Below are 57,671 nucleotides of genomic sequence, written 5' to 3'. Positions count from 1 at the left end.
GAGCCGGATGATCGCGTGGCGATCGTGGCCCGACGTGGCCTGGATACCTTGGTGGGGCTGCTGGCGATCCTCAAGTCCGGCGCCTGCTATGTGCCGATAGACCCGGCCCATCCCGCCGAGCGTCTGAACTACCTGTTGCAGGACAGTGCCCCGGTGGCCGTGCTGACCCAGCACGCTCTGCTGCATCGGCTGCCAGCCCTGGACGTGCCGGTTCTGTTGCTTGATCGGCCGACGGTGCACTTGGGCGACAACCCGCGGGGGGCGGCCGGCGCGTCGAACCTGGCCTATGTGATCTACACCTCCGGTTCCACGGGGTTGCCCAAGGGCGTGATGGTCGAGCATCACACCCTGTCCAACCTGGTGGACTGGCATTGCCAGGCGTTCAAGCTACGGGCCGGCAGCCACACCGCCAGCGTGGCCGGGTTCGGTTTTGACGCGATGGCCTGGGAGGTCTGGCCGGCGCTGTGTGTGGGCGCGACGCTGCACCTGCCACCGCCCCAGGAAGGGGCTGAAGACATTGATGCCTTGCTCGACTGGTGGCGTGCGCAACCTCTGGACGTATGCTTCCTGCCCACGCCGGTGGCCGAGTACGCCTTCAGCCAGCAGCTGGAACACCCGACCCTGCGCACCCTGTTGATTGGTGGCGACCGTCTGCGCACGTACAGCCGAGCGCAAACCTTCGAGGTGGTCAACAACTATGGCCCCACTGAAGCCACGGTGGTCGCCACCAGCGGGCGTGTCGAAGTGGGCCGGTCGCTGCATATCGGCGGGCCGATTGCCAATGCCCGCGTGTACTTGCTCGATGCGCAACAGCGCCAGGTGCCCGTCGGCGCGACGGGGGAGTTGTACGTTGGCGGTAAAGGCGTGGCGCGTGGCTATCTGAACCGTCCCGAACTGAGTGCCGAGCGCTTTCTCGATAACCCTTTCGACGAGGGTCGCCTCTACCGCACCGGCGACCTGGCGCGCTGGTTGCCTGATGGCAACCTTGAATACCTGGGGCGCAACGACGACCAGGTGAAAATCCGTGGCGTGCGTATTGAACTGGGGGAAATCGAATCTGCCCTGGCCATGCATCCGGCGGTTCAGGACGCGGTGGTGCTGTATCGCGAGGGGCAATTGCTGGCGTGGTTCGTTGCGCGGCATCCGGTCGATATCGACGCGTTGCGCGCGCATCTGAAAGGGTCGCTGCCTGACTACATGCTGCCCGCGGCCTACGTGAAGCTCGACGGGTTGCCCCTGACCGCCAATGGCAAGCTCGACCGTAAAGCGCTGCCTGCGCCGACCCAGGCTGCTTTCATCACGCGCGCGTTCGAGGCGCCGCATGAGGGTGTCGAAACCACCCTGGCGCAGATCTGGGCCGACCTTTTGCACGTGCAACAGGTCGGGCGTCACGACCACTTTTTCGAACTGGGCGGGCATTCATTGCTGGCGGTGCAACTGGTGCAGCGCATGCGCCAGGCCGGGTTGCGGGCCGATGTGCAGGTGCTGTTCGGCCAGCCGACCCTGGCCGCACTGGCGGCGGCGACTGCCGGCAGTGACAGCGAGGTTCCGGCCAACCGGATTGCAGCGCACTGCACCCAGATCACCCCGGACATGCTCGCGCTGGCCGAGCTGGACCAGGCGAGTCTGGAGCGCATCGTTGCCGGTATTCCGGGAGGCGCCGCCAATGTGCAGGAAATCTACCCGCTGGCGCCGCTGCAGGAAGGCTTGCTGTACCACCACATCACCGACGAACACGACCCCTACCAGCAACACGCGATATTCAGCTTTGCCCGGCGCGAGCAATTGGACGCGTTTGCCCAGGCCCTGCAACAGGTGATCGACCGCCACGACATCCTGCGCACCAGCCTGGTGTGGGAGGCCCTTGAGCAGCCGATGCAAGTGGTGTGGCGCCAGGCTCACTTGCGCGTCGAACCACTGCGTGAACAGTGTGAGCCCCTGGACTTGCGCCAGGCGCCGCTGATGGCCCTGGAGTATGCCGAAGACCCTCGGCAGCAAGGCTGGATGGCGAGGTTACGCTTCCATCACCTGGTCAATGACGCTACCTCGATGACGGTCCTGGCCAACGAAATCCGCGCCCACATGCTCGGGCAACAGGCGCAGCTTGCGCCGCCGGTGCCTTATCGCAATGTCGTGGCACAGAGTCGCTGTGCGGCGCAGCAGGCCGCTCACGAGGCGTTTTTTCGCGAGCGGTTGGCGGATGTCAGCGAGCCGACCCTGGCGTTCGGTCTACAGGAACATCAGCTGGACCGCACTGAAATCGAAGCCTTCGAACGCTCGGTGACGGACCCCCTCAACCGGCGTTTGCGGGCGCAGGCCAGTGCGCTGGGTGTGAGCGCCGCGAGCCTGTTCCACTTGGCGTGGGCCCAGGTGCTGGGTTGCGTATCCGGCCGCGATGACGTGGTGTTCGGTACGGTGCTGCTGGGCCGCTTGCAGGCGGGCGAGGGCGCTGACCGTGCACTGGGTATGTTTATCAATACCTTGCCGTTGCGGGCCTGCCTGGCCGGCAAGACCGTGGTCGAGGCGTTGGGCGACACCCATGCGCAACTGAGCGCCTTGCTCGTTCACGAGCAAGCGTCCCTGGCGTTGGCGCAACGTTGCAGCAGCGTGACGCCGCTATTCAACAGCCTGCTCAACTATCGGCATACCCCTGGCGACATGGACTTTGACCTGGTGCCGGGCGTCGCCCTGGTCAGCAGTGAAGACATCGTCAGTTATCCGCTGATGATCAGCGTGGACGATACCGCGAGCGGTTTTCAGCTCAAGGCGATGGCGCCACGCGAGGTCGGTGCCGAGCGTTTGCTGGACTATCTCGACACCGTATTGAACGGGCTGGCGCAGGCACTTGAGCACGCCCCGCAAACGCTTTTGAGCGAGGTGCCGGTGTTACCCGCCAGCGAGTTGCGCAAGCTGTTGGTGGAGTTCAACCCCGGTCACGTCGACTACCCCACGACTGCCACCCTGCAAGGGTTGTTTGAAGCCCATGCGCGACACACCCCGCAGGCCATTGCGGTGCAGGCCGATGCCGGCCAACTGACCTACCGCGAGCTCAACGAGCGCGCCAACCAATTGGCTTTTCACCTGCGCGAGCGTGGGGTGCAAGCGGATTCGCGGGTAGCGTTGTGCGTCGAGCGCGGGTTGGAACTGGTCGTGGGCTTGCTGGCGATTCTCAAGGCCGGTGGCGCCTATGTGCCGCTGGACCCGGGCTTTCCAAGCGAACGCCTGGCCTACATGCTCAAAGACAGTCAACCCGTAGCGCTGCTGGTACACGCGGCTACGCGCGAGTTATTGGGTGAAGTCTCGCTCCCGGTCATCGACTTCGACCGTTGTGCCTGGAGCCACGCACCGACCGGCAACCCGTTGGTTCCCGGCCTGAGCGCCGCCAACCTGGCCTATGTGATGTATACCTCCGGCTCCACCGGCACGCCCAAGGGCGTGATGGTCGAGCATCGCGGCCTGTGCAACCTGATGCAGTGGGCTTGCCGATTGTGTCCGGACGCTGCGGGAGGCGCCTTGCTGCAAAGGGCTCCGTTCAGTTTTGATGGCTCGGTGTGGGAGCTGTTCTGGCCGTTGACCCATGGCATGCGCCTGGTGCTGGCACGGGTAGACGGCCATCGCGACCCCGCTTACCTGGCTGAGGTGATTCGCACGCAGCGCATCACCGTGATCCAATTTGTACCGGCCATGCTGCAGCAATTTCTCGAACTGGAAGCGTCGGCGTTGTGCAGCAGCCTCACCGACGTCTTTTGCGGCGGTGGTGAACTCACCGAAGCCTTGGCCCGCAGCGTCCGGGCGCGCTTGCCCCAGGTGCGCTTGCACAACGTCTATGGCCCCACCGAAGCTACGGTCGACAGCTGCATCTGGACCCTGCAACCCGATGCGCCGGTGCCTGCCCTGCGGTTGCCGATCGGGCGGGCCATCAGTAACACCCGCCTTTATGTGCTGGATCAGCACGACAGGCCGGTGCCGCTGGGTGTCAGCGGTCAACTGCATATCGGCGGCGTCGGCGTAGCGCGAGGCTACCTGGGGCTGGAGCAAATGACCGCCGAGCGCTTTATCGACAGCCCGTTCGTACCCGGTGATCGGTTGTATCGCACTGGCGACCTGGTGCGTTACCTGCCGGACGGCAACCTGGTGTTCCTGGGGCGCAATGACTTTCAGGTCAAGCTGCGCGGCGTGCGCCTGGAGTTGGGCGAAATTGAAGCCTGCCTGGCGGCGCACCCGGCACTGCGTGAAGTAGCGGTGCTGATTCGCGATGAACGCCTGGTCGCCTACTTCACCCTGCGCGCCCCGGCGCCGAGCCTGGAAGCCTTGCGTGCCCATGTGCTGGAGCGATTGCCGGAATACATGGTGCCGGCCGCCTTTGTGCAATTGAGTGAATTGCCCCTCAACCCCGCCGGCAAGCTCGACCGCAAGGCCCTGCCGGAGCCGGGGTTGGATGCCGTGGTCAGCCGTGCGTATGAGCCGCCGCAGGGCGAGGTGGAAACCGTGATGGCGGGCATCTGGGCCGACGTCTTGAAACTCGAGCGGGTAGGGCGCCACGACCATTTCTTTGAGCTGGGCGGGCATTCCTTACTGGCGGTGAGTCTGGTGGCACGCTTGCGCAAGGCCGGGTTGGAGGTGGATGCACGCAGCTTGTTCAGCCAGCCGACCCTGGCGCAACTGGCGGCCCGTACAACGGCCAGCGTGCAGCGCGTGGAAGCCCCCCAAACGGCCATCCCCCAGCTCAATCGTCGTCGCCGGATCTGAGGATTGGCATGCAGTGTGTGAGGGGGCAAGCCCTAATGCCTGTCAGTTAAGGCTTAACGCGGTCATTGTGGGAGGGGGCTTGCTCCCGATAGGCCGCGCAGCGGCCTCAAAAATGGGCCTGCTACGCAGTCCATCGGGAGCAAGTCGAATCGTCGCACCGCCCCTCCCACAGGTTATCCATCGCCTGCTCTATCGCTTAACTGATAGGCATTAGGGCAAGCCCTCTCACATATCATTCATTCGATCATTCGAACCGAGTGGTCATGGCAATCACCATGACGTGCTACTGAGGCGCAGGGACAAACGCCACACTGCCCCCCGAACGCTTCTGAAACAGCCGCTCGCCATTGTCCGGCTGGGTGGTGATGACCTGATGGTCCGCCCCCAAAAACGCCAGCGGCGTCGGGTCTTCCTTGGAATACTGGGCGACGATGATTGTGCGTTGCGGATCGAAGTCCTGGCCGCTGGTTTTTTTCAGCCACGCCATGAACGCGGCACTGTCGCCCTGGCGCGGGAAGTCCTGGGTTTCGCTGACGTAGTAGAAGGGTTTGGCGCCGTTTTGCCTGCCGTTCTGCAAGTACATCGGCAGTTTGTTGTCGACTTCTACCAACACCATTTGCCATTGGTTCCACGGTGCGGTTTTGACGGCCTCGGCTTGCACGTCTTCGGCGAAACGGGTTACGCCGCCGTTGCCGGTGGTCCAGGGGTAGATCACACCCAGTACCAACAGCAGCAAGCCTGCGGTGAAGCCGAAACCTTTTTGCCAGCGCGGCCAACGGGCCGGCTTTTTCTCCAGGCGCTCGCTCAACCACCAGGCGGCCAGCAACTGCGCAAACGGCACCAGCGGCAGCACGTAATAACTGCGGCGGCTGCCGCTGGCGGTGAAGAATACGAACAGCAGGCCCAGGCCCCACACCAGCCAGCGCACATTGGCTGGCGTCTGGCGCCAGTTGCGCACGGCCAGCCACAGGCCCAGCACCCAGCAAGGTGCCCAGGGCAGGGTGTAGACCGGCAGGTAGATCAGGTAGGTGTAGATCGGTCCCATATGGTCGAAGGGGTCGAAGAAGCGCACCACGTTTTCGCGAAACACCAGCTCCAGGCCACTGGCGCCGTAGGTCGGTGCGCCGTAGAGGTGGGACAGTACAAACGGAATGGCGTAGAACGCTGCGGCGATGACGATGGCTGCCACCAGGCGCAGGTTGAGGTGGCGCTTGTAGCGGTGCTCACTGAGCAGGTGCGGCAATAGCACCAGGCCCGGCAGCACAAAACCGATCAAGCCTTTGAACAGCGAGGTCGCCGCCAGCAGCAGGAAGAACACGGTATAGCGTCCCAGGCGAGTGTCATCCGGCCCGCGCCAGTACCACCACACTGCCGCCAGCACGCCGCACACCGTCAGCACATCCGCCGTGGCCACGCGGGCCCAGAACAGGAAGTAGAACGTGGTCGCGAGCATCCAGCCGGCAATCAGCCCGGTGCCTTTGCGGAACAGGCGTTCACCGATCAGGTACACCAGCCAGATGCTCAACCAGGCCGAGATGACTGACGACAGGCGCAACGACCAAGGGCCCAGGCCCCCCATCAAGTTGGCAAAGCCGGTGATCAGCCAATAGGAGGGCAGGGGTTTGTCGTAATACGGCATGCCCTTGAGGTAGGGGTCGAAGTAATCGCCACTTTGCAGCATCTGCAAGGCGATGTTGGCCCAGCGGGTTTCCGGCCCCCACAGCTCGCGTGCGCCCAGCCCCAGCAGCAAAAGCAGGGCGGAAACGCTCAGCAGCAGCACCAGCGCGCCACGTTCGGTTTTCCAGAAATTCATCGGTTATTCCCGTGGCAGGCACTGCATCAAGGTTGTTGTGGGTAAATGATCATCAACAGGTCGCCCTTGCGATAGCGTTTGCCACCGGGTGGCAATTGCCCTTCCTCGAGATGTTCACTGGTGTTCTTGACCCGCATCAGTACGCCGACCGAGCCTTGTTTACGTGCATCGGCCAACCAGCCCTGGACACTGGCCAGGTCGACCTTGCGGTGCACCGAATCGTCATAGCGCAGGCCGTAGCGCAACTCGCCTTCGGTGTCATAAATCATCACTTGCGGACGACGCAGGCGCCACGACAAAGCCGATGCCGAGCCCAATTCGTTGCTCAGCAAAGCATGGGTTTGTTGCAATTCATCCAGATGCTCCGCCACGAACTGGTCGGGCATTTCGTTATCCGTGATCATCGCCGGCATGCCCGCCGGCAACAGCGCCACCAGCAAGCCAATGCCCAGGGCCGGCATCGCCCACAAGGTCAGCGGGCGCACCACTTGCAGCAGGTTGGCCAGAATCCAGCCCAGCAGCACGATAAAGGTCAGGGACAGGCTGAACATCTCGGCATGGCTGTTGCCGTACACCGGGTTGCTGACTTGCAGGTAGATCAGCGCCACCATCGCCGTCAGGCCGATCAGGGCGTTGACCACGCCATTGACCAGGATCGAACGTGTCTTGCCTTGCTTGACCAGGTCGATCAAGGCGTGGCCCATCAACAGGGCCAGGGGCAGCAGGCACGGCATGATGTAGGTCGGCAGCTTGCCCTTGCTCAGGCTGAAAAAGGCTAGCGGCAGCAACATCCACAAGGCGAGGAAGGCAATCGCCGGCTGGCCTTTTTCCTTCCAGGTCTTGAGCAACGTGGCCGGCAACAGTGCCGACCAAGGCAGGCACGCCACCACCATGATCGGCAGGAAGAACCAGATCGGCCGTGCATGCTGGGCGTTATCGGCAGCGAAGCGGCGGATGTGCTCGTGCCAGAAGAAGAAGCGCCAGAAGTCAGGCTCCTGCACATGAACGGCCAATACCCAGGGCAAGCACACCAACGCGGCGACCAGCACCGCCAACGGGCCATAGCGCAACAGCTCGCCTACACGACGCTGCCACACCAGGTATGGCACGGCGATCAGGACCGGCAACAACCACGCCAGGAAACCCTTGGTCAGGAAGCCCATGCCACAGGCGACGCCCAGCAATGCCCAGGCGCCGAGCCGCCCGCGAGTAGTGCGGCTGTCCAGGGCAAACCACAGGGCAACCAGGCTCAGGTTGACCCAGAACGTGAATTGGGGATCGAGGTTGGAGTAGCCCGCTTGGCCGGCCACCAGGCCAAAGCTCATGTAGAGCAGGGCGCAGGCGAAGCTCTTGCGTGGGTCATTCCACAGGCGGCGGGCGATCAAGTAGGCCAGCAACACACTCAGGCCCGTGGTGAGCACCGAGGCGATGCGCACACCGAACAGGTTTTCGCCAAACACGGCCTGGCCGATGGCGATCAGCCAATAACCGCCGGCCGGTTTTTCGAAATAACGCAACCCCATGAAGTGCGGCGATACCCAGTTGCCGCTCATGAGCATTTCCTGGCTCACCTGGCCGTAGCGGGTCTCGTCCGGAATCCACAGGCCGTGCAAGCCCAGCGGCAACAAAAAGAAAATGGCAAAGCCGAGCAAAAACAGCGGCAGAGGTTTCAACCGGGTCATGAACACGTCGCTCCTTGACGTTTAATGGAGGGCCACGAGTGTAATGAATTCATAGAACAAAGCATCACAATGTTCACTAAGCGGTGGGGGAAAGTCATAACGTCCTTAACTAACGGGCGCGATTAAACATGCCAGAAGAGGGCTGTCGTTTGGCTGAACACAACAGGTGCGGATATGTAAAAAAGTGTGTTTAAAGTTGTTTCAGAGCCGCCGCCCATTCTTCGGTTTTCATCGAACCCACCGCCTTGAGCTTGCCGTTTGGCAAGACCTGTACAAACAGTGCGCTGCCATACTCGGCCGCATCGGCATGGGGGTAACCCAGCTCTGTCTGGAGATCGCTCATGCAGCCACTGTGGGTAACCACTACCAAGTTGCGGCCAGGCTCTTTATGAGGGAGCAACTCTTCGCCCATGGCTTTACCGCAGATGGCCGAAGGGGACGATAACAATGTGGCCTTGCCGAACATGAATTGTGCGGTCTGTGCGGTGCGCGTCGCGGGGCTGGCAAGTACATCGGTATTTTCCATGCCCAGGGTATTGAAGGCTTTGCCCAGGTTGGTCGCTTGTTGGGTGCCGTTGATCGTCAGGCCTTCGGCCGGTCCGAAACACGGGTTGCTGGAGCGATCGCAGCGTTCTTCATGGCGTACCAGTACGATCAGGTCGCCGTTGCGCCAACTGGCCAGGACCCCGGAGGTCACCAGGCGGTTGCCGACGCCAAGGTCAACAGGGGTTGTAGGCCAGAACAGGAAGCCGGCCAGCAGCAGGCCGATAACGGCGACACAGGCCAATGACAATCGAGCTTTTTTCCAGCGCTTTAACATTGCCCCATTGGATTGGGATTTGCTCAGGGTTACGTCAGCCACGCTGTTCACCATCGTCACTATTATTGTGTTGTAAAAAACAGGCGCAACTAATCGGCGGATGCCCGTAATGGAGCAAAAGCCTGTCACAGGGCTGCTGTCTTTTAGCTGAACACGTAGATGTTAAGAAGGGTCGATGGCAGCAACTAACAAGTTGCCGGCAGTTGACGCTTGGTGGGCAATTTAGAGAGGTGAGGGTGGGCAAGCAGTGAAATCCATGTGAAAAATTTGCGTGAGGCATGCAGGCAGTCGTTATTCTCGTTTGGAATCCTTCAAACGAGCGTTCTTATGTTGCAGGTGCAAGGTGTTCGCAAAAACTACGCCACGCCCCAGGGACCGCTGACGGTGCTGGCGGGGGTGGACCTATGCCTGACTGAGCGTAGCAGCCTGGCGTTGATGGGCGAGTCGGGCAGTGGAAAAAGTACCTTGCTGCACCTGATAGCCGGCCTGGATCGCGTCGACGCGGGCAGTATTGAGGTCGGTGGATTGCGCCTGGAGCAACTCAGTGAAGGGCAACTGGCCCAGTGGCGTCGAACCGAAATCGGCCTGGTGTTCCAGCAATTCAACTTGATCGGCAGTTTGCGCGTGGAGGACAACCTGGCGTTCCAGGCGCGTCTGGCTGGGCGTTTTGATCCGCATTGGCAGGCGCAGTTGGTAGAGCGCCTGGGCCTGGGCAATTTGCTCAAGCGTTACCCCGAACAATTGTCCGGCGGCCAGCAACAACGGGTCGCGGTGGGACGGGCGCTGGCCTCTCGACCGGGCTTGCTGCTGGCCGATGAGCCGACCGGCAATCTGGATGAAGCCACCAGCGATGAGGTGCTGCAATTACTCCTGGACCTGCTGCGTGACAGCTCCACCAGCCTGTTGATGGTCACCCACAGCCCACGCATCGCTGCACGGCTCGAGCACCAGGTGGTGCTGCATCGCGGCCGCGTCGTGCCCGCGGACGCCCGTTGAGATGGCCGTGTTTTATTGGGCGTTGCGCGCACTGCTGAGCCATTGGCGGCGTCATCCCGTGCAGTTCTTCAGCGTGTTGACCGGCTTGTGGCTGGCCACTGCGTTACTGACTGGGGTGCAGGCGGTTAACAGCCAGGCGCGGGACAGCTATGCCCGCGCCAGCCAACTGATCGGCGGCGAACCCCAGGCCAGTTTGAGCGCGTTGGACGGCAGCGGTTTTGCGCAGACATTGTTCGCCGAACTGCGCCGTGCCGGCTGGCCGGTTTCGCCGGTGGTGCAGGGGCGCGTGGTGCTCAAGGGGCATGAAAGCCAGCGCCTGCAGTTGATGGGCATTGAACCGTTGTCGTTGCCCGGCAGTGGTAGCGTGGCCGGGCAACACTTGAGCCAGGCGCAAATGCTCGCGTTCTTCGAGCCGCCGGGGCGCACCTGGATTGCCGCGCAAACCTTGCAGGCGCTCGGCTTGCACGAGGGCGCGCAGCCGCTGACGGCAGACGGGCAAGCGCTGCCGCCGTTACAGGTGCAGCCGGACATGGCCCCCGGCATGCTGCTGACCGATATCGGGTTTGCCCAACCGTTGCTGGCGATGCCCGGGCGACTCTCGCGTTTGCTGTTGGACAAGACCTTCGCCGCAACCCATCCCACGCCCCCGCTCCCATTGCAGCTCAAGCAAGGAGAGGACAACAACCTCGCACGCCTGACCGAGAGCTTTCACCTGAACCTCGACGCACTGGGTTTTTTGTCGTTTGTCGTGGGCTTGTTTATCGTCCACGCCGCCATCGGCCTGGCCCTGGAACAGCGCCGTGGCCTGCTGCGCACCTTGCGCGCCTGTGGGGTCAGCGCGCGGATGTTACTCGTCAGCCTCGGCGTGGAACTTGGCGTGCTGTCGTTATTCGGCGGTGTGCTGGGCGTTGCCAGCGGGTATCTGCTGGCCAGCCTGTTGCTGCCGGATGTGGCCGCCAGTTTGCGTGGGTTGTATGGCGCCGAAGTGGCGGGGCAACTGAGCCTGAGCCCGGCCTGGTGGTTGAGCGGGTTGGGCTTGAGCCTGATGGGGGCCTTGCTCGCGGGGGCCGGCAGCCTGTGGCGGGCGGCGCGCTTGCCACTGTTGGCGTTGGCCAATGCCCAAGCCTGGCATGAGGCCCATGGGCGCTGGCTGCGACGCCAGGGTTGGGTCGCGGTGGCGACGCTGCTGATCGCACTGCTGGCGCTGTGGTTGGGTGACAGCCTGGCCGCCGGCTTTGTGCTGATGGCGGCCTTGCTGCTGGGCGCCGCGCTGGGGTTGCCGGTGCTGCTCAATGGGGTGTTGAAGGCCGTGCTGGGGCGCAGCCGTTCAGTGCTCGGCCAGTGGTTTCTCGCCGATTGTCGCCAGCAACTGCCGGCCTTGAGCCTGGCACTGATGGCATTGCTGTTGGCCCTGGCGGCGAACATCGGCGCGGGTTCCATGACCTCGGGGTTTCGCCATACCTTCAACAACTGGCTGGAACAACGCCTGACCGCCGAGCTGTACATCAACCCGCAAACCCCGGCCCAGGCTTCGCAACTGGGCACCTGGCTGGCGCAACAGGCGCTGGTGCAGACAGTGCTGCCCACCTGGCAGGTCGCGGTGCAATTGCAAGGCTGGCCGGCGGATGTGTTCGGCGTGGTCGATGACCCGACTTATCGCCAGCACTGGCCGTTGCTGGAGGCGGTGAACGAACCCTGGGACCACTTGCACCAGGACGACAGCCTGATGCTCAGCGAACAATTGGCGCGGCGCCTGCACGTGCAGTTGGGCGACGCCGTTGATATCCCCACGCCGCAGGGTCTGTGGTCACCCAAAGTGGTGGGGATCTACGCCGACTACGGCAACCCCAAGGGCCATGTGCTGGTCAATGCCCAGCACCTGTTGGCGCATTGGCCGACGCTGTCGCCTGCACGCTTCAACCTGCGTGTGGCACCGCACAACGTGACGCCGCTGGTGCAGGCGGTGCAGCGCGAATTTGGCCTCGACGACAGCCGCATCGTTGACCAACAGCAACTCAAGGGCTGGTCCAGCCAGGTCTTCGAACGCACCTTCGCGGCGACCGCCGCGCTGAACAGCCTCACCCTGGGGGTGGCCGGCGTGGCGCTGTTCATCAGCCTGCTCACCCAGAGCCAAAGCCGCCTGGGCCAGCTTGCACCGTTGTGGGCGCTGGGGGTGACACGCAGGCAACTGATGTTGCTCAACCTGGGCCAGACCTGGTTGCTGGCGGTACTCACGTTGATCCTGGCATTGCCCTTGGGGCTGCTGCTGGCGTGGTGCCTGGATGCAGTGATCAACGTGCAGGCGTTCGGCTGGCGCCTGCCGTTGCAGGTGTTCCCGGGGCAGCTCGCGCAGTTGCTCGGGCTGGCGCTGTTCGCGACGTTGCTGGCGTCGGCCTGGCCTCTGTGGCAGTTGTATCGCAGCCGCCCGGCGGACTTATTGAGGACCTTTGCCAATGAAGATTAGAGCGTGGCTGTGGGCGGCGTTGCTCCTGTTGAGTGCGTGCGATAAAGCCCCCGCGCCCGAAGAAAGTTTCGCCGGCCTGGGTAGCGATGCGGCGGATTTTGCCCAAGTGGTGCCCGGCAAGGTCTTCAGTTTTCCCGAGGATCACGGCCCCCACCCAGGCTTTCGCATCGAATGGTGGTACGTCACCGCCAACCTCAAGGACGCGCAAGGCAACGTGTTCGGCGTGCAATGGACGCTGTTTCGCAACGCCTTGAAAGCAGGCCCCACCGAGCCGGGCTGGCACGACTCGACGATCTGGCTTGGCCACGCCGCCGTCACCACCGCTACCCGGCATTACGCCGCCGAACGTTTCGCCCGTGGCGGCGTCGGCCAGGCGGGCGCCCAGGCGGTGCCGTTCAGCGCCTGGATCGACGACTGGAACTTCGCCACTCGCCCTGGCGTGGCGAGCCCGCTGGCAGAGATGCAGCTCCAGGCCAGTGGTGCGCAATTCGCCTATGACCTGCACCTGACCAGCCAACGCCCGCTGGTGCTGCAAGGCGACAGCGGCTACAGCCGCAAATCCGACCAGGGTCAAGCCTCTTACTACTACAGCCAACCGTTTTTCATGGCTGACGGCCGTGTCACCCTCGACGGCAAAACCTACCAGGTCAGCGGCCCCGCCTGGCTTGATCGCGAATGGAGCAGCCAGCCCCTGGCCGCCAGCCAGACCGGCTGGGACTGGTTCTCCCTGCACCTGGACCGAGGCGAACAGTTGATGGTGTTCCGCGTTCGACAAACAGACGGCGCGGGCTACCTCACCGGCACCTGGATCGATTCACAGGGCCGCACCCAGACCTTGCACAACGCCGATATCCAACTCACCCCGCTGAACACCACCCACATCGACGGGCGCCAGATTCCCACACGCTGGTCGCTGAAAATCCCCGGCAAACAGCTGGATATCCCCCTTGAAGCGGTCAACCCCAAGGCATGGATGAACCTGAGTATTGCGTACTGGGAAGGGCCGGTGAAGTTTGAGGGTGGGGTGGGGTACCTGGAGATGACCGGGTATTGAGTGAAGTCTCCTGCAAGATCGAAGGAAAGCCTCCTAAGATGTATTCAGAAAATACTGTACATCTATACAGTTTTATCCTACAGTCCATCCCAGGTGACAGGACGTCACCCGTCACCTGAGCTTCAATTTTTTAACTACGGATGGATAAAAAATGAAATCGAAAAAAAGCCTGATCCTGGGCGCGGCCATGATGGCTGCCTGCTTCACCACGGCCTCTGCCCTGGCCGACGTAACCCTTCCTAAACTGACCCCTGGTACGGTCAACCAAGCTGTGGTTGACGCGCTCAAACCTGGCGGCACGATCGAAGCGGTGCCGGTCTCGGCCGAGCTTCGGCAAAAGCTGCTGGACGCGATGAAGGGCAAGGCCAAGGCGGTGACCAAGAACGCCAAAGCCGCACCGTTCAACACCGCCGTCGGCGAGTTGAAAAAGCCGAGCCAGGCTCAGCTGAAAAGCGCGGCCGTTGCCGATTTTGTACCGCTGTTTCCGACCCTGGACATCAACACCCTCTACACCATTGACCAAGTGCAGACGGGCCAGGATTTCACCTACCACTTCAACCTGCCGCAAAACGCGCGGGCGGTGGTGCAGTTGATCGACCAGAGCGCCGGTGCCGATATGTCGCTGAGCCTGTTCGTGGATGACGGCCAGGGCAACCCGCAGTTGGTGGCCACGTCCGACAACCCAGGCAGCGCCGATGAATACCTGACCGGCATCCTGCCGGCCGGTGATTACTACTGGTTCATGCTGGCCAAGACCGCCAACAACGCGCAGTTCAGTTTCGGCGTGGCGGTGGACACCAATATCGACGCCTTCGAACCCAACGACACCGCGCAAACTGCGTTTGTGTTGCCGGACTCGATGAACAAGGTCAGTGGCAACCTCGACAACGCCAGCGATGTCGATTATTTCGACTTCAAGGCCGTGCGTGGCCAGAGCGTGAGCATGTACCTGGCGGGCGATGAAAGCGGCAGCCGCAACCAGTGGATCTTCGATCGCTTCGACGGGGTGAATTGGGTGCCTGTACCGGCTGGTTCCACCTCTACCTACCCGAGCGTTGCGCCCGGCACCACGGTCAAGGTGCGGGTACGTGCCAACCCGGCCGTGGCGCAGGACCCGAGCAAGTATTACCAACTGAGCCTGGGTTCCACGCCCCGTCTGGATACGCACGACGTGAAGGGTGACAACATCGTGCGGGTGCCGGTGAGTGAGATGCCGCTGGCCACGCAAACCGCTCGCGTGCTGAACTGGTCGACCAAATGGTCGGACTCCACCGGTGCGCCGCTGCTCGGTGTCACCCCGGTGCTGCGCGTGGATAACCACTTCATCGACTTGAACTACCGCTGGGTCGACTACACCGCGACCACCAACAGCGCCGGCGTGTCCCAGGCTTCGGCCAACATCGGTACCTGCTTCGGTGATTACAGCACCGTGATCAACGACAGCAGCACCGGCGTTCCGTACAAGTGGGCGACCACCTATAACCAGGGTGGCTGGCGCATCGAGCTGGCCGAGTTCCCCGGTGTGGGCGTGGGCGGGAACAATGTGCAATACGTGAGCCTGGGGCATATCTGCACCCAGACCATTATTCACTGATCCAACGGCGTCAATCAGAAGGGGGCAGCCTTGGCGGGCTGCCCCTTTTTTGTCATTCGGCGTTGAGTGCCAATTTCAGGGGCAGGCGCGCCAGGCTCGTGTTCGTCAACGAACCCAGGTACAACCAGTTGCCATATTCCCGCGCGGTGGTGATGGGCGAATAGTTGCCCGCACTGCCATCCTGCAGGTTGGCGATCACCTTGCCCTCGGTATCCAGCCCCAGCACAAAGGCTTTGCGCTCGACGGGCTTGGGCACCACCATCAGGGCACGCACCATCACTTTACGCAGTGAGGGATAGCCGGCGAAAGCATCCAGCAAAGGGTTACGCGGTGAATACAGGGCGACCCAGAAGCGCTCGTGACCGTTGAAGCTGAGGTTGTCCGGCAGGCCGGGGAGGTTGTCGATAAACAGGTCGTGGCTGCCGCTGCGTTCGCCCTTGAGCCAATAGCGGCTGATGCGGTAGGCACCGGTCTCATTGACCAGCACGTAATTTTCATCCGGGCCCAACGCCACGCCGTTGGCGAACTGCAGGTGATCGAGCAGCACTTCGGTGGTGCCGTGGCTGAAGTCATAACGCAGCAGGCGCCCGTCAGCGCCGTGCTCAATCACCGCTTCGCCATCCTGGCCGTAACCCCAGCGGCTCGACGCGTCGCTGAAGTAGGCATAACGTCCTTCGGCATCCACGACCACGTCATCGGTAAAACCCAAGGGCACGCCATTGGCGCTGGTGCTCAAGGTCGTGAGTTGGCGGGCGCCATCCAGGGCGAGCAGGCCCTTGATGCCATCGGCAATGATCAAGCGCCCATCCGGGTGCAGCGCCATGCCCAGCGGTCGCCCACCGGTATTGGCCAGTACTTCCAGGGTCTGGCTGTCGGGCGCGGTACGAATGATCCGTCCGTCATGCAAGCCACTGATCAGCAAACCCTGGGCATCCAGCACCAAAGCCTCGGGCCCGGGGATGTTTTGTGCCCCGACTTTCTGGACATGCTTCAGCCGCTGGTTTTCGGCATACACCCCGTCTTTCAATGAAGGCGCCTTGGGCGGCGTCCAGTTGACCGGCTGGACTTTGGTCGGCATCAGCAGCAGAAAAGCGATCACCGCCAGAACCAGCACGAACAGCAGATGACGCAGTTTTTTGGGACGGGTACTCATGACGATTCCTGGTTGTCGTGGGGGGCCGGCTCCCAATGCAGGGTGCCGAACAGGTAGTCCATCAGCGGTAGCACAATGTTGAAATTACGCCCCTGCATCAACTCGCGGCGATGATGCAGGGCATGCAGCCGGTGCATCTGGCGCACCCATGGCAGGCGTGCGATGGGATGGGCAACGGGCAGGTGCTCGCAGGCGTGAAACACTTCGTAAAGTAAATACCCAAGGATCATGCAGGCGGCAAACAACCCGGCGACGTTGGGGTTCAGTGGTTTGAGCAACCACCAGGCGGGGAGAGTGATGACCAGGCTGTGCAGCACGATCAGCCAGGCCGGGAACAGGATCACACGCCAGTCCCTGGGGCTGCTGTAGGTCATGAAGCCGGGGGTGAAGAAACTGTGGTGATCGCCCGTATGGCGTGCGTAGAACAGCCGGGCGAAGGCGTGCTTGTGATGGCCCAGGTGACGGTGGACCAGGTAGATGCAGAGGTTGAAGAACACCAGCGTCAGCGGGACGGTCAGCCATTCAAGCGGGCTGATACGCTCGAGGGAGGCCCCGGCCAGGATGATGCAGAAAATGCCGTAGCCCAACACGAAACCGGCGTGCAGCCAGGGGGGGTAATGGCGGCTGACTCCGGCACGGTAGCGGGCGCGGAAGGCTTCGGTGGGATGGGCCATGGTGGGCAGCTCGGTGTTTTTTGTTGGAACGTCAGCTTAGTTGGTGCTCGAAATTGTGCGAGTTTTTGCAGGTGACGCGATCGGAGTGTGGGAGGGGCTTGCCCAACCGGTCAGTTGAGGCGCAACGCTGTCACTGTGGCGAGGGCGCTTGCTCCCGCTGGACTGCGCAGCAGGCCCAGTCTTTTCAAACCCAAAGCTGGGGTCGCTACGCGGCCCAACGGGAGCAAGCTCCCTCGCCACAGGTTACCCGTTGTCCGCTCTATCGCTTGACTGACCGGCATTGGGGCTTGCCCCCGATTGCGGTGTGTCAGCTACAGGTATTGGTTGACTCACATCAGTGGGTCCCAGCGCTGCGACCAGTCACTTTCGACCTTGACCACCCCGCGCAACAGTTCCAGCGCCTGTTGCAACACCGCCGAATCCCGCGCCCGTGAATACACCAGGTAAGTCGGGAAACTGAACTCCGGCGCCTTGGGCACGCGTTGCATCACGCCGCTGTCCAGGTAGCTCTGCACGACGCGGGTGCGGAAGTAGCCGGCGCCGCCATTTTCCAGGATGTATTGCAGCGCCAGTGGCCCGAGGTTGAAGCTCAAGGCGGCACGCGCCTTGTCGGGCAGGGCGGCGTCGTGCTGCTGGCGAAAGCCCGGGCCCCAGTCGATATACACGTACGGCGCAGGCTTGCTCACCAGTTGCACCAGGATCAGTTTCTCTTCCAGCACCTGCTCCACCTGCAAACCCGGCCAGTACTGCGGCTGGAATACCAGGGCGGCATCCAGCACGCCCAATTCCAGTTGACGCAGCAGGTAGTCGCCTTCGCGTACTTCGGTACGCAGCGCGTACCCCGGAATCTGTTCGCGCAGCACCCGCGCCCAGCCGAGCATCAACGGGGTGCACAGGCTGACCTCGCCACCGATATGCAGCACGTTGCGATAGCCGTCGGGCAACGGCAGGTCGCGCCGCGCCGCTTCCCAGGTTTGCAGCAACTGGTTGGCGTAAACCACAAACGCCTCGCCATCAGCGGTCAACCGCGCACCGGCGCGATTGCGCACGAACAGCGTGCTGCCCAACTGGCTCTCCAGGCTTTTGACCCGGGCGGTAATGGCGGTCTGGGTAACGTGCAACTTCTCGGCTGCGGCGGCCAGGCTGCCGCAGCGGGTGATTTCGAGGAAGGTGCGTGCCAGTTCGATGTCCATGAAGGCTCCCGGGAAAGAATGGGGGGCATTGTAGAACTGATCAGTGGCAGGTCAACGCACGCTGTCGTGGGGTTACTCCCAATGGCCAGTGTCGAGGCAACGCGCCGAAGGCGGCGGGTGCTTGCCATAAACCAGAAAATCCCCCAGCCAACGGGCCACACACCCATCGCTGCCGGATCGGGCCGTCTCCTTGAGCAGCAACTGCTCGACACCCGCAACGCCCGGTTCTCCCGGCCGGGTGTTGACCAGCACCATGCGTGCAACGCGCCCGGGAAACAGCGCGCCGTAACGATTGCCGAGCCGGGTGCCCTGGGCGTTGCCCAGATAATGCAGTTGGGCCTCGCCCAATTGTTCGCGCACATACTCCAGGTCTCGCGCGGCCTGTTCGATTGCGTTCGGGGCGTTGAGGTCACGCAGGCTCAATTCGATCACATCATAGCGGTCGACCAGTGTGCGATAGGCCGGGGTGGCATAAGACTCCCAGCGGCTGGCCAACTGCTGGGCAAACGTGGTGCGGTTGGCGGTTGGCGGCTCGCCGGCCTGGATGAAGACCACGCCTTCACGGTTGAGCGGTTGCCGCGCACCGACGCGGGTGAGGTTCAGGCGCACACGGCCACGTGCGGGGGCGGCGTGGTCGCGCGGGACGCTCACCTGGCCGCATTGGGTGCGTTCAAGCACCTCGGGATCCAGTCGTTCAAAAGCCGGGAGGGGGCAGTCCAGCAGCCAGTCAATCGCGGTGGGCGCGATCAGCGGTTGCGCATGGGGCACTGCTGCCATCAGCCACAAGCACGCACCCGCCAGGCTGGTTACAAGAACACTGGGTTTCATCGAGAGGTCCCGGGCAGCCATGTGATGGCGGCTTTTTTACCAAGGACCTGGGGTCATAAAATGTAGGCAGAGAAAACGGTTTGTGTAAGAAACAGGAGTTTCGTTTATCGGATATCTGTACTCCATCCGCCACCCAATGCTTTGTACAAGGCAATGCTGGCTTGCACGCGCGACAGCCGCAGTTGCACGTTCAAGTCCTGGGCGGCGTACAGCGTGCGTTGGGTTTCCAGAACCGTCAGCAGGTCTTCCGCGCCGGCCTGGTAGCGGCTTTGCGAGATCTGGAAGGCCGTCTGGGCCTGTTGCAGTTCTTCGGCTTGCCACTGGCGCTGCTGGTCCAGGCGCGTGATGCTGCTGAGGGCTTTTTCCACATCGGCAAAGCCGTTGATGATCGCGCCTCGGTAAGCCTGCAGCAGCTCATCCTGGCGCGCGCGGGCTTTGTCGCGTTCGGCGGTCAGACGGCCATGGTTGAAAATCGGTGCGACCAGCCCGGAGGTCAGGTTGTAGAACGGGCTGCGCAGAATCTCTTCTGCCTTGGACGAGCCCGAGCCCAGGGTCGCGCCCAGGGTCACGGTGGGCAGCATCGCCGCGCGGGCCACCGTGATGTCGGCACTGGCCGCCGCCAGTTGCGCTTCCGCCTGGGCGAGATCGGGACGGCGGCTCAATAGCTGGCTGGGTACCCCGGCGCCGATGGCCGGCCAAGTCAGGCTTTGGAACGCTTCGCTGCCCAGGTCCAGGGCTTGCACCGGCTGGCCGAGCAGCGCGGCGAGGGTAATCCGGGATTCCTCGGCCAGTTGTTGGATCAACGGCAACTGCCGCTGCTGGCTGGCCACCTGGCTTTTCTGCTGGGCCAGTTCCAGGGCGGTGGCGGAGCCTGAGTCAAAGCGGGTTTGCACCAGGTTCAGCACGTTGCGCGCATTCGCCAGGTTCAGCTCGGCGATCTGCAGGCGTTGGCGCGCGGCCAGGGTTTGCGCGTAGCGGTCGGCCACATTGCTGAGCAGCGTCAGTTCCACGGTGGCCTGGTCGAACTCACTGGCGCGCAGGGTGTACAGCGCACTGTCCCGGGCGGCGGCGCGGCCACCCCAGAAGTCCAGCTCATAACTGGCGGTGAGGTTGGCGCCGAAATTGTCCACGGTGTTGTTGTTTTCGGTAGCATCCAGCGACGAGTTACCGCTGCCGTGCAGCAGTTTTTCACGGCTGGCGCTCAGGTTGAATTTAACTTCAGGCAACAACGGCGCCCCGGCTATTACGGCACTGGCCTGGGCCTGGCGCACCCGTGCCATGGCGGCGGCCACGTCGAAACTGTCACGGCGCGCCTGATCGATCAGCCGGTTGAGTGACACGCTACCAAACTGCGTCCACCAACGCTGGTTGCTTGCTTGCGCGGCCTCACGTTCCGCGTACTGCCAGGCAGTCGGCGGCGCGATGCCGTTGTCCACGGCCGGCGGGCTGCCGGCGCAGGCGCTGAGCGCCAGGCACAGGCTGAGCACGGATAGCGGGAAGGGTTTATTCACTGGTCAACGCCTTAACCGGATCGAGCCGGGCTGCTTTACGGGCCGGCATAAAGCCGAATACGACACCGGTGACCAGCGCACAGCCAAACGCACCCGCCACCGCCACCAGGGAAAACTGCACCGCCACCTGCGCCAGCACCAACACGCCGCCCACCAGCAGCGCCAGGCCGATACCGCACAGGCCGCCGACCACCGAGAGCATCACCGCCTCGGTGAGGAACTGGCGCAGGATGTCGCGCTGGCGCGCACCGGTCGCCATGCGGATACCGATTTCACGGGTGCGTTCGCGCACGGTCATCAACATGATGTTCATCACGCCGATGCCACCCACCAGCAGCGAAATGGCGGCAATCGAGCCCAGCATCAGCGACAGGGTGTTCTGCGTGCGCGCTTCGGCCTGGATCATCGCGGCGTTGTTGGTCAGGTGATAGTCGGGCTTGCCGTGGTGCAGGCGCTTGAGCAATTGGTCAATGGCCTGCTCGGCGTCGTGTACCCGGCTGGCGTCGGCGGCGGCGATCACCACGTATTCCGGGTTGTAGCTGCCAAACAGGCGGATGCTGGCGGCGGAGTAGGGGATGGCGATGCGGTCGTCACTGTCTTTGTTGCCGGAACTGGAGCCCTTCTCCTGAAGTACGCCCACCACCTGGAATGGCACGTTTTCGATCAGGATGTATTGGCCGATGGGGTTGATCAAACCTTTGAACAACTTGTCGCGCACGCGGGCGCCGATCACCGCCACCGTGGCGGCGTTGCGTTCATCGGCTTCGGTGAAGTAGCTGCCTTCCACGACCGGCCAGTTGAAAATGCCCGGGAATTGCGTGTCGTTGCCGCCCACATAGGCCATGTAGTCGATGTTGCCGAAGCGCACACCGGCTTCGGCGCCGTTGACCGGCATGATGCGCTTGACCTGCGGCAGCGTGGCCAGCGCCGCCACGTCCTGCGGGGTAATGATGCCCAGCGGTGTACGCGGGTTCGGCGACGAACCACTGACATACAAAATGTTCGAGCCGAATGCGCCCATTTGCGCCATCACCTGGCGCTTGCTGCCTTCGCCCACCGCCAGCATCACCACCACCGAGGCGACGCCGATGATGATCCCCAGCAAGGTCAGGGCCGTGCGAAATCGGTTGATCCACATCACCCGCCACGCCGCCCGTACGGCGTCGAGCAGCTCGGCCTTCCAGGCGCCGTTGTGTTCGGCGCCGTCGGCCAGGCGCTGGCGCAGGTCCACCGCTTGCAGGGCGCCGGCCGTGAGGGTGGGGGCGGGGCTGTCGGCCTCGGCCGAGTCACTGATGATCAGGCCGTCGCGGATCTCGATGATACGGTTGGCGCGTGCGGCCACATCACGGTCGTGGGTGATCAGGATCACCACGTGGCCTTGGCTCGCCAACTCGTCCAGCAGGTTCATCACCTCGGCGCCGCTGTGGCTGTCGAGGGCGCCGGTGGGCTCGTCGGCGAGGATGATATGCCCGCCATTCATCAGTGCCCGGGCAATCGACACGCGTTGCTGCTGGCCACCGGAAAGCTGGTGCGGACGGTTGCCGGTGCGCTCGGCCAGGCCCAGGCGAGTGAGCAGGGCATGGGCCCGCGCATGGCGTTCATCGGCACTGATACCGGCGTAGATCGCCGGCATCTCGACGTTTTCCTGGGCGGAGCCCGACGGGATCAGGTGATAACCCTGAAACACAAACCCGAACGCCTCGCGGCGCAGCCAGGCCAAGGCGTCGCTGTCCAGGTGCGCGACATTTTCCCCGGCGAACAGGTACTCGCCTTCGGTGGGTCGGTCGAGGCAACCGAGGATATTCATCAACGTGGATTTGCCGGAGCCGGACGCACCGACGATGGCGACGAATTCCCCGGCATGAATCGACAGGTCGATGCCGCGCAGCACGTCGACTTGCGGGCTGTCACCGCCGCCGTAGGATTTGCGGATGTGCTTGAGTTCGATCAGGGGCGTGCTCAACTCAGCCCCCGTTGCCGTCGGCCGGGCCGATCAACAGGTGCTCGCCTTCGCGCAAGCCGTCCAGCACCTCGACACGCAGGCGGTCGCTGATGCCCAGGCGGACTTCGCGGTCCTCGATAGCGCCGTTTTTCGCCACGACCCGGGCGATCTGCCGGTCGGCACTGGCGGTGCCTTGCAGGGCGGCAACGGGCACGGTCAGCGCATCCTTGACTTGGCCGGCGACGAAAAATACCTGGGCGGTCATCTCGGCCATCAGCGCGTTGTCGGCGTTGTCCACATCCAAAAGCACCGTATACAGCACCACACGGCCACTCCCGCTTTTGCTCGTGCTGCTGGGGCTGCCACCGCCCTGGCTGGTCTCATTGAGGGGCTTGGGCGGGATCGGCAGGATCTGTCGCACGGTGCTGGTCCAGCGTCGATTGCCGCCGCTCAGCGTGGTGAAGTAGGCCGTCATGCCGGGCTTGACGTGGCCGATGTCGGCTTCTGAAACCTCAGCCCACACCGTCATCGGCGACAGCTTGGCGATCCGCAGGATCAAGGGTGTTTGTTGCTGGGCATTGAGCGTCTGGCCGACGCGTGCGTCCACGGCGACCACGGTGCCATCCATCGGCGCGAAGATCCGCGTGTAACCCAACTCGGCTTCGTCGCTGCGCAGGCTGGCCTGGGCCTGGCGAATCTGTGCCTGGAACATCTCGACCCGCGCCTGGGTGGCACTCAGTTCGGCCTGGGCGGTTTGCACATCTTCCTCACGGGTGGCGTTGCCGGCGGCCAGGCGTTGCTGACGCTGGTACTTCTGGCGTGCCAGGGCATGCTGGGCTGTTTGTTCCTGCAACTGGGCCTTGAGGTTTTCGATGGCGTAGCGGCTGGCATCGAGCTTGGCTTTTTGCGTGGACGGGTCGATCTCCACCAGCAGTTGGCCGGCCTTGACCTGATCACCGGCTTCTACGTGGATCTTCTGGATCTGCCCGGAAGCCTGGGCGCCAACGTCGACATAGCGCCGGGGTTGCAAGGTGCCGAGGGCGGTGACGCTGTTTTCGATACTGCCGCGGGTGACGGTGACGGTCGCGTAAGTGTCACGGCCCGGGGGAAGGGCCTGCCAGGCTGCGGCCGCGATGATGGGAATCAGGCACGCTGCGATAAGCAGGGCGCGTCGGGCAGGTCGAGGGCGTTTCATGCTTGTGTTCCAGCCAGTCAAGATCGGGGCGCAGTCGCGCAGAGCTGACAGTTAAACGAGGAAATTGGCCGGAGATTTAGCCGGTTACACAAGCAGTTACAGGTTCGGTGAAGAAAAAAAATGACCGTTGAGGCGAGAGCTGTTTAAAAGTAGATGAGAATTACTATAAATTGCACGCTCTCAAACTGCTATCACTGAACAGTCGCACTTGCCGGTGCGCGCACCTAATGCCGCCACGGGTCTGTCGGGAGTCATGTTGGAAAACTACTATCGCGAGCTGGTGTGTTTCCTCAACGCCAAGCTGGGCAACCGCCAGGTGGCCGAGGATGTGGTGCATGACGCGTATGTCCGGGTGTTGGAACGCTCCAGTGACACGCCGATCGAGCAGCCACGCGCGTTTCTGTACCGCACGGCACTGAACCTGGTGATCGACGGCCATCGACGCAATGCCCTGCGTCAGGCCGAACCCCTGGAGGTGCTGGACAGCGAAGAGCGTTTCGCCACGGACTCGCCGCACATCAGTCACGACCGTGGGCAGCGCCTGGAAATGCTCGAGCGTGCCCTGGCCGAATTGCCGGCCGCCTGCCGCGACAGCTTCCTGCTGCGCAAACTCGACGGCTTGTCTCACCTGCAAATCGCCGAGCGCCTGAACATTTCCCGCGCCCTGGTAGAAAAGCACATCGTCAATGCCATGAAGCATTGCCGGGTGCGAATGCGCGAGTGGGAAGCACACTGATCGCTGATCAGTTAAATTTTATTTCACTGTCCTCGTTTCCTATCAACACACGACCTGATGTGCGGGTCGCGAAGGTATTCCCGCCCCACCGCCAGGGGCTTATCCAGAGGACACTGGAATGACACAGGCAATTGCTTCGGCTGCGGTTCACGACCTGATCGGTATCGGTTTCGGCCCTTCGAACCTGGCGCTGGCCATCGCCCTGCAGGAGCGCGAAAAGGCCCAGGGCAAACTGGACGTACTGTTTCTCGACAAACAGGCCGACTATCGCTGGCACGGTAATACCCTGGTCACCCAGAGTGAGTTGCAGATCTCCTTCCTCAAAGACCTGGTGACCTTGCGCAACCCCACCAGCCCTTACTCTTTCGTCAATTACTTGAAAGCCCACGACCGTTTGGTGGATTTCATCAACCTGGGCACCTTCTATCCGTGCCGCATGGAGTACAACGACTACCTGCGCTGGGTCGCCGGGCAGTTCCAGGCCCAGGCGCGCTACGGCGAAGAAGTGCTGGCGATCGAGCCGATCCTGCACCAGCAGCAGGTTGAAGCGCTGCGTGTGATTTCCCGCGATGCGCTGGGCGAGCAGCATGTACGCACCACCCGCAACGTGGTGGTGAGCCCTGGTGGCACCGCGCGCGTGCCCGAAGCGTTCAAGGGCCTCAAGGATGATGGCCGTGTCTTCCACCACTCTCAGTACCTGGAGCGCATGGCCACCCAGCCCTGTGTCGAAGGCAAGGCGATGCGTGTTGCGATCATCGGCGGTGGTCAGAGTGCGGCCGAGGCGTTTATCGACTTGAACGACAGCTTCCCGTCGGTGCAGGTCGACATGATCCTGCGCGGTTCGGCACTCAAGCCCGCCGATGACAGCCCGTTCGTCAACGAAGTGTTTTCGCCGGCCTTTACCGACCTGGTGTTCCAGCAAGTCGGTGCCGAACGCGAGCGGCTGGTTGCCGAGTACCAGAACACCAACTACTCGGTGGTGGACCTGGACCTGATCGAGCGTATCTACGGCATCTTCTACCGCCAGAAAGTCTCCGGCATCGCCCGCCAGGCGTTCCGCCCCCTGACCGTGGTGGAGAAAGCCAGCGCCAGCGCGCTGGGCATTGAACTGATCCTGCGCGACAACGCCAGCGGCGTAACCAGCGTCAACCACTACGACGCGGTCATCCTCGCCACGGGGTATGAGCGCCAGCAACACCGCGAACTGTTGGCGCCGTTGCAAGCCTATATGGGCGACTTCGAAGTGGCCCGCGATTACCGCATCATCACCGATGAACGTTGCAAGGCGGGCGTCTACATCCAGGGCTTCAGCCAGGCCAGCCATGGCTTGAGCGATACCTTGCTGTCGGTACTGCCGATTCGCGCGGACGAAATTGCGAGCTCGTTGTTCGAGCATGACCGCCATCGTGGCACAGGACGTTCGGTGCAGGATCTGCTCCTCGCCACCGCGAGTTGATCGTCTGCCGTAGGGGCGAGCACGCTCGCTCCTACAGACGGTACTGGCAACGCCGTCCGGCTCCTGATACTGTACAAAAAACCAGTATCGGTAGCCCTCCATGCAGTTGATCGAAAAACTCAGCATCCTCGCCGACGCCGCCAAGTACGACGCTTCCTGCGCCAGCAGTGGCGCGCCCAAGCGCAGTTCCGAGGGCAAGGCCGGGCTGGGTTCCACCGACGGCATGGGCATCTGCCACAGCTACACCCCGGATGGTCGCTGCGTGTCGTTGCTCAAGGTGTTGCTGACCAACTTCTGCCTCTACGACTGCCAGTATTGCGTCAACCGCCGCTCCAGCGACGTGCCCCGCGCACGCTTCAGCCCGGAGGAGGTGGTGACCCTGACCCTGGACTTCTACCGGCGCAATTGCGTCAGCGGGCTGTTTCTCAGTTCCGGCATCATCCGTTCGGCCGACTACACCATGGAACAGTTGGTGCGCGTGGCCAAGCTGCTGCGCGAAGAGCACGACTTTCGCGGCTATATCCACCTCAAGACCATTCCCGAAGCCGACCCGGCGCTGATCGCCGAAGCGGGGCGCTATGCGGATCGCCTGAGCGTGAATATCGAATTGCCCACCGATGCCAGCCTGCAAACCCTGGCACCGGAGAAACAGATCGGCTCGATCAAGCAGGCGATGCGCACCATCTACACCGGCGAGCAGACCGTCCTCAACGAACCCCGGGCGCCGCGTTTTGCCCCGGCCGGGCAGAGCACGCAGATGATCGTCGGCGCCGATGACACTGACGACAGCACCATCCTGCATGGCGCCGAGGCGTTGTATGGCAACTTCAAGCTGCGCCGCGTTTATTACTCGGCGTTCAGCCCCATTCCCAACAGCCCGAAAAGCGTGCCCCTGGCCGCACCCCCGCTGATGCGCGAGCACCGCTTGTACCAGGCCGACTTCCTGTTGCGCAGCTACGGTTTCAGCGCCAACGAGCTGTTTGAAGGCCCAGGCCACCTGGCGTTGGATATCGACCCCAAGCTGGCCTGGGCCCTGGACAACCGCGAAGTGTTCCCCTTGGACCTGAACCGCGCCGAACCCACGTTGATCGCACGCATCCCCGGCATTGGCTTGCGCACCACCCAGCGCCTGGTGGACTTGCGGCGTGAACGCAAGATCCGTTTCGAAGACCTGGCGCGCATGCGGTGCGTGCTGGCCAAGGCCAAGCCGTTCTTCATCACCAGTGACTATCACCCGCAACAGGCCGACAGCAGCAGTGTGCTGCTGCGCGAGCAGTTGCGCGACCGTCCGCAGCCGCAACAAATGGGGTTATGGGGATGATCAGCCTGGAATGCGACAACCTGTTCAGCACCTGGCGCGAACAGGCGCGCTGGTTGCTCAGCCATCAGGTCGACCCGAGCCAGGTGAGCTGGGGTGAGGCAGAGGTGGCGGACCTGTTTGCCACCGATGAGCCGATCCCTGCCGGGCTGGGGCCGTTCCAGGCGCGCATTCCCAAGGCACTGCTGGTGTTGCTGGAGTCGGCGGCCCGTTACCACGGCGACCAGCGCTGGAGCCTGCTGTACGAAGTGCTATGGCGGGTCAGCCATGGTGACCGTACGGCGATGCTGGCGGGGGACAAGTTGGGCAGCGAGTTGCAGCGGCGGATCAAGCAGGTGAGCCGTGAAGCCCATCACCTGCATGCCTTTGTACGGTTCATTGCACTGCCGGCCGAGGCGGGGCCGCAGTTGCCGGAGTACGTCGCCTGGCATGAGCCGGCCCATGACATTCTCGAGAGTGCCAGCCAGCATTTTATCGGACGCATGGGGCGCCATCGCTGGATGATCGCCACGCCTCTGGACGGGGTGTACTACGACGGCGAGCAGTTGATTCATCAACGCGAATGCCCCGAGGCGTGGCGGCAACTGGCGCAGACTGTCGAAGACCCGCACAGCGACATGTGGCTGACCTACTACAGCCATATCTTCAACCCGGCGCGCTTGAACCCCAAAGTCATGGAAGGGCACTTGCCGAGTCGGTTCTGGAAGAACCTGCCGGAGGGCAAATTGATACCGGGCCTGATCAGCGAAGCGCGAACGGGCAAACAGAAGGACGGACAGGCCGCGCCGATCAGCACCCGCCCCGGCAAACGCATTGCCTTGTAGTGAGCGGGCTTGCCCCGCGCTGGGTGGCACAGCCGCCCCAAATCCGCTCACCTCGGTATTCCTGAAATACCACGGCGTCCTTGTTGGGGCGGCTGCGCCCCTCAGCGCGGGACAGGCCCTAATGCCAGTCAGTTAAGCGATAGAACGGACGATGAATAACTTGTGGGAGGGGGCTTGCTCCCGATGAGGGTGTGCCAGTCAGCAGTTTATCGACTGACCCACCGCTATCGGGAGCAAGCCCCCTCCCACAGTGACCGCATTAATCCTTAACTGACTGGATTAGGACAAGCCCGCTCACTACATCAGGTCAGCTCGATGGCGGTGTTTTTCACCACCGCCAACTCCGGATGTGCCACCAACTTGTCGATGTGCAACTCATCGTTGTTCAACCAGGTCTCGGTCAGCACCCGGTAGTGCTCCATATCGCGGCAGCGCATGCGCAGGCTGTAGTCGAACGGCCCGCTGATCAACTGGCATTCGAACACCTGAGGGCAGGCTTTGACGCAGGCCTCGAATGCCTTCTGCGCCGAGCGCCCGCTTTGGTTGGACAAGGCTACCAGCACCAGCAGCGACAACCCCGGCGAGACCATCTGTACATCGATGATCGCCCCGTACCCGCGAATCACCCCGCGTCGCTCCAGCTTGCGCACCCGTTCCAGGCAGGGCCTGGGCGTCAGGTGCACCAGCGACGAGAGCTTTTCGTAGGTGATGCGCCCCTGGTGGCGCAACACATCGATGATCGCTTCATCGATGCGATCCAGCGCAGGGGAAGAATGGGGTCCGTTGGCCTTGGTATCCATGAGTTCACTTCAAACGGTTGGAAAGAAATTGCTGCAAGCGTTCGCTGCTGGGGTGATCAAGGATGTCGGCTCCGCCTTGTTCCTCGACCCGCCCCTGGTGCAAAAACAGCACTTGGCTGGACACCTGGCGGGCAAAGCCCATTTCGTGGGTGACCATCAGCATGGTACGGCCTTCCTCGGCCAACGTCTGTATGACTTTGAGGACTTCTCCTACGAGTTCTGGGTCCAGCGCTGAGGTCGGTTCATCGAACAGAATGATCTCGGGTTCCATCGCCAGCGCCCGTGCAATGGCCACGCGTTGCTGCTGGCCACCCGACAGAAATGCCGGGTATTGATCTGCCACGCGGCTCGGCAGGCCGACTTTGTCCAGGTACAGACGCGCGCGTTGTTGCGCCTCGGCGGCGCTGACGCCCAGCACCCGGCGCGGGGCCATGGTGATGTTCTCCAGCACCGTCATATGACTCCACAGGTTGAAATGCTGGAACACCATGGCCAGGCGTGTGCGCAGGTTTTGCAGTTGCGCCGGGTGGGGTGCACGGGTGCCGGCGCGGCCGGGCTGCATTTTGAGGCTGATGCCGTCCAGGGTGATCACCCCGGCGTCCGGCTGTTCGAGAAAGTTGACGCACCGCAGCAGGGTGCTCTTGCCCGAGCCGCTGGCGCCGATCAGGCTGATCACGTCGCCGTTGCGGGCGTTGAGGGACACGCCCTTGAGCACTTCGTGTTCGCCGTAGCGTTTGTGGATGCCTTCGACTTGCAGCTTGATAGCCGCAGTTGCGGGTGTGGCAACGGGTACATCGAGCGGGTAAGCGGCCAGGGCCTGTGCGGACTGATTCATGGGTTAGCCTCGGGTAGAAACAAGGAAGCGCATCCAGCGACGTTCGGCCAGTCGAAACAGGCCCACCAGTGCAAAGGACAGCAGCATGTAGAGCAGGGCGGCGATGCCGAACGCCTGGAACGTCAGGAACGTCTCGGCATTCGCATCGCGGGCCACCTTGAGGATGTCGGCGACGGTGGCGGTGAACGCCAGAGAGGTGGCGTGCAGCATCAGGATCATTTCGTTGCTGTAGGCCGGCAATGCGCGACGCAATGCCGCCGGCACCACCACAAACAGATTGAGCCGCCAGCCGTGCAGGCCATAGGCGCGGGCCGCTTCGATTTCACCGTAGGGAATATTGCGGATCGCTCCGGCGAAAATTTCCACGGTGTAGGCGCAAGTGTTGAGTACGAAGGCGAGCAGGGTGCAGTTCAGGGCATTGCGGAAAAACTGGTTGAGCAGCGCGTTGTCCTGCACCACTTCCAGGCTGTACAGCCCGGTGTAGCAAATCAGCAGTTGGATATACAGCGGTGTGCCGCGAAACAGGTAGGTGTAGACCTCCACCGGCCAGCGCAACCAGTAGTGCTCCGAAACGCGAGCCAGTGCCAAGGGTATCGACAGCGCAAAGCCGAGCACCACCGAGACAATAAACAACCACAAGGTCATGGCCACGCCGGACAGGCCCGTGCCATCGCTGAACAGGTAGGCCAGGCCGTATTGCTGAAACAGTTCGATCATCGTGCCATCCCCTTGATGCCGAGGTTGTAGCGCCGTTCGAGGCGTTTGAGGACGCGGTTGGACAAGGTGGTGATCACCAGATAGACCAGGCCGGCGAGGATCAGGAAATACAACGGTTCGTTAGTGGTCTTGCCGGCGTTCTGGGCGGCCTTGACCAGATCCGACAAGCCGATGATTGACACCAGTGCCGTGGATTTGAGCAGCACCAGCCAGTTATTGCCCAGGCCCGGCAGGGCGAAGCGCATCAACTGCGGGAACAGCACCAGGTGAAAACGCTGCCGGCGGCTCAAGCCATAGGCGGTCGCGGCTTCCAACTGGCCGACCGGCACACTGAGGATCGCGCCGCGAAAGTTTTCGGTGAAATACGCGCCGTAGATAAAGCCCAGGGTGATCACCCCGGCGGTGAACGGGTCGATTTCCAAGTAGTCCCAGCCGAACACTTCACTCAGGTCGTTGAGCCACAGTTGCAAGCTGTAGAAAATCAGCAGGATCAGCACCAGGTCCGGCATGCTGCGGATCAGCGTGGTGTACAGCGTGGCCGGCACGCGCAGCCATCGGGCGCTGGACAGTTTGGCGCCGGCGGCAATCAGGCCGAGGGTGAGGCTCAGGGCCAGTGCCAGGAACGCCAGCTTGAGCGTCATCCACGCGCCTTGAGCCAGCATCGGGCCGTAGCCCTGCAGATTGAGGAATTCGTTCATGGGGGAGGTCTCTAAAGGGCCCGGACATACCCTCGTGGGAGCGGGCTTCTGTGGGAGGGGGCTTGCTCCCGATAGCGGTGGGTCAGTCAATGCATGTGTCGACTGGCATGTCCTCATCGGGGGCAAGCCCCCTCCCACATAAGCCTTCTCTCACAGGGTCGGGGTGGGCATCACTCGTGGTAGATGTCCTGATCGCCGAAGTACTTCTTCTGGATTTGCGCATAGGTGCCATCAGCCTGCACCGCGGCGATGCCTTTGTTGATCAGCTCACGCAACTGCTGATCGTTCTTGCGCAGGCCCATGGCGATATCCAGGGGCAGGGTCGGGTCCTTGAAGGCCGGGCCGGTCTTGAAGTCGGCGCCTTCGGGCTTGGACAGGAAGTTGAGCTGGGCTTCGAGCTTGTCGGTCAGGGTGGCATCGAGGCGACCGTTTTGCAGGTCGGCGTAGTTCTGCTCCTGGGACTGGTACGCCTTGATCTGTGCCCCCAGCTTGGCCAACTGCGCACGGGCATAGGCTTCCTGCAGCGAGCCCTGCAGCACGCCCACTTGTTTGCCCTTCAATGATTGCGGGGTGTCGCCGAAGTCGGCGCTTTTGCGCGTGATCACCGAGGTCGGGCTGAGGAACAGCCGGTCGCTGAAGTCGATGACCTTCTCGCGGGCCGGGGTCACGGCCATGGACGACATGATTGCGTCGAACTTGCGCGCCCGCAGGGCCGGGATCATGCCGTCGAATTCGTTATGCACCCAGGTGCATTTGACCTCGAGCTTGGCGCAGATCGCATTGCCCAATTCAATATCGAAGCCTTGCAGGCTGCCGTCTGCGGCGACGGACTCGAAGGGGGGATACTCGGGGAACACGCCGAAGCGGATTTCTTTCCAATCTTGCGCATGGGCGGCGGTGGCGCACAGTGGCAACAGCAATGCAGCGAAGAGTGATCGCAGTGAAGTCATGGTGGAGTCCCTATGTTTTGTAATTGATGTCAGGGGCAGTCATAAAGTTGAAACATCCTTCTCGTCGGCGCAGAGAATGCTCCATGGTGGTGCGTTTTTTGTGTCGTTTACCCCCTGCATAAAGCGCAAATTGCGCTGTTAAAAAGTGCAATGCAGCGGAATCGGCTGTTGCACGGGCTGAATCGGCTTGTCAAAGCTGGAATTCTGGCCTGCCTCGGGCGTGAAGCGGCAGGCCAGAGCGGTCTCAGGCGCGCTTTTTCTGCTGTGCCGCCGGTTGTTGGGCCAGCCGTGCGTACAGGTCTTTCGGGTCGGCCAGGTCCGGCACCAGCTCCAGTTCACGGCCAACCTCCAGGGCCTTGGCCACATCCAGCACATAGCGCAGCGCCGAATAGTCTTCGATGGCAAAGCCCACCGAATCGAACAGGGTGACCTGGCGCGCGTTCTCGCGGCCTGGCTGCCGGCCGTTGATCACCTGCCACAGTTCGGTGACCGGCGAATCTTGCGGCATTTGCTGGATTTCGCCTTCGATGCGGCTCTGCGGTTCGTACTCGACGATCACCCGGGCGCGCTCGACGATACGTCGGTCCAGCTCGGTCTTGCCCGGGCAATCGCCGCCCACGGCATTCAGGTGCATGCCCGGTTCGATCATGTCGTCGGTGAGAATCGTCGCGTAGGCCTTGTCGGCGGTCACGGTGGTGACGATGTCCGCACCTTTGACCGCTTCGGCCACGCTGCCAGCCAGGATCACCTTGATCGCCGGGAACGCCTTGAGGTTGGCGGCGAGTTTGGCGGTGGCCTGGGCGTCGATATCGAACAGGCGGATTTCATTGATGCCGAGCATGGCGTGGAACGCCACGGCCTGGAATTCGCTTTGTGAGCCGTTGCCGATCAACGCCATGCTGCGGCTGTTGTCGCGAGCCAGGTAGCGCGCCACCAGCGCCGAAGTGGCGGCGGTGCGGATGGCGGTGGTCAGGGTCATTTCCGCGAGCAGCACCGGCTGGCCGGTATCCACATCGCCCAGGGCACCGAAGGCCATCACTGTGAGCAGGCCGGCCAGGGTGTTTTTCGGGTGGCCGTTGACGTATTTGAAGGCGTACAGCGAGGCGTCGGACACCGGCATCAACTCGATCACGCCGTCCGGCGAGTGGTTGGCCAGGCGTGCGCATTTTTTGAAATCCGGCCAGCGCAGGTAGTCGGCGCGGATGTACTCGGCCATTTCGCTGATGCAGGTGGGCAGGCCCTTCTGCGAGACCAGGTAGCAGAGGTCGTTGACGTCGATGTAACGGGTCATGGCAAGACTCCTTATTGAAATGAGGGGCGGGCAGGCAAGTGCACTTCCGCCAGCATGCAGCGGGCACTGCCGCCACCGATGCGTTCGATGTTGTCGATGTTCACCACCACGGGGCGCGTGTGGCGCTCCACGTGCTGGCGCTGTGCCGGTTGCAGCGCGCCCCAGGCGCTGGCGGACATCACCAGCAGCGGCTGGCCGTCACGGTCATGCACTTCGAGCATGTTGCCGGCGAAGGCTTCGAGCTGCTCGAAGTCGAGGCTGAGGATGTCTTTGCCGGTGTCGCGCAGGGAGCGTTCCAGGGCCTGGCGTTCGGTGACGTCGGGCAGGGCCTGCAGGCACACCACCGAGAGGTCGCGGCCGACGCTCATCATCACGTTGCTGTGGTAGATCGGCGCCTGGTGACGGTCCACGGCGTGGAACACGCACAGTCGGTAGTCGAGGCGTTCGGCGAACTGGCGCAGGGCGTCCTGGTGCGTGCGCCCGGAGTGGCAGGCGTAGCTGATGCGGTGCTGGCGGTCGAGCACCATGCTGCCGGTGCCTTCGAGGAAAATGTTCTGTTGTTCCAGGTGACTGAGGTCAATGGTGTGGTGGATTGCAAAACGCTGCTCCAGTATCTGCAACACCCCCTTGTCGCGTTCCAGTCGTCGGTTCTGGCCTTCCATCGGGTACAGCACCAGGCTGCCGTCGGCGTGGCTGCTCCACCAGTTATTCGGGAAAATCGAGTCGGGCGTGTGGGGCGCCGGCGTGTCCTGCACCACCAGTACCTCCACGCCATGCCGGCGCAGGGTATCGACATAACCGTCGAACTCTTCCAGCGCTTTGTGCTGCACGCCTGACGGGTCGAGGGGTGGGCGCTGGAAGCGGTTGTTGATCGCGGTGTCCGGGTTGAAGGCAAAGCGCGCCGGGCGAATCATCAGGACGGTGTTGGTGGTTTGCATGGGGCACGAAATCCATGGGGTGAGCGTTGACGCTATTTTGTGCGTTGTGCTGGGTGAATCCCGGCTGAAACAACCAGGTGGCCCAGCCGGGAAAGCTGAAAGGCGGGGTGTGGCAGCCGAATCGGCTGTTGGAGTGAAATGCGCTCAAACGGTGGGAGGGGCGGTGCGACATTGGTATTGTGGGGTCTGTCATAGCCGTGTCAGGCAGGAGGAATCATGTCTACCGCCGTTCGTCTCGCTCAAGCCTCAGATGCCGAAGGCATCAGCCAGGTCATCCTCGCCGCCTTGCACAGCAGCAATGCACGGGATTACCCGGCGGATGTGATCGCCCGCGTGGCGAGCAACTTCACACCGGATGCCGTGCTGGAGCTGCTCAAGCGCCGCGTCGTGCTGGTGGCGGTCCAGGATCAAATGATCGTCGCCACCGCTGCCCTCGACGCCAATGTGGTGCGCTCGGTGTTCGTCAACCCGGCACTGCAAGGGCAGGGGATTGGCCGGCTATTGATGATTGAAATCGAACTGCGTGCCCGCGAAGCCGGGGTGACGACCCTGAGCGTGCCGTCCTCGCTGACCGCCGAGCCGTTCTACACCAAGCTGGGGTTTCATACGGTGCGCGACGTTTACCACGGCAACGAGCGCACGCTGGTGATGGAGAAAACCCTGTTATCACGCCACCCCATCGGGCTGTACCGTGACCGTCAGCACCGCGCACAGGTGATCGCGTTGTGGCAGGAGGCGTTTGGCTATGACACTGCGCATAACCTGCCGAGCCTGGCGATCGATAAGAAGCTGGCGGTCAATGATGGGTTGTTCTTCGTCGCGACAGACAAAAAGGCCGTGATTGGGACTGTGCTTGCCGGCTACGACGGCCATCGTGGTTGGCTGTATTCGGTGGCGGTGCACGCGGACTATCGGCGGCATGGCTTGGGGTCGTCGCTGGTGCGTTATGCGGAGCAGGCGTTGACGGCGTTGGGCTGCATGAAGATCAACCTGCAGATCACCGGCGGTAATGATGCGGTGGTGGGGTTCTACGAGGCGCTGGGGTATGGGGTGGAACCGAGGATCAGCATGGGCAAGAAGATTACGGAAAACATCAACGGTTGAGGCGCATGATCGACGGCAACCTGATCATGCCGGGTGATATTTATTTTTTCGCCTTTTTTCGTTTCTTCATGGCATAGGCTGTCATTTTGGCGAAAGCGTTGGCGACATGGAGGTAATGCGCCTTGTCATCGTCATCGTAGTCACCATCGCCGTCGACGTCATCCGGCGCCGAGGCGGTGTCGTAGTTACCGTCGTGTTTGCTGGACGACGCGTAAACCGCCCAATCCAGATCGCCGTTAATGTACGTTTCCATAACGATTTCCTTGCTACCGTCGTTCTCGAAATCCTCTGCCGAAACGCGTAATTCATAGATCGCCATAATAGGCTCCTGCTTGGTTTAGAAGGGAGACCCAAGTTAGGCGCGGCGATTTTTACTGTCTACTGTCAGACTTCACAGGTGATTGGGTATCCAGTGCTTCACAACATAAAAAAAGCCCATCCACCGAAAGAGGGGAACGGGCCTTTTCTGAAACGGAACGTTCAGGTCATTTTCAAACCTTGACGATCCAACCTTCCGGCGCTTCAACATCACCGGTCTGCACACCGGTCAGCTCTTTGTAGAGCTTCTGGGTGATCGGGCCGACTTCGGTCTCGCTGTGGAACACATGCAGCTTGCCGTTGTACTGGATACCGCCGATTGGCGAGATCACGGCGGCGGTACCGCAGGCACCAGCTTCCTTGAACTGATCCAGTTTGTCGATGAACACTTCGCCCTCGACCACTTCCAGGCCCAGGCGGGTCTTGGCCAGTTCGATCAGCGACAGGCGGGTGATGCCTGGCAGTACCGAAGGCGACTTCGGCGTGATGAACTGGTTGTCGTGGGTGATCCCGAAGAAGTTCGCCGAACCGACTTCTTCGATTTTCGAATGGGTCATCGGGTCCAGGTAGATCGCGTCGGCGAAGCCGGATTTCTTCGCTTCGGAACCTGGCATCAGGCTGGCGGCGTAGTTGCCACCGACCTTGGCGGCACCGGTGCCTTGTGGCGCGGCGCGGTCGAAGCTGGAGATCTGGAAGTTGTGAGGCGTCAGGCCACCTTTGAAATAGGCGCCGACCGGGATGCAGAACACCGAGAAGATGAACTCCGGCGCGGTGCGCACGCCGATGTTGTCACCGGTGCCGATCACGAACGGGCGCAGGTACAGCGCGCCGCCGCTGCCATACGGCGGGATGAACCGCTCGTTGGCCTTGACCACTTGCTTGCAGGCTTCGATGAACACGTCGGTCGGTACATGCGGCATCAGCAGGCGTGCACAGCTGCGTTGCATGCGGGCGGCGTTCTGGTCCGGGCGGAACAGGTTGATCGAGCCGTCCTTGCAACGGTAGGCCTTGAGGCCCTCGAAGCACTGCTGGCCGTAGTGCAGGGCGGTGGAGCCCTCGCTGATGTGCAGCACGTTGTCGTCGGTCAGGGTGCCTTCTTGCCATTCGCCGTTTTTCCAGACCTGGAGAAACCGCTTGTCGGTCTTGATGTAGTCAAAACCCAGCTTGTCCCAATTGATGCTCTCGTTACCCATGACACCCTCTAATCTCTGGTCAAGTCGGTTTTTTTCTGAATGGGCACAACAATACTGCATTCTGGCTGTGTGTGGGAGCGGGCTGATGGTGGCGAGGGAGCTTGCTCCCGCTCGACTGCGTAGCAGTCGCCAGCTTTTGGGGGCGCTTCGCACCCCAGCGGGAGCAAGCTCCCTCGCCACGGAAACCGTTCCGGTCAAAGGTGCAAGGCATGCCCCAAGGCCCGCAGCGCCGCTTCCTGCACCGCTTCACCCAGGGTCGGGTGAGCATGGATGGTGCCGGCCACATCTTCCAGGCGCGCCCCCATTTCCAGGCTCAGGCCGAAGGCCGTGGACAATTCGGACACACCGACCCCCACGGCTTGCCAACCGACAATCAGGTGATTGTCACGCCGTGCCACCACCCGTACGAAGCCGGTTTTCGACTCCAGGGTCATGGCCCGGCCATTGGCCGCGAACGGGAAGCTCGACACGATGCAATCCAGGCCCGCCGCCTTGGCCTCATCCGGGGTCTTGCCGACCACCACCAATTCAGGATCGGTAAAGCACACGGCAGGGATCGCCGCCGGGTTGAATTCGCGGTGTTTGCCGCTGATCAGTTCGGCGACCATCTCACCCTGGGCCATGGCCCGGTGCGCCAGCATCGGCTCGCCGCTCAGGTCGCCGATAGCCCACACGTTGCGCATGCTGGTCTGGCAATGCTGGTCGACCTTGATCGCTGCGCCGTTCATGTCCAGATTCAGCGCTTCGAGGTTCCAGCCTTGGGTGTTGGGTTTGCGACCTACGGCCACCAGCACCTGATCCGTCTCCAGCGACACCGTGTCGCCATTCGGATCACGCACTTGCAGGCGGTTGTGCTCGAAACCGGTGACGCTGTGCTTGAGGTACAGCTTCACGCCCAACTGCCTGAGGGATTCGTTCACCGGTTGCGTCAGCTCGGCGTCGTAGGCCGGCAGAATGCGCTCTTGCGCCTCGACCACACTGACCTCGGCGCCGAGCTTGCGGTAGGCAATCCCCAGCTCCAGGCCGATGTACCCGCCACCGACCACAATCAAGCGCTTGGGCACACGGGTGGGCGCCAGGGCTTCGGTGGAGGAGATGACCGGGCCGCCAATCGGCAGCATCGGCAGGTTGACGCTTTTCGAGCCGGTGGCCAGCAGCAGGTGTTCGCAGTGGATACGCTGCTCGCCCACCTCGACGGTCTTGCCGTCCACCACCTTGGCCCAACCGTGGATCACCTGCACTTTGTGCTTCTTCAGCAGTGCAGCGACGCCGGTGGTCAGGCGGTCGACGATGCCGTCTTTCCATTCCACGCTTTTGCGGATGTCCAGGGTCGGCACATCCACTTCGATACCCAACGGCGAACCCTGGCTGTGGTGCACGGTTTGCTGGAACTGCTCGGCCACATGGATCAGCGCCTTGGACGGGATGCAGCCGATGTTCAGGCAAGTGCCGCCCAGGGCCTGGCCTTCCACCAGAATGGTCGGGATGCCCAGTTGGCCGGCGCGGATCGCCGCCACATAACCGCCGGGGCCGCCGCCAATGATCAGCAGCGTGGTGTTCAATGTCTGAGTCATGCCCTTACTCCAGGAACAGGCTGGCGGGTTGTTCGAGCAGGCCGCGAATGGCCTGGATGAATTGCGCCGCGTCCATGCCATCGACCACACGGTGATCGAAGGAACTGGAAAGGTTCATCATCTTGCGCACCACGATCTGGCCCTTGATCACCATCGGCCGCTCGACCATGCGGTTGACGCCGACAATCGCCACCTCCGGCAGGTTCAGCACCGGGGTGCTGACGATGCCGCCCAAGGCGCCCAGGCTGGTCAGGGTAATGCTCGAACCGGACAGCTCATCGCGGCTGGCCTTGCCGTTGCGTGCGGCGGTGGCCAAGCGCGCGATTTCTTCGGCGGTGCTCCACAGGCTGCGCGCCTCGGCGTGACGCACCACCGGCACCATCAAACCCACGTCGCTTTGCGTGGCGACGCCCACATGCACCGCGCCAAGGCGGGTGATGACCTGGGCTTCGTCGTCGTAGCGTGCGTTGATCTGCGGGAAGTCGCGCAGTGCCACCACCATCGCACGCACGATAAACGGCAGCAGGGTCAGCTTGCCGCGAGTCGCGCCGTGCTTCTCATTGAGGTGCACGCGCAGCTCCTCCAGAGCGGTGACGTCGATTTCTTCCACATAGCTGAAATGCGCGGCGCGGCGGGTCGCATCCTGCATGCGCTGGGCGATCTTGCGGCGCATGCCGATCACCGGGATCTGCGCTTCGTCGTGGCGTTCGGCGTAGGGGTCGGCGGCTGTCGATGCCTTTGCCGTGCCTTGTTGCAGATAGGCGTCGAGGTCTTCGTGCAGGATCCGGCCGGCCGGGCCCGAGCCCTGCACCAGACGCAGCTGGATACCCGCATCCAGCGCATGTTTGCGCACTGCAGGGGAGGCCAGGGGGCGCTCACCGGCTTCGCGGGCGACGGGCGCGGCCGCAGGCTTGGCCGCCGCCCTGGTTTCAGCGGCAGCGGGTGCCGGCTTGGCCTCGACAACGGGGGCGGGCGCCGCCTTGACCGGCTCCGCCGCTGCCGGCGCGTCCTTGGCGTTCCCCGCACCTTCCACTTCAATGCTGATCAGGATACTGCCCACCGCCATGACCTCGCCCGGCTCGCCACCGAGGGAAATCACCCTGCCGTGTACCGGCGAGGGAATGTCCACCATCGCCTTGTCGGTCATCACATCCGCCAGCACCTGGTCTTCAACCACCAGGTCGCCGACCTTCACATGCCAGACCGACAGTTCAACTTCTGCGATGCCTTCGCCAATGTCCGGCATCTTGATAACGTGCGTGCCCATTCAGACCTCCATGACCCGTTTCAACGCCGCGCCCACTCGAGACGGCCCTGGGAAATACGCCCACTCCTGCGCGTGCGGGTAGGGGGTGTCCCAACCGGTGACGCGTTCGATCGGCGCTTCCAGGTGATGGAAGCAATGCTCTTGCACCAGCGACACCAACTCGGCACCAAAACCGCAGGTGCGCGTGGCTTCATGCACCACCACACAACGGCCGGTCTTTTTCACCGACTTGACGATGGTGTCCAGGTCCAGCGGCCACAGGCTGCGCAGGTCGATGACCTCGGCGTCGATGCCGGTTTCTTCGGCGGCGACCTGGGACACATACACGGTGGTGCCGTAGGTCAGCACGGTCACGGCGGAGCCGGGACGCACGATGGCGGCCACGTCCAGCGGCACGGTGTAGTAACCGTCCGGCACTTGTGCTTGCGGGTGTTTCGACCACGGCGTGACCGGACGATCGTGATGGCCATCGAACGGGCCGTTGTACAGGCGCTTGGGCTCCAGGAAGATCACCGGGTCATCGTTTTCGATCGAGGCGATCAGTAGGCCCTTGGCGTCATAAGGGTTGGAGGGCATCACCGTGCGCAGGCCGCAGACTTGGGTGAACACCGCTTCGATACTCTGGCTGTGGGTCTGGCCACCGTAAATGCCACCGCCGCAGGGCATGCGCATGGTCAGCGGCGCCGTGAACTGGCCGGCCGAGCGATAACGCAGGCGCGCAGCTTCCGAGATGATCTGGTCGGTGGCGGGGTAGACGTAGTCGGCGAACTGGATCTCGGCCACCGGGCGCAGGCCATAGGCACCCATGCCCACGGCCACGCCGATAATCCCGCTTTCCGAGATCGGCGCGTCGAACACCCGCGAACTGCCGTACTTGTTCTGCAAGCCTTCGGTGCAACGGAACACGCCGCCGAAGTAACCCACGTCCTGGCCGAACACCACCACGTTGTCGTCACGTTCAAGCATCACATCCATGGCCGAGCGCAGGGCCTGGATCATGGTCATGGTGGTGGTGGTCATGGCGGTTTCCAATTCGATGCTGTTGTTGTGATCGTTCATGTCAGATCCCCAACTCTTGACGCTGGCGCTTCAAGTGCTCCGGCATCTCTTTGTAGACGTCTTCGAACATGGTCGCGGCGCTTGGAATCTGGCCGCCGGCGAGGGTGCCGTACTGTTCGGCCTGTTTTTGCGCGGCGATCACTTCGGCTTCAAGTTCGGCGCTGACCGCCGCATGTTCCTCTTCGGACCACTGGCCAATCCGTATCAGGTGCTGCTTGAGGCGCGCAATCGGATCACCCAGGGGGAAGTGGCTCCAGTCGTCGGCAGGGCGGTATTTCGACGGATCATCGGAGGTCGAGTGCGGGCCGGCGCGGTAGGTGACCCATTCGATCAGGGTCGGCCCCAGGTTGCGCCGCGCACGCTCGGCGGCCCAGGCGGAGGCGGCGTACACCGCGATGAAGTCGTTGCCGTCCACGCGCAGTGAGGCGATACCGCAGCCGACGCCGCGTCCGGCGAAGGTCGTGGCTTCACCGCCGGCGATGGCCTGGAAGGTGGAGATGGCCCACTGGTTGTTGACCACGTTGAGGATCACGGGCGCACGGTACACGTGAGCGAAGGTGAGAGCAGTGTGGAAGTCGGCCTCGGCGGTGGCGCCGTCGCCGATCCAGGCCGACGCGATCTTGGTATCGCCCTTGATCGCCGAGGCCATGCCCCAGCCCACGCCTTGTACGAATTGGGTGGCGAGGTTGCCGGAAATAGTAAAGAAACCGGCATCTTTCACCGAATACATGATCGGCAGCTGGCGGCCCTTGAGTGGGTCGCGCTCGTTGGACAGCAGTTGGCAGATCAGGTCCACCAGCGGCACTTCGCGGGCCATCAGGATGCTTTGCTGACGGTAGGTGGGGAAGCACATGTCGTCGATGTTCAAGGCCAGGGCCTGGGCACTGCCGATGGCTTCTTCACCGAGGCTTTGCATGTAGAACGACATTTTCTTCTGACGCTGGGCGACCACCATGCGGTTGTCGAAAATCCGCGTCTTGAGCATGGCGCGCATGCCGCGACGCACGATCTCGACCGAAACGCCTTCGGCCCACGGGCCAAGCGCCTGACCCTGGTCGTCGAGCACACGGATCAGGCCCTTGGCCAGGTCGGCGGTGTCAGCGGGTTCTATATCGATGGCGGGTTTGCGCACCAGGCCGGCGTCGTTCAGGCGCAGGTAGGTAAAGTCGGTCTTGCAGCCTGGGCGGCCCGAGGGTTCGGGAACGTGCAGGCGCAGCGGTTCGTACTGCTGGGTCATGGCTTTCTACGCTCTATCTTGTGAATTTCTTGTAGTGGGCGCGCTAGCTGACAGTCAGACTCCGGGTAGGAGAAATCTTGTCCTACAACAATCATAGGCGTGGCGTAGAAGAATATTTATCTCTGTTTCATTGCACCCGAGATCATTTGCGGATAAAAAAACTACATAAACATAATAAACAGGTGATTTTGTCTCATGCGCAAACTGGACCGTACCGATATCGGCATTCTCAATGCATTGCAGGAGAACGCTCGCATCACCAACGCCGACCTGGCGCGTTCGGTGAACCTGTCGCCCACGCCGTGTTTCAACCGGGTGAAGGCGATGGAGGAGTTGGGGCTGATTCGCGAGCAGGTCACGTTGCTCGACGCCGACCTGCTGGGGCTGCACGTGAATGTGTTCATTCATGTCAGCCTGGAAAAGCAGAATGAACTGGCGTTGCAGCAGTTCGAAGGGGCGATTGCAGACCGTCCGGAAGTGATGGAGTGTTACCTGATGGCCGGTGATCCGGACTACCTGATCAGGGTGCTGGTGCCGACGATCCAGTCATTGGAGCGTTTCATGATGGACTTTCTGACCAAGGTGCCGGGCGTAGCCAATATCCGTTCCAGTTTCGCCCTCAAACAAGTGCGGTATAAAACGGCGCTGCCATTGCCGCGGGATGGGCTGATGGTGTGACGGTTAATAACCGCAAGAGCTGGTTTTTTTGATGTTTAGCTAAGTAAATAATCGCACTTTTTTATTGGGCGGTTTCAATAAAAAACGACTTGGACAGTCACACTTTTTTCACCTTCACTTGTACACAGTCGTACTCGTCAGGCCGCGTCCTACGCGGCCAAGGGAAGGGTGAGCCGCATGTCCATGAGATCCTTGAAACTGAATTTTCGTACCACACTGTGCTTCGGTGTGGTCTGTTTCCTGCTGTTGATACAAGGCGCAATGACCCTCATAAAAGTCGATCAGGTGTATTCGTCAACGGTCGAAATAGATACCAACTGGCTTCCCAGCATTCGCCTGGCGGGCAAGATTGACACCGCTTTTTACAAGCTACGTCTCGATTTGCGCCGTTATGCCATGGAATACGGCGCCAAGGACCCCGCTTCCCTTGAAAAGGTCAAGGCCGTGCGCGATGAGGCGCTGCAAGTCGCCGACAGTTATGCACCCATGGTGTCGAGCCCTGAGGAACAAGCCAAGTACAACGAAGTGCTGACCAACATAAAGAGCTACAGCCAGAAAATGGATGAGTTCCTGGCCCAGGCTTCCAGCTTTTCTCCTGAGCAGATGGCGGTGTATCTGCGTGACGTCAACGGCCCGATTGGGCTTCAGGCGCAGAAGGCCCTGGACGAGTTGATAGCAATCAATGAACAGGGCTCCACGTCAACGGTGCAATTCGCTGCGCGTGAACATGAGACCGCCCGCTTGTTTACCTGGGTGCTGATGGTCTGCTCGGTGCTGATCACCGTGGCAGTCGCGCGGCTGTTTACCCGCAGCATCATCCACCCGGTGCGCGAGTTGTTGATATCGACCGGCAAAATCGCCGACGGTGATCTGCGCCTGGCCATTGCCATCAGCGGCAAGGACGAATTGACCGACCTGCAGAAGTCGACCGCCGCCATGCAAATGAACCTGAAAAGCACCCTGCAGCATATATCCGAAGCGTCCGGCCAGTTGGCTTCGGCAGCGGAGGAAATGAGTGCGATCACTCGCGAGTCCACCGCCGGCATTGAGCGCCAGAGTATGGAGACTGATCAGGCTGCCACGGCGGTCAATGAAATGACCGCGGCGGTAGAAGAAGTCGCGAGGAATGCGGTGTCTGCCTCCCAGTCGACGCAAGACTCCCAGCGCTCGGCCAAAGTGGGCCAGGAGCGTGTGACGCAAACCATCGCATCGATTGAGAAATTGAGTTCCACGGTGCAGCAGACCGGGGTGGAAGTCGAAGGGCTGGCCAAGCAGGCACAGGACATTGCCCGGGTGGTCGAAGTGATCCGCTCGATTGCCGAGCAAACCAATCTGCTCGCCTTGAATGCGGCAATTGAGGCCGCACGGGCTGGGGAGCAGGGGCGAGGCTTTGCGGTCGTGGCCGACGAAGTCAGGGCGTTGGCCCATAGAACGCAAACGTCGACCCAGGAAATCGAACAGATGATTGCCAGGATCCAGAGCTGCTCGAGCGAGGCGGTGGCGTCCATGGCGCTCAATCGCGACGAGGCGGTGGATTCCTTGAAGGTTGCCCATGAAGCCGGCGTGGCCATTACCCAGATCACCCAAGCCATTAGCGACATCAACGAACGCAACCTGATGATCGCGACCGCCTCGGAACAGCAAGCCCAGGTGGCGCGTTCGGTTGACCAGAACCTGATCAGCATCCGCGACCTGTCCATCCAGAGTTCGTCGGCTGCCGGCCAGACGTCCATCGCCAGTCAGGAACTGTCGCGACTGGCAGTGGATCTGAAACAGATCGTGGCGAAGTTCTCCGTGAGTTGATGGCGGGGGCAGTCAGGCGTTGGGGGATGGACAAATGTTGAAGTGCATTCCGTGCTCACGGGTGATTCTGGGCATGCACATTCATAAGCTGGAGGGCCCATGGATCGACCACGGGTTCTGGAGAAGCAGCTTTTTACTGGAGCGCGAGGAGGACCTGCAGCGGTTGCTGATGTCGCAGGTGCGGCGGGTCTGGATCGACACGGCCAAGGGCTGCGATGAGCCACCGCGCGTTCGACCGGCCGCGGGTACCCTCAAAACCCCTGGCACAGTGCGTCCGGTGGTGGCGACTCCGGTGGACATGAAGGCCGAGATAGCCCGGGCGGTGAAGGTGTGCGCGGTCGCCAAACGTGCCGTCATCCGTATGTTCAGCGACCTGCGCATGGGGCAGGCGGTGGATGTGCGTCAGGTGGCGAGCCTGGTGGAGGAGATCTCCCACTCCGTGCTGCGTCACCCCCATGCCTTGCTCAGCCTGGTGCGCCTGAAAAAGGCCAATGAGTATACCTACATGCATTCCGTCGCCGTCAGTGGCTTGATGATCGCACTGGCGCGGCAGTTGGAGCTTTCGCCCGAGTTGGTCCAGGAAGCGGGGCTGGCGGGGTTGTTTCATGACGTAGGGAAAATGGCGATTCCCGAGGATATTTTGAACAAGCCCGCCCAATTGACCGAGACGGAATTCGGCACGGTACGCCGGCACCCGGAGGAAGGCGCTCGGATGTTACGGTTATGCCCGCAGATCAGCGCCTTGGTATTGGATGTGTGCCTGCATCACCATGAAAAACATGATGGCAGCGGTTACCCCAATGGGCTGGCGCAGGACCAGATCAGTCTGTTCGCCCAGATGGGTGCGGTGTGTGACGTGTATGACGCGGTCACCTCTGATCGCCCTTACAAGCAAGGCTGGGGCCCCGCCGAAGCGATCCAGAGAATGGCGGAGTGGAAGGGCCATTTTGATGCGCGGGTGTTCCAGGCGTTTGTTCGGTGCGTAGGCATTTACCCCGTTGGCGCCTTGGTGCGCCTGGAAAGTGGTCGCATTGGCGTGGTGGTCGAACAAAGCCCCAAGTCGCTGCTGGCGCCCAAGGTCAAAGTGTTTTTTTCGGTGCGTTCACGCTTGCCGATTCCTCAGTCGGTGGTCAACCTGGCTGAGCAACCGGACAAGATCATCGGCCGTGAAAACGCCGAAGACTGGGGCTTCAAGCATGTCGACGAATTGTGGTCGGGGCTCGCACCCTCCCGGTCGTCGTACTTCGAGTAAGTGCGCTTCAGAGCTGGTTGAGTGGAATCTTCAGGTACACCACACCGTTATCTTCTGCGGGCGGCAGGTTGCCCGCCCGCACATTCACCTGGATCGCCGGCAACAGCAGCGTCGGCATGCCCAGCCCGGCATCGCGCTGGGTGCGCATGGCTACAAACGCCGCTTCGTCCACGCCGTCATGCACATGGATATTCCCCGCGCGTTGTTCCGCCACGGTCGTCAGGCACTTGGCCTCCCGACCGACAGGCGGATAGTCGTGGCATACATACAGTTGGGTATCCGGCGGGTAGGCCAGCAGCTTGCGCATCGACGCATACAACTGCCGCGCATCGCCGCCAGGGAAGTCGCAGCGGGCGGTGCCCACGTCGGGCATGAACAGGGTGTCGCCCACCAGGATCAGGCGCTCGTCGATCAGGTAAGCCATATCGGCCGGTGTATGACCGGGCACATGCAGCGCCTGGGCTTTCAGCCCGCCGATAGAGAAGATTTCATCCGGCGCGAACAGATGATCGAACTGTGAACCATCGGCGCGAAACTCCGGCTCCAGGTTGAACAGGTTCTTGAACACGCCCTGTACTTTGCTGATGCACTGGCCGATGGCGATCTTGCCGCCCAGGGTCCGGCGCAGGTAGGGCGCGGCGGACAAGTGATCGGCGTGGGCATGGGTTTCCAGCAGCCACTGCACCTGCAGTTGGTGGGCCTGCACAAAGCTGATCACTTTGTCCGCCTGGCGCGTATCGGTGCGCCCGGACGCGGGGTCGTAGTTGAGCACCGAGTCGACGATGGCGCAGGGTCCGCCGTCGGCTTCATAGACGACATAGGTGTAGGTCGACGACGCCTCGTCCAGAAAGGATTGAATCAACGCTGACATGACGGCTGTCCCTGATGCTGAAAAAAGTGATTACAATCACTTTACATTTACACATAATGTTTTGAGCTTAAGTGACACAAAGGACCTGAGGCAAATGGAATCTACGTTGAGTGAAGGCGAAGTCGCGCAGTTGCGTGCATCGGCGTCCAAGGCCTGCACGTTGCTCAAGGCGCTGGCCAACGAGGATCGTTTGTTGATTCTCTGCCAGTTGACCCAAGGTGAACGCAACGTCGGCGAGCTGGAAACCATGACCGGCGTACGCCAGCCCACCCTGTCGCAACAGTTGGGCATCCTGCGTGATGAAGGGTTGGTCGCTACCCGTCGGGAAGGCAAATACATTTTCTACGGCCTGGCCAGCCACGAAGTGATTCAAGTGATGAAAACCCTGTCCGGGCTGTACTGCGGCGCGGTCATGAAAAGCTGGGCGTGACGCCATCCGGCAGCGACCCTTGTGTGCATGCAACAAGAAGGCGATCGACCATGAATGACCAACACTGTGGCCCAACCATCAGTGGCGATATCGTAGTCATCGGCGGCGGCTCGGCAGGCATCGGCCTGCTGGCCAGCCTGCTCAAGCGCGACCCACAGCTGAACATCATCCTGATTGAACCGAACGCTCACCACAGCTACCAGCCGGCCTGGACCCTGGTGGGCGGCGGTGCCTATGACGTGAAAAAGACCCGCCGCCCCCTGGCCGACGTGCTGCCCAATGGCGTCACCTGGGTGCAGGCCGCCGTCACCGAACTGCTGCCGGACGCACAGACCCTGGTGCTCGACAGCGGCCAGCGCGTGACCTGGAACAACCTGATCGTGTGCCCCGGCCTGCGCCTGGCCTGGGAGAAGGTCGAGGGCCTGCAAGCGACCCTCGGCCAGAACGGCGTAACCTCCAATTACAGCTATGAACATGCCGCCTACACTTGGCAATTGGTGCAGCAACTCAAGGGCGGCAAGGCGATCTTTACCCAGCCGGCCATGCCGATCAAATGCGCGGGTGCGCCGCAGAAGGCCATGTACCTGTCCTGCGATCACTGGCTCAAGCAGGGCCGCCTGAACAGCCTGGAGGTGGAGTTCAATCTGGCGGGTGCGGCGTTGTTCGGCGTGGCGACCTTTGTTCCGCCGTTGATGAAGTACGTGGAAAAGTACAACGCCCGGCTGGCGTTCAATTCCAACTTGGTGAAAGTCGACGGCCCGGCCCGCAAGGCCTGGTTTGAAGTCAAAGACGCCGAGGGTAACGTCACGCTCCAGGAAAAAACCTTCGACCTGCTGCATGTGGTGCCCCCGCAAGTGTCGCCGGACTTTATCCGCCACAGCGCCCTGGCCGATGCCGCCGGCTGGTGCGAAGTGAACCCGCACAGCCTGCAACACCTGCGTTACCCGCATATCTTCGGCCTGGGCGATGTGTGCTCCACCACCAACGCCAAGACCGCCGCGGCGGTGCGCAAGCAAATCGTGGTGGTCGCCGAAAACCTGCTGGCCCTGCGCAAGCAGGCACCGCTGCCGCTCAAGTATGACGGCTACGGTTCCTGCCCGCTGACGGTGGAGAAGGGCAAGGTGGTGCTGGCCGAATTCGGCTACGGCGGCAAGCTGCTGCCGACTTTTCCCCTCGACCCGACCCGGGCGCGGCGCTCGATGTGGTTCCTCAAGGCGACCCTGCTGCCGTGGTTCTACTGGAACGGCATGCTCAAGGGCCGTGAATGGCTGACCCGCCTGAGCAAGGTGGACTGAATGCTGCTGGCCAGTGTGTTGGGCTTGCTGATGGGCGTGGTAATGGGCTTGACCGGCGCGGGCGGCGGGATCCTCGGGGTGCCGGCGTTGGTCCTGGGGCTGGGCTTGAGCATGACCCAGGCCGCGCCGGTATCGCTGCTCGCCGTCGGCGCCGCTGCGGCCGTCGGCGCGATCGATGGGTTGCGCCATGGCCTGGTGCGCTATCGCGCCGCGTTGCTGATCGCGGTGCTCGGCGGGCTGTTTTCACCCTTGGGGGTGTTCCTCGCCCATCAACTGCCGGAACACCTGCTGATGGCGCTGTTCAGTGGGTTGATGGGGCTGGTGGCCTGGCGCATGTTGCAGCGCGAAAAAACCGCGGCCGGGCCGAGTGATCATGGCAGCGCGTCCTGGGGCCAGAAAAACTGCATGCTCAACCAGCAGACCGGGCGCCTGGCCTGGACCGCCAAGTGCAGCGCCACGCTGGCGGCGCTGGGCGCTGTGACCGGGGCGGTGTCGGGCCTGCTGGGCGTGGGCGGCGGCTTTCTGATCGTACCGGCCTTCAAGCAACTCACCGATGTGCAGATGCGTGGCATCGTCGCCACGTCGTTGATGGTGATCAGCCTGATCTCGCTGATCGGTGTGGCGGGCGCGTTCCACGCGGGTGTGCGCATCGAGCCGCTGGGCTGGGTGTTCATCGCTGCCAGTATCGTCGGCATGCTGGTCGGTCGGCGCCTGTGCGCGCGGGTTCCGGCGCGCGCCTTGCAGGTGGGTTTTGCCGGCCTGTGCGTCCTGGTCGCGGTTGGCATGTTGTTCAAGGCCGGTCTTACGTCCTGAGTGGCGGGCCTGTGACCGGGCCCGTCTTACACCCAACTTGCCGGGCACTCGTGGCCCGCCCAAAGCACCCGCGCTTTGCCCCCAAAGGCAGCGTGCGCGCTTGCAAGCCTTATCCCATCGCATCCCCCCACCCAGTACCCAAGTAGCATAGGTGTCACCCCCGGCCCTTCGTACACTCATGCCTCAGAGGGGGAGCACACGATGTACAACAGTGAAGGCGTAGTCAGTGCCATGTCACAGGCCATGGATGCCGGGCAGGCCGCCGAAGAGTTGGCGCGACAGCTGCTGCATCCGTACCTGGGGTTTGTGCTGTTTTTTTGCTCGGCGTCGTACGATCTGCAGGCGTTGGGCAATGCCTTGCAGCAATGCTTCGGCACGGTGCGCGTGGTCGGTTGCACCAGCGCGGGCGAGATCACGCCCCAGGGCTACGGCCGTAACTGCATCACCGCGATAGGGTTCAACCACGCGCATTTCTCCATCGCCACCGAACTGATCGACCAGGTGGAACACTTCAGCCTGATCAACGCCCAGGACATGGTCGAGCGTCTGGTCGGCGGCTGTCGCAGCAACACCCTGGCGCCGATCAAGGGCAATACGTTCGCCCTGACCTTGCTCGACGGCCTGTCCAGCCGCGAAGAAATGGTGCTGGCTGCCCTCAGCGCCGCCCTGGGCGATATCCCGCACTTCGGCGGCTCGGCCGGCGATGACAATTTCCTGCATACCCACGTGTACTTCAACGGCGTCTTCCACAGCGGAGCGGCGGTGGTGGTGCTGGTCAATACCTGGCTGGATTTCGAGGTGTTCACCACCCACCACATCCAGCCGCGTACCGAGAAACTGGTGGTGACTGGCGCCGACAGCCCGTCGCGTCGCGTGTTCGAGCTCAACGCCGAGCCCGCCGCCGAAGAGTACGCGCGCCATATCGGCGTCGCGGTGGCCGACCTTGACCACCGCATCTTCGCTGCGCACCCGTTGGCGGTACGTATCCACGACTATTACTACGTGCGCGCGATCCAGCAGGTGCATGACGACCTGAGCCTGAGTTTCTACTGCGCGGTGGAAAACGGCATCGTGCTCACCGCGATGACACCAGGGCCGATCCTGCCCAACCTGGAAACCTTGTTCGACGGCCTGCAATCGCGTCTCGGCGAGCTGCTGCTGACCATTGGCTGCGATTGCTTCCTGCGCCGCCTGGAGCTGGAAGACAACGGCGACCTGGAGCCGATCGGCACGTTCCTGCGTGACCACCGGGTGATGGGCTTCAACACCTACGGAGAACAGTTCAATGGCATGCACATCAACCAGACCTTCACCGGGGTCGCCATTGCCCGGGGCCGACGCTGAACTGCTCGCCCAGGTGGCCCGGTTGCAACAGGACAACCACAAGCTGGCGCGCATCAATGCGGCGCTGATCGAGCGCATCGAGTCGGGCCTGCCCCAGGGCAACAGCCCTTACACCACCTTCCAGCATTCGGTGGTGTTGGCCGAGCAAGTGCGCGAACGCACCGATGCACTCAACCAGGCGATGGCCGAACTGAAGGCCAGCAACCATTTGCTGATCAACGCCCGGCTGCGCGCCGAAACCTTGCGCGGCGAACAGGTCGCGGCGCAGAAAGCGCAGGAAAGCGAGCGCTGGATTCGCTTGATCACCGACAACGTGCCTGCCCTGATCGGCTACCTGAATGCCGACCTGGTCTACGAATTCACCAACAAGGTGTATGAAGAGTGGTACTGCTGGCCGCGCGGCATGATGCTCGGGCAAAGCCTGCGCGAAGTGCACAGCGAGCAGCATTGCCAGCGGCTGGACGCGTATGTCGCCCGCGCCCTGGCCGGGGAGAGCGTGACCTTCGAATTCGCCGAAACCAATATCAATAACCAGGAGCGCTACATGCTGCGTTCCTATGTGCCGAACGTGTTGGCCACGGGCGAAGTGGTCGGGATCTTCGTGCTGATCCGCGACATCACCGAGCGCCGCCGCACGGCCGAAGCCTTGCACCAGGCCTATCAACATCTGGAGCAGCGCGTCGCCCAGCGCACCTCGGAACTGACCGCACTCAACGACCAGTTGTTGAAGGAGATCGATGAACGGCGGCGCATGGAGACCCGCCTGCGCGAAGCCAAGCTGGAGGCCGAGCAGGCCAACCTGTCGAAAACCAAATTCCTCGCCGCCGTCAGCCATGACCTGCTGCAACCGCTCAATGCCGCTCGGCTGTTTACCAGCGCCTTGCTCGAGCGCCCCAGCGAAACCCTGGTGCGCAACGTGAGCAACTCCCTGGAAGACGTGGAAAACCTGCTGGGGACCCTGGTGGATATCTCCAAGCTGGATGCCGGTGTGATCAAGGCGGACATCGCGCCTTTTGCCCTCAGTGAACTGCTGGACAATCTGGCCGCCGAGTACACCCAATTGGCCCGCGCCGAAGGGTTGGAACTGCGCTTTATCGGCTGCTCGGCGCTGGTACGCAGCGATATCCAGTTGCTTGCGCGGATCTTGCGCAACCTGTTGAGCAATGCGCTTCGCTACACCTATACGGGCCGCGTAGTGCTCGGTTGCCGGCGCCACCCGCAACGGTTGTCGATCCAGGTGTGGGACAGCGGCATGGGCATCGCCGAGGAGCGCCTGGAGGAGATTTTCCAGGAGTTCAAGCGCGGCGATGTGCAGCGCCCGGACCAGGACCGGGGGTTGGGCCTGGGGTTGGCGATCGTGGAAAAGATCGCCGGGATACTCGGCCATCGCATCAGCGTCCGGTCTTGGCCGGGCAAGGGTTCGATGTTTGCGGTGGAGGTGCCGCTCAGCGCTACCGCGCCCAGGCCGCTGCCGATGGTGGCGATGAGCGAACCGTTGCTGGAGCGCCTGCAAGGTGCGCGGGTGTGGGTGCTGGATAACGACGCGGCGATCTGCGCCGGTATGCGCACGTTACTGGAAGGGTGGGGCTGCCGGGTCATCACGGCGTTGTCGGAGCAGGACCTGGCGCGGCAGGTGGATAACTACCACGCCGAGGCCGACCTGTTGATCGCCGACTACCACCTGGACGACGATCAGAACGGCGTGGACGCCGTGGCCCGCATCAACGCCCGGCGCGGCAGTGCGATCCCGGCCATGATGATCACCGCCAACTACAGCAATGAGTTGAAGCTGCAGATCCGTGAGTTGGGGTACACGTTGATGCACAAGCCTGTGCGCCCCATGAAACTCAAGACCGCCATGAGCCACCTGCTCGGCCCGGCCTTGTAGTGAGCGGGCTTGCCCCGCGCCGGGTGGCGCAGCCGCCCCAACAAGACCGATGCGGTGTTGCAGTGAGACCGAGGTGCCTGGGGCCGCTGCGCAGCCCAGCGCGGGGCGAGCCCTAATGCCTGTCAGTTAAGCGATAAAGCGGACGGTGGATAAATTGTGGGAGGGGGGCTTGCTCCCGATGGCCTGCGTAGCAGGCCCATTTTTGAGGCCGCTGCGCGGCCTATCGGGAGCAAGCCCCCTCCCACAGTGACCGCGTTAATCCTTAACTGACTGGCATTAGGGCAAGCCCGCTCACTACAAGGTCAGCGGCGCAGGTATGAGCCGAAATCAATGTCCCCGGCACTGAGGATCGCCTGGACGCGGTTGTGCACATTCAGCTTGCGCAGGATTGCCGACACATGGGCCTTCACCGTGGTCTCGGCGATCTCCAGGGTATAGGCGATCTGCTTGTTCGACTCCCCCTTGGTCATGCGCTCCAGTACCAGCAATTGCTTGCGTGTCAGCGCCTGCAGCAATTCCGGGGCAAAGCCCGGGTTGTCGTGCATGCGCCGTTGCCCGGTGTTTTTCTGGGTGCGGATGATGTCCGACGGCAGGTATACGTTGCCGTTGAGGATCTGCTGGATCGCCTCGGTCATTTGCTGGCGCGGCGAGGACTTGGTGATGAAGCCCACCGCGCCATAGGTGATGGCTTGCAGCACGATCTGCTTGTCTTGCTCGGCCGAAACGATCACCACCGGGATGGTCGGCGACTCGTTGCGCAGGTTGATCAGCCCATTGAGGCCGTGCATGCCCGGCATGTTCAGGTCCAGCAGGATCAGGTCGAGGTCATCGTGGTCCTGGGTCAGGGCGAGGGCGCTGTCCAGGTCGGCGGTTTCCATGATGTCGCTGCCGGGGAAACCATCGCTGATGACGTTGTGGATCGCTTCGCGAAACAGCGGGTGATCGTCGGCAATCAGGATTTTGTACATGGCCGTTCACCTTTTTATTCTGATTATTGGAAGGGTTCTGGTTGTGCCGTTGCCACCGGCAGGTTTGCCGCTTCCCACGCGTCCAGGCCGTCGCGATACCAGTACACAGAGGTATAGCCCAGGTTGGCGGCTCGTTTTACCGCGTTCCAACTCAACCAGCAATCGGAGCGGCAATAGAACACCAGCGCTCGTGTCAGGTCGCCGGCGGTGTAGCGGTACAAGTGGCGCACGAAATATCCCTGCCACTCAGGCGTGAGGTCGCCGTCGCCGGTATTGGCCAGCCAGTGGCTGCCGGGCAGGTTGGCGTGAGGCTGGTCTTCAATGAAGCGGCCTTGCAGCCAGGGGCGGCGGTAAACGTCGATCAACACCGGCGGCGGGGTCTGGGTGAGCAGGGCTTGCAGGGCCGGCGTGTCGAGGGTCGTTGCGCCGTTTACCTGCTCAGGGGTCGGGCTGCGATACAGGCTGATGCGCATGCCGTCGGCGGAAAACAGCGGCGTGTCGGCCTGGGCGTGGGCGACAAACAGGCACAACAGGGCCAACAGGGGCAATCGAGCGGGCAGCATGGCAGGGTAGTCCTTATCGTTATGCCGCCATTACACGCCAGTCCCGAGCCCTTGGGAATGCGACGATAGACACGAAAACCAGTACCAAAGTAGTAGTTTTCAGCCTTTCTTGCGCAGGGCCGCATGCTGAGGGTTGAACGTCAGTACCGCCAGCAGCGCGAACGTCAGGGTCAGCCCCAGGCACACCGCCAGGGCCAGGGGGGCGAAGCGTTCGTACAAGGCAAAACGCACCAGTTCTACCGCATGGGTGAACGGGTTGACTGCGCACAACCAATACAGCCACTCGCTGGAGTCGCGCATCTTCCACAGCGGGTACAGCGCCGACGACAGGAAGAACAACGGGAAAATCACAAAATTCATTACCCCGGCGAAGTTCTCCAACTGGCGGATCGCGTTCGACAGCAACAGGCCCAGGGCACTGAGCATCAGGGCCACCAGCAGCAACGCCGGCAGCGCCAGCAACAGGCCCATGGCCGGCGGTTGCACACCGTAGACCCAGGCAATCGCCAGGAACCCATACACCTGCAATAACGAAATCAACGCGGTCGCCATCAGTTTGCTGCACAGCAGGAACGTGCGCGGCAACGGGCTGGTGAGCAGCACCCGCATGCTGCCCATTTCGCGGTCGTACACCATCGCCAGCGACCCTTGCATGCCGTTGAACAGCAGGATCATGCAGGCCAGCCCCGGAATGATGTACACCTCGTAGGGGATGTAGGTGTCGTAGGGTTCGATCACCGAGATCCCCAGGGCGGCGCGAAAGCCAGCGGCGAATACGAGCAGCCACAGCAGCGGGCGCACCAGGGCGCTGAGAAACCGCGTGCGCTGCAGCACAAAGCGCAGCCATTCGCGCAACACGATGCCGCGCAGACATTGCCAGTAAGCGTTCATGCCACAGCTCCCGTCGGCGTGGGGCGTGTCAGGCGGGCGAACAGGCTGCCCAAGTCGCCGCCTTGTTCGCGTATCAGCGTGTCGACCTGCCCGCTGGCCACCAAGCGGCCTTGATGCAGGATCAGCAATGCATCCTCGGCGCGCACTTCATCGAGCAGGTGGGTGGTCCACAACACACTGATTGCCTGGTCCAGGCACAGGCTGCGCACGTGCTGGTTGAGCGCCAGCCGGCTGGCCGGGTCGAGGCCCACGCTGGCTTCGTCGAGCAACAGCAGGCGCGGCCCGTGCAGCAGTGCGCGGGCGATTTCCACCCGGCGCCGGTGGCCGCCATTGAGTTCGCGCACCCGCTCCCGGCGACGTTCGCCAAGGGCCTGGCGAGCCAGCTCGGCGTCGACCCGTGCGGCCGCCTCGCGACGCGACAGGCCATGCAGCGCGGCGTGATAACGCAGGTTCTGTTCCACGCTCAAATCCAGGTCCAGGGTGCTTTGCTGGAACACCACCCCCAGTTGCTGCAATGCCGCACGCGGGGCCTGCGCCAGGCAATGCCCGCCCACCCGGATCGTGCCGGCCTGCAAGTCGTACAAGCGCGTGAGCAGGGCGATCAAGGTCGACTTGCCGGCCCCGTTCGGCCCCAGCAACGCTGCAAACTGCCCCGGCGCCAGGCTGAAACTCACCGCCTGCAACGCCTGCCGAGGGCCATAGGCGAAGCTGAGCCGGCTGACGTCCAACGCGTTCATGGTGTCACCACCACACCCCATGGGTAGCGCCCGACCTTGATCGACTTGACCACCTTGAGGCTGTCCACATCGATCACCGACACATCGCCGCTCACGCCGTTGGTGGCCAGCAACTGTTTCTCATCGGGCGTGAACGCCAGTTGCCAGACGCGGCGGCCGACCACCAGGTAGTCGAGGATTTCGAACGTCTTGGCGTCAATCACCGCCACATGGTTGGCCGGGCCCAGGGCGACAAATGCGTACTTGCCGTCGGCGCTGAGCTTGATGCCCACCGGTTGCACCTTGTCCGGGTGCACGCCCTTGATCTTGAAGGTCAGGGTCTTGAGGATTGCACGGCTGGCCACGTCGAGAATCGTCACGGTGCCGCCGATTTCCGCCGAGGCCCAGAGCTGCGCACCGTCGTGGCTGAATTCGACAAAGCGCGGGCGCTGGTCCACCGGGGTACTGTCGGCCAGCGTCTGGGTACGGGTGTCGATCCAATGCAGCATGTTCGTGGTTTCGCTGGTGTTCACCGCCCACTTGCCGTCGGGGCTGACCGCCATGCCTTCGGGTTCGACGCCGACGTTGATCTGGCCCAGCACCTTGGCAGTTTCGGTGTCGATCACCGTGACCAGTGCATCGTCTTCGTTGGACACATACAACCAGCGGTTATTGGGGTGCAGGGCAAATTGCTCGGGGTCTTTGCCGGAGGGCAGCTCCTTGACGATCTTGCGGGTGGCCACGTCCATCACTTGCACCCGGTCCGAGTCACTGGCGCAGATGTACAACAGCTTATTGTCATGGGACAGCAGCAGGCCGCGTGGACGCTGGCCGACCTTGAGCGTGTCGGTGACTTGCAGGGTCTGCATGTCGATCAGGCTCAGGCTGTTGTCTTTCTCGTTGGAGACCCAGGCGGTGCTGGCCACGGCGTGCCCGGCGGCAAGCAGCAGGGCGCATGAAAGCAGGGTGCGGCGCATGGCGGATTCCTTATTGTTTTATGTGTTCAGGGATAGCGGCAGGTCACCTCGGGCTGGTCATAGCCCAAGCTGTCCATTTCGTTGAAGGGGTGCAGGAAACCCTCTTGAGGCGAGGTACTGACCAGCGCCCGCGGTTGCACGATGGGGATCGGCTGGCGCAGTTGGCCATTCCAGGGGCGATAACTGAGCTTGCGGCCCTTGAAACCATCCAGCGGCAGTTGCTCGCCCAACGCCAGTTGGCGGATCGCCATGGGGTCGGCCTGACGCAGCTTGCTGACGGCGCTGGCGACGCTGCGCACCGCCATCCAGGCGGCGAAGTCGCGGTCGTTCATCCAGCGCCCGGCCAGGGCTTCGAAGCGCTTTTGCAATTGCGCGGCGCCGTAGGTCTCCACGGTTTTGTGCCAGCCGGTGGGGGTCAGGCCCTGGGTGCCGGCCACCGGGCGCGGGTACCAGGTCTGGTAGGGCACGTATTCGCCGAAGTCGCCGCGCTCGTCGGCCACCAGTACCACGTCATAGTCATCCGCCTGGGTGAACAGCGGCATATCGGCCTGGGCGCTGCGGCGTTGATCGTTATCGAAACGCCAGGCTTTTTCCGCGACCCAGCGCACGCCGAAACGCTTGGCGGCGCGGCGCAGGGCGGCGGCATAGGCCTGGTCATCCTCGGTCGGGCCGACGATCAGCAGCGCCCGTTGCCATTTGCGCACCACCAGAAACTGCATCAGCGCATCGGCCAGCATTGCGCGGCTCGCCAGGCTGTGCAGCACGTTGCCCAGGCAGTCGGTGCTGCGCAGGCGGTCATCGGGGCTGCCGGCGTTGAACAGCAGGCTGTCGGGCAACGCAGCGCTGAGTTGGCGCAGGCTGGCGGCGGGGGCGTTGACCACGAACAGGCGCAGGCCCTGGTCATGCTGGGCCTTGGCGGCGGCGAGCAGGGCCTCGGGCGTGTCGACCGTGGCGCTGGTGAGGCTGTAATGCTGGTTGAGAAAGGCGCCGGTGCTGTTGCTGTCGATGATCGCCAATTCAGCGCCGCGTTGCCCGGCGTCGGCGGGTTCGCCGATCACATTGGACAGCAACGGCCCCGGGTCGGGGCGATACCCCAGGTAACCGATGGGCACCGGCAACGGTGCCTCGGCGGCCTGGCTGCCAGGGGCACACACCACCGCCAGCAGGCAGATCACGGCGTAGGGGGCAAGCTGGCGCAT

General features: G+C 62.5%; 48 protein-coding genes (1 of these 48 only partly in view). 18 read left to right on the top strand and 30 right to left on the bottom strand.

Features of this window, described 5'->3' with window-relative positions; all coding sequences use genetic code 11:
- Positions 1-4,749, top strand: partial view of a non-ribosomal peptide synthetase gene (locus tag DK870_RS17455; protein ID WP_161549245.1) — the 3' portion only. It extends 1,521 nt beyond the left edge of the window; the window shows 4,749 of its 6,270 coding nt (coding positions 1,522-6,270); its start codon lies beyond the left edge, outside the window; it ends in the stop codon at positions 4,747-4,749.
- Between the two features lie 283 nt (positions 4,750-5,032).
- Here DK870_RS17455 and DK870_RS17450 read toward each other — a convergent pair whose 3' ends face one another.
- From DK870_RS17450 to DK870_RS17440, 3 genes are all read right to left on the bottom strand, one after another.
- Positions 5,033-6,562 carry a glycosyltransferase family 39 protein gene (locus DK870_RS17450; protein WP_161549244.1) on the bottom strand — a complete coding sequence of 510 codons (1,530 nt, stop codon included), beginning with the start codon at positions 6,560-6,562 and terminating at the stop codon, positions 5,033-5,035.
- A gap of 26 nt (positions 6,563-6,588) precedes the next feature.
- Positions 6,589-8,244, bottom strand: a complete 1,656-nt coding sequence (gene arnT / locus DK870_RS17445; RefSeq protein WP_104994243.1) for a lipid IV(A) 4-amino-4-deoxy-L-arabinosyltransferase — start codon at positions 8,242-8,244, stop codon at positions 6,589-6,591.
- A gap of 190 nt (positions 8,245-8,434) precedes the next feature.
- Positions 8,435-9,115, bottom strand: coding sequence for a histidine phosphatase family protein (locus DK870_RS17440; RefSeq protein WP_104996168.1), 681 nt, complete (start codon positions 9,113-9,115; stop codon positions 8,435-8,437).
- 276 nt (positions 9,116-9,391) lie between these two features.
- Between DK870_RS17440 and DK870_RS17435 the strand changes: the two genes are divergently transcribed.
- The 4 genes from DK870_RS17435 (at position 9,392) to DK870_RS17420 (ending at position 15,172) form a co-directional block, all read left to right on the top strand.
- Complete coding sequence (locus DK870_RS17435; RefSeq protein ID WP_161549243.1) at positions 9,392-10,060, top strand: ABC transporter ATP-binding protein; 669 nt, start codon at positions 9,392-9,394, stop codon at positions 10,058-10,060.
- Between the two features lies 1 nt (position 10,061).
- The gene (locus tag DK870_RS17430) at positions 10,062-12,524 is read left to right on the top strand and encodes an ABC transporter permease (RefSeq protein ID WP_161549242.1); all 2,463 of its coding nucleotides are present in this window, start codon (positions 10,062-10,064) and stop codon (positions 12,522-12,524) included.
- Positions 12,514-13,578: a lipocalin-like domain-containing protein gene (locus DK870_RS17425; RefSeq protein WP_161549241.1), complete on the top strand. Its 1,065-nt coding sequence runs from the start codon at positions 12,514-12,516 to the stop codon at positions 13,576-13,578. Before DK870_RS17430 ends, DK870_RS17425 begins: the two co-directional genes overlap by 11 nt.
- Before the next feature lie 151 nt (positions 13,579-13,729).
- Positions 13,730-15,172, top strand: a complete 1,443-nt coding sequence (locus DK870_RS17420) for a hypothetical protein (protein ID WP_161549240.1) — start codon at positions 13,730-13,732, stop codon at positions 15,170-15,172.
- Between the two features lie 52 nt (positions 15,173-15,224).
- On the opposite strand, the gene DK870_RS17415 is transcribed toward DK870_RS17420, so the two are convergent.
- From DK870_RS17415 to DK870_RS17385, 7 genes are all read right to left on the bottom strand, one after another.
- Positions 15,225-16,325 (bottom strand): SMP-30/gluconolactonase/LRE family protein, encoded by a 1,101-nt coding sequence (locus DK870_RS17415; protein WP_090369974.1) that lies wholly within the window; start codon positions 16,323-16,325, stop codon positions 15,225-15,227.
- Positions 16,322-16,999 carry a sterol desaturase family protein gene (locus tag DK870_RS17410; protein ID WP_161549239.1) on the bottom strand — a complete coding sequence of 226 codons (678 nt, stop codon included), beginning with the start codon at positions 16,997-16,999 and terminating at the stop codon, positions 16,322-16,324. Before DK870_RS17410 ends, DK870_RS17415 begins: the two co-directional genes overlap by 4 nt.
- Positions 17,000-17,328: 329 nt before the next feature.
- Positions 17,329-18,192 carry a LysR family transcriptional regulator gene (locus DK870_RS17405; protein ID WP_060756827.1) on the bottom strand — a complete coding sequence of 288 codons (864 nt, stop codon included), beginning with the start codon at positions 18,190-18,192 and terminating at the stop codon, positions 17,329-17,331.
- 72 nt (positions 18,193-18,264) lie between these two features.
- Positions 18,265-19,020, bottom strand: coding sequence for an alpha/beta fold hydrolase (locus DK870_RS17400; RefSeq protein ID WP_161549238.1), 756 nt, complete (start codon positions 19,018-19,020; stop codon positions 18,265-18,267).
- Between the two features lie 104 nt (positions 19,021-19,124).
- Complete coding sequence (locus DK870_RS17395) at positions 19,125-20,531, bottom strand: efflux transporter outer membrane subunit (protein WP_178126878.1); 1,407 nt, start codon at positions 20,529-20,531, stop codon at positions 19,125-19,127.
- A complete protein-coding gene (locus DK870_RS17390) occupies positions 20,524-22,494 on the bottom strand; it encodes a MacB family efflux pump subunit (RefSeq protein WP_090369982.1) in 1,971 nt (656 codons plus the stop codon). Before DK870_RS17390 ends, DK870_RS17395 begins: the two co-directional genes overlap by 8 nt.
- A 1-nt stretch (position 22,495) precedes the next feature.
- The gene (locus DK870_RS17385; protein ID WP_060756823.1) at positions 22,496-23,668 is read right to left on the bottom strand and encodes an efflux RND transporter periplasmic adaptor subunit; all 1,173 of its coding nucleotides are present in this window, start codon (positions 23,666-23,668) and stop codon (positions 22,496-22,498) included.
- A gap of 253 nt (positions 23,669-23,921) precedes the next feature.
- Between DK870_RS17385 and DK870_RS17380 the strand changes: the two genes are divergently transcribed.
- The 4 genes from DK870_RS17380 (at position 23,922) to DK870_RS17365 (ending at position 28,002) form a co-directional block, all read left to right on the top strand.
- Entirely contained in the window at positions 23,922-24,404 is a 483-nt protein-coding gene (locus tag DK870_RS17380; RefSeq protein ID WP_090369987.1) for a sigma-70 family RNA polymerase sigma factor, read from the top strand.
- 118 nt (positions 24,405-24,522) lie between these two features.
- Positions 24,523-25,860: a lysine N(6)-hydroxylase/L-ornithine N(5)-oxygenase family protein gene (locus tag DK870_RS17375; protein WP_161549237.1), complete on the top strand. Its 1,338-nt coding sequence runs from the start codon at positions 24,523-24,525 to the stop codon at positions 25,858-25,860.
- A gap of 100 nt (positions 25,861-25,960) precedes the next feature.
- Positions 25,961-27,181: a putative DNA modification/repair radical SAM protein gene (locus DK870_RS17370; protein WP_060756820.1), complete on the top strand. Its 1,221-nt coding sequence runs from the start codon at positions 25,961-25,963 to the stop codon at positions 27,179-27,181.
- The gene (locus tag DK870_RS17365) at positions 27,178-28,002 is read left to right on the top strand and encodes a TIGR03915 family putative DNA repair protein (RefSeq protein ID WP_060756819.1); all 825 of its coding nucleotides are present in this window, start codon (positions 27,178-27,180) and stop codon (positions 28,000-28,002) included. The genes DK870_RS17370 and DK870_RS17365 overlap by 4 nt, the downstream gene beginning before the upstream one ends.
- Before the next feature lie 302 nt (positions 28,003-28,304).
- Here the strand turns inward: DK870_RS17365 and DK870_RS17360 are convergent, their stop codons facing one another.
- From DK870_RS17360 to ctlX, 7 genes are all read right to left on the bottom strand, one after another.
- Positions 28,305-28,802, bottom strand: coding sequence for an Lrp/AsnC family transcriptional regulator (locus DK870_RS17360; protein WP_060756818.1), 498 nt, complete (start codon positions 28,800-28,802; stop codon positions 28,305-28,307).
- 4 nt (positions 28,803-28,806) lie between these two features.
- Entirely contained in the window at positions 28,807-29,637 is an 831-nt protein-coding gene (locus DK870_RS17355; RefSeq protein ID WP_178126877.1) for an ABC transporter ATP-binding protein, read from the bottom strand.
- Between the two features lie 3 nt (positions 29,638-29,640).
- Positions 29,641-30,354, bottom strand: coding sequence for an ABC transporter permease (locus DK870_RS17350; protein ID WP_161549236.1), 714 nt, complete (start codon positions 30,352-30,354; stop codon positions 29,641-29,643).
- Positions 30,351-31,052 carry an ABC transporter permease gene (locus tag DK870_RS17345; RefSeq protein ID WP_161549235.1) on the bottom strand — a complete coding sequence of 234 codons (702 nt, stop codon included), beginning with the start codon at positions 31,050-31,052 and terminating at the stop codon, positions 30,351-30,353. Before DK870_RS17345 ends, DK870_RS17350 begins: the two co-directional genes overlap by 4 nt.
- Positions 31,053-31,222: 170 nt before the next feature.
- Positions 31,223-32,002 carry an ABC transporter substrate-binding protein gene (locus DK870_RS17340; RefSeq protein WP_060756814.1) on the bottom strand — a complete coding sequence of 260 codons (780 nt, stop codon included), beginning with the start codon at positions 32,000-32,002 and terminating at the stop codon, positions 31,223-31,225.
- 244 nt (positions 32,003-32,246) lie between these two features.
- Positions 32,247-33,293, bottom strand: coding sequence for an ornithine cyclodeaminase (locus DK870_RS17335; RefSeq protein WP_161549234.1), 1,047 nt, complete (start codon positions 33,291-33,293; stop codon positions 32,247-32,249).
- A gap of 11 nt (positions 33,294-33,304) precedes the next feature.
- The gene (ctlX, locus tag DK870_RS17330; RefSeq protein ID WP_161549233.1) at positions 33,305-34,231 is read right to left on the bottom strand and encodes a citrulline utilization hydrolase CtlX; all 927 of its coding nucleotides are present in this window, start codon (positions 34,229-34,231) and stop codon (positions 33,305-33,307) included.
- Positions 34,232-34,447: 216 nt separating this feature from the next.
- Between ctlX and DK870_RS17325 the strand changes: the two genes are divergently transcribed.
- Complete coding sequence (locus DK870_RS17325) at positions 34,448-35,335, top strand: GNAT family acetyltransferase (RefSeq protein WP_161549232.1); 888 nt, start codon at positions 34,448-34,450, stop codon at positions 35,333-35,335.
- A 40-nt stretch (positions 35,336-35,375) separates the two neighbouring features.
- On the opposite strand, the gene DK870_RS17320 is transcribed toward DK870_RS17325, so the two are convergent.
- From DK870_RS17320 to DK870_RS17295, 6 genes are all read right to left on the bottom strand, one after another.
- Positions 35,376-35,654: a hypothetical protein gene (locus tag DK870_RS17320; RefSeq protein ID WP_161549231.1), complete on the bottom strand. Its 279-nt coding sequence runs from the start codon at positions 35,652-35,654 to the stop codon at positions 35,376-35,378.
- Positions 35,655-35,826: 172 nt separating this feature from the next.
- The gene (locus DK870_RS17315; RefSeq protein ID WP_090370004.1) at positions 35,827-36,846 is read right to left on the bottom strand and encodes a branched-chain amino acid aminotransferase; all 1,020 of its coding nucleotides are present in this window, start codon (positions 36,844-36,846) and stop codon (positions 35,827-35,829) included.
- A 194-nt stretch (positions 36,847-37,040) separates the two neighbouring features.
- Positions 37,041-38,420, bottom strand: coding sequence for a dihydrolipoyl dehydrogenase (gene lpdA / locus DK870_RS17310; RefSeq protein ID WP_161549230.1), 1,380 nt, complete (start codon positions 38,418-38,420; stop codon positions 37,041-37,043).
- Between the two features lie 4 nt (positions 38,421-38,424).
- The gene (locus DK870_RS17305) at positions 38,425-39,687 is read right to left on the bottom strand and encodes a dihydrolipoamide acetyltransferase family protein (protein ID WP_161549229.1); all 1,263 of its coding nucleotides are present in this window, start codon (positions 39,685-39,687) and stop codon (positions 38,425-38,427) included.
- Complete coding sequence (locus tag DK870_RS17300; protein ID WP_090370010.1) at positions 39,688-40,746, bottom strand: alpha-ketoacid dehydrogenase subunit beta; 1,059 nt, start codon at positions 40,744-40,746, stop codon at positions 39,688-39,690. It abuts the gene before it with no gap.
- A gap of 1 nt (position 40,747) precedes the next feature.
- The gene (locus DK870_RS17295; RefSeq protein ID WP_161549228.1) at positions 40,748-41,983 is read right to left on the bottom strand and encodes a 3-methyl-2-oxobutanoate dehydrogenase (2-methylpropanoyl-transferring) subunit alpha; all 1,236 of its coding nucleotides are present in this window, start codon (positions 41,981-41,983) and stop codon (positions 40,748-40,750) included.
- Positions 41,984-42,178: 195 nt separating this feature from the next.
- Between DK870_RS17295 and bkdR the strand changes: the two genes are divergently transcribed.
- The 3 genes from bkdR to DK870_RS17280 all read left to right on the top strand — a co-directional run bounded on the left by bkdR (position 42,179) and on the right by DK870_RS17280 (position 45,716).
- Complete coding sequence (gene bkdR / locus DK870_RS17290) at positions 42,179-42,661, top strand: Bkd operon transcriptional regulator BkdR (RefSeq protein WP_060756806.1); 483 nt, start codon at positions 42,179-42,181, stop codon at positions 42,659-42,661.
- A gap of 261 nt (positions 42,662-42,922) precedes the next feature.
- Positions 42,923-44,464, top strand: coding sequence for a methyl-accepting chemotaxis protein (locus tag DK870_RS17285; protein ID WP_372241679.1), 1,542 nt, complete (start codon positions 42,923-42,925; stop codon positions 44,462-44,464).
- Positions 44,465-44,498: 34 nt separating this feature from the next.
- Entirely contained in the window at positions 44,499-45,716 is a 1,218-nt protein-coding gene (locus DK870_RS17280; RefSeq protein ID WP_161549226.1) for an HD-GYP domain-containing protein, read from the top strand.
- Positions 45,717-45,723: 7 nt separating this feature from the next.
- Here the strand turns inward: DK870_RS17280 and DK870_RS17275 are convergent, their stop codons facing one another.
- The gene (locus tag DK870_RS17275; RefSeq protein ID WP_161549225.1) at positions 45,724-46,587 is read right to left on the bottom strand and encodes an MBL fold metallo-hydrolase; all 864 of its coding nucleotides are present in this window, start codon (positions 46,585-46,587) and stop codon (positions 45,724-45,726) included.
- 94 nt (positions 46,588-46,681) lie between these two features.
- On the opposite strand from DK870_RS17275, the gene DK870_RS17270 reads away from it, so the two are divergent.
- The 5 genes from DK870_RS17270 to DK870_RS17250 all read left to right on the top strand — a co-directional run bounded on the left by DK870_RS17270 (position 46,682) and on the right by DK870_RS17250 (position 52,357).
- Positions 46,682-47,017 (top strand): metalloregulator ArsR/SmtB family transcription factor, encoded by a 336-nt coding sequence (locus DK870_RS17270; RefSeq protein WP_060756802.1) that lies wholly within the window; start codon positions 46,682-46,684, stop codon positions 47,015-47,017.
- Positions 47,018-47,067: 50 nt separating this feature from the next.
- The gene (locus DK870_RS17265) at positions 47,068-48,312 is read left to right on the top strand and encodes an FAD/NAD(P)-binding oxidoreductase (protein WP_104994223.1); all 1,245 of its coding nucleotides are present in this window, start codon (positions 47,068-47,070) and stop codon (positions 48,310-48,312) included.
- Positions 48,313-49,125, top strand: a complete 813-nt coding sequence (locus tag DK870_RS17260) for a sulfite exporter TauE/SafE family protein (protein ID WP_161549224.1) — start codon at positions 48,313-48,315, stop codon at positions 49,123-49,125.
- A gap of 201 nt (positions 49,126-49,326) precedes the next feature.
- Complete coding sequence (gene nosP / locus DK870_RS17255) at positions 49,327-50,469, top strand: nitric oxide-sensing protein NosP (RefSeq protein ID WP_060756799.1); 1,143 nt, start codon at positions 49,327-49,329, stop codon at positions 50,467-50,469.
- Positions 50,411-52,357 carry a NahK/ErcS family hybrid sensor histidine kinase/response regulator gene (locus tag DK870_RS17250; protein WP_161549223.1) on the top strand — a complete coding sequence of 649 codons (1,947 nt, stop codon included), beginning with the start codon at positions 50,411-50,413 and terminating at the stop codon, positions 52,355-52,357. The genes nosP and DK870_RS17250 overlap by 59 nt, the downstream gene beginning before the upstream one ends.
- A 302-nt stretch (positions 52,358-52,659) precedes the next feature.
- Here the strand turns inward: DK870_RS17250 and DK870_RS17245 are convergent, their stop codons facing one another.
- The 6 genes from DK870_RS17245 to DK870_RS17220 form a co-directional block, all read right to left on the bottom strand.
- Complete coding sequence (locus DK870_RS17245) at positions 52,660-53,325, bottom strand: response regulator transcription factor (RefSeq protein WP_060756797.1); 666 nt, start codon at positions 53,323-53,325, stop codon at positions 52,660-52,662.
- Positions 53,326-53,348: 23 nt separating this feature from the next.
- Positions 53,349-53,888, bottom strand: coding sequence for a PQQ-dependent catabolism-associated CXXCW motif protein (locus DK870_RS17240; RefSeq protein ID WP_060756796.1), 540 nt, complete (start codon positions 53,886-53,888; stop codon positions 53,349-53,351).
- Positions 53,889-53,987: 99 nt separating this feature from the next.
- A complete protein-coding gene (locus DK870_RS17235) occupies positions 53,988-54,779 on the bottom strand; it encodes an ABC transporter permease (RefSeq protein ID WP_161549222.1) in 792 nt (263 codons plus the stop codon).
- Positions 54,776-55,516 carry an ABC transporter ATP-binding protein gene (locus DK870_RS17230; protein ID WP_161549221.1) on the bottom strand — a complete coding sequence of 247 codons (741 nt, stop codon included), beginning with the start codon at positions 55,514-55,516 and terminating at the stop codon, positions 54,776-54,778. The genes DK870_RS17235 and DK870_RS17230 overlap by 4 nt, the downstream gene beginning before the upstream one ends.
- Entirely contained in the window at positions 55,513-56,472 is a 960-nt protein-coding gene (locus DK870_RS17225) for a YVTN family beta-propeller repeat protein (protein ID WP_161549220.1), read from the bottom strand. The genes DK870_RS17230 and DK870_RS17225 overlap by 4 nt, the downstream gene beginning before the upstream one ends.
- Before the next feature lie 26 nt (positions 56,473-56,498).
- Complete coding sequence (locus DK870_RS17220) at positions 56,499-57,671, bottom strand: ABC transporter substrate-binding protein (RefSeq protein WP_161549219.1); 1,173 nt, start codon at positions 57,669-57,671, stop codon at positions 56,499-56,501.

The organism is Pseudomonas sp. Q1, assembly GCF_009935975.1.
GTDB classification, from domain to species: Bacteria; Pseudomonadota; Gammaproteobacteria; order Pseudomonadales; family Pseudomonadaceae; genus Aquipseudomonas; species Aquipseudomonas palleroniana.
This window is presented reverse-complemented; position numbering and strand designations above follow the sequence as displayed.

Bases quoted from the DNA above. Each gene is read 5' to 3' on its own strand.
- DK870_RS17450 (WP_161549244.1), bottom strand. From the start codon at position 6,562: ATGAATTTCTGGAAAACCGAACGTGGCGCGCTGGTGCTGCTGCTGAGC.
- arnT (WP_104994243.1), bottom strand. From the start codon at position 8,244: ATGACCCGGTTGAAACCTCTGCCGCTGTTTTTGCTCGGCTTTGCCATT.
- DK870_RS17435 (WP_161549243.1), top strand. From the start codon at position 9,392: ATGTTGCAGGTGCAAGGTGTTCGCAAAAACTACGCCACGCCCCAGGGA.
- DK870_RS17430 (WP_161549242.1), top strand. From the start codon at position 10,062: ATGGCCGTGTTTTATTGGGCGTTGCGCGCACTGCTGAGCCATTGGCGG.
- DK870_RS17425 (WP_161549241.1), top strand. From the start codon at position 12,514: ATGAAGATTAGAGCGTGGCTGTGGGCGGCGTTGCTCCTGTTGAGTGCG.
- DK870_RS17420 (WP_161549240.1), top strand. From the start codon at position 13,730: ATGAAATCGAAAAAAAGCCTGATCCTGGGCGCGGCCATGATGGCTGCC.
- DK870_RS17415 (WP_090369974.1), bottom strand. From the start codon at position 16,325: ATGAGTACCCGTCCCAAAAAACTGCGTCATCTGCTGTTCGTGCTGGTT.
- DK870_RS17410 (WP_161549239.1), bottom strand. From the start codon at position 16,999: ATGGCCCATCCCACCGAAGCCTTCCGCGCCCGCTACCGTGCCGGAGTC.
- DK870_RS17405 (WP_060756827.1), bottom strand. From the start codon at position 18,192: ATGGACATCGAACTGGCACGCACCTTCCTCGAAATCACCCGCTGCGGC.
- DK870_RS17400 (WP_161549238.1), bottom strand. From the start codon at position 19,020: ATGAAACCCAGTGTTCTTGTAACCAGCCTGGCGGGTGCGTGCTTGTGG.
- DK870_RS17385 (WP_060756823.1), bottom strand. From the start codon at position 23,668: ATGAAACGCCCTCGACCTGCCCGACGCGCCCTGCTTATCGCAGCGTGC.
- DK870_RS17380 (WP_090369987.1), top strand. From the start codon at position 23,922: ATGTTGGAAAACTACTATCGCGAGCTGGTGTGTTTCCTCAACGCCAAG.
- DK870_RS17375 (WP_161549237.1), top strand. From the start codon at position 24,523: ATGACACAGGCAATTGCTTCGGCTGCGGTTCACGACCTGATCGGTATC.
- DK870_RS17370 (WP_060756820.1), top strand. From the start codon at position 25,961: ATGCAGTTGATCGAAAAACTCAGCATCCTCGCCGACGCCGCCAAGTAC.
- DK870_RS17365 (WP_060756819.1), top strand. From the start codon at position 27,178: ATGATCAGCCTGGAATGCGACAACCTGTTCAGCACCTGGCGCGAACAG.
- DK870_RS17360 (WP_060756818.1), bottom strand. From the start codon at position 28,802: ATGGATACCAAGGCCAACGGACCCCATTCTTCCCCTGCGCTGGATCGC.
- DK870_RS17355 (WP_178126877.1), bottom strand. From the start codon at position 29,637: ATGAATCAGTCCGCACAGGCCCTGGCCGCTTACCCGCTCGATGTACCC.
- DK870_RS17350 (WP_161549236.1), bottom strand. From the start codon at position 30,354: ATGATCGAACTGTTTCAGCAATACGGCCTGGCCTACCTGTTCAGCGAT.
- DK870_RS17345 (WP_161549235.1), bottom strand. From the start codon at position 31,052: ATGAACGAATTCCTCAATCTGCAGGGCTACGGCCCGATGCTGGCTCAA.
- DK870_RS17340 (WP_060756814.1), bottom strand. From the start codon at position 32,002: ATGACTTCACTGCGATCACTCTTCGCTGCATTGCTGTTGCCACTGTGC.
- DK870_RS17335 (WP_161549234.1), bottom strand. From the start codon at position 33,293: ATGACCCGTTACATCGACGTCAACGACCTCTGCTACCTGGTCTCGCAG.
- ctlX (WP_161549233.1), bottom strand. From the start codon at position 34,231: ATGCAAACCACCAACACCGTCCTGATGATTCGCCCGGCGCGCTTTGCC.
- DK870_RS17325 (WP_161549232.1), top strand. From the start codon at position 34,448: ATGTCTACCGCCGTTCGTCTCGCTCAAGCCTCAGATGCCGAAGGCATC.
- DK870_RS17320 (WP_161549231.1), bottom strand. From the start codon at position 35,654: ATGGCGATCTATGAATTACGCGTTTCGGCAGAGGATTTCGAGAACGAC.
- DK870_RS17315 (WP_090370004.1), bottom strand. From the start codon at position 36,846: ATGGGTAACGAGAGCATCAATTGGGACAAGCTGGGTTTTGACTACATC.
- lpdA (WP_161549230.1), bottom strand. From the start codon at position 38,420: ATGACTCAGACATTGAACACCACGCTGCTGATCATTGGCGGCGGCCCC.
- DK870_RS17305 (WP_161549229.1), bottom strand. From the start codon at position 39,687: ATGGGCACGCACGTTATCAAGATGCCGGACATTGGCGAAGGCATCGCA.
- DK870_RS17300 (WP_090370010.1), bottom strand. From the start codon at position 40,746: ATGAACGATCACAACAACAGCATCGAATTGGAAACCGCCATGACCACC.
- DK870_RS17295 (WP_161549228.1), bottom strand. From the start codon at position 41,983: ATGACCCAGCAGTACGAACCGCTGCGCCTGCACGTTCCCGAACCCTCG.
- bkdR (WP_060756806.1), top strand. From the start codon at position 42,179: ATGCGCAAACTGGACCGTACCGATATCGGCATTCTCAATGCATTGCAG.
- DK870_RS17285 (WP_372241679.1), top strand. From the start codon at position 42,923: ATGACCCTCATAAAAGTCGATCAGGTGTATTCGTCAACGGTCGAAATA.
- DK870_RS17280 (WP_161549226.1), top strand. From the start codon at position 44,499: ATGTTGAAGTGCATTCCGTGCTCACGGGTGATTCTGGGCATGCACATT.
- DK870_RS17275 (WP_161549225.1), bottom strand. From the start codon at position 46,587: ATGTCAGCGTTGATTCAATCCTTTCTGGACGAGGCGTCGTCGACCTAC.
- DK870_RS17270 (WP_060756802.1), top strand. From the start codon at position 46,682: ATGGAATCTACGTTGAGTGAAGGCGAAGTCGCGCAGTTGCGTGCATCG.
- DK870_RS17265 (WP_104994223.1), top strand. From the start codon at position 47,068: ATGAATGACCAACACTGTGGCCCAACCATCAGTGGCGATATCGTAGTC.
- DK870_RS17260 (WP_161549224.1), top strand. From the start codon at position 48,313: ATGCTGCTGGCCAGTGTGTTGGGCTTGCTGATGGGCGTGGTAATGGGC.
- nosP (WP_060756799.1), top strand. From the start codon at position 49,327: ATGTACAACAGTGAAGGCGTAGTCAGTGCCATGTCACAGGCCATGGAT.
- DK870_RS17250 (WP_161549223.1), top strand. From the start codon at position 50,411: ATGGCATGCACATCAACCAGACCTTCACCGGGGTCGCCATTGCCCGGG.
- DK870_RS17245 (WP_060756797.1), bottom strand. From the start codon at position 53,325: ATGTACAAAATCCTGATTGCCGACGATCACCCGCTGTTTCGCGAAGCG.
- DK870_RS17240 (WP_060756796.1), bottom strand. From the start codon at position 53,888: ATGCTGCCCGCTCGATTGCCCCTGTTGGCCCTGTTGTGCCTGTTTGTC.
- DK870_RS17235 (WP_161549222.1), bottom strand. From the start codon at position 54,779: ATGAACGCTTACTGGCAATGTCTGCGCGGCATCGTGTTGCGCGAATGG.
- DK870_RS17230 (WP_161549221.1), bottom strand. From the start codon at position 55,516: ATGAACGCGTTGGACGTCAGCCGGCTCAGCTTCGCCTATGGCCCTCGG.
- DK870_RS17225 (WP_161549220.1), bottom strand. From the start codon at position 56,472: ATGCGCCGCACCCTGCTTTCATGCGCCCTGCTGCTTGCCGCCGGGCAC.
- DK870_RS17220 (WP_161549219.1), bottom strand. From the start codon at position 57,671: ATGCGCCAGCTTGCCCCCTACGCCGTGATCTGCCTGCTGGCGGTGGTG.